The sequence below is a fragment of the Nitrospira sp. genome, assembly GCA_024998565.1.
Taxonomy (GTDB): Bacteria; Nitrospirota; Nitrospiria; order Nitrospirales; family Nitrospiraceae; genus Nitrospira_A.
Genome location: JACOEM010000006.1, coordinates 171794 through 229464 on the forward strand (window position 1 = coordinate 171794; position 57671 = coordinate 229464).

Annotated in this window: 53 protein-coding genes and 1 pseudogene (2 of these 54 running past the window's edge); 27 read left to right on the plus strand and 27 right to left on the minus strand. The window is 60.1% G+C overall.

The features are described 5' to 3' along the window. The 4 genes from H8K11_11675 to acsA form a co-directional block, all read right to left on the minus strand. Positions 1-542, minus strand: the 5' end (the start) of a protein-coding gene (locus tag H8K11_11675) for a 2-oxo acid dehydrogenase subunit E2 (GenBank protein MCS6264405.1). 631 nt of this gene lie to the left of the window's left edge; 542 of the gene's 1173 nt are visible here — the first part of the coding sequence; the start codon lies at positions 540-542; its stop codon lies off the left edge, out of view. A gap of 88 nt (positions 543-630) precedes the next feature. Further along, complete coding sequence (locus tag H8K11_11680; protein MCS6264406.1) at positions 631-1605, minus strand: alpha-ketoacid dehydrogenase subunit beta; 975 nt, start codon at positions 1603-1605, stop codon at positions 631-633. A 55-nt stretch (positions 1606-1660) separates the two neighbouring features. Next, on the minus strand, positions 1661-2644 hold the full coding sequence (gene pdhA / locus H8K11_11685; GenBank protein MCS6264407.1) for a pyruvate dehydrogenase (acetyl-transferring) E1 component subunit alpha: 984 nt from the start codon (positions 2642-2644) through the stop codon (positions 1661-1663). A gap of 87 nt (positions 2645-2731) precedes the next feature. Continuing rightward, entirely contained in the window at positions 2732-4492 is a 1761-nt protein-coding gene (gene acsA, locus H8K11_11690) for an acetate--CoA ligase (protein MCS6264408.1), read from the minus strand. Positions 4493-4710: 218 nt separating this feature from the next. Between acsA and H8K11_11695 the strand changes: the two genes are divergently transcribed. Both H8K11_11695 and H8K11_11700 read left to right on the plus strand, forming a co-directional pair. Then, on the plus strand, positions 4711-6015 hold the full coding sequence (locus H8K11_11695; protein MCS6264409.1) for a GTPase: 1305 nt from the start codon (positions 4711-4713) through the stop codon (positions 6013-6015). 80 nt (positions 6016-6095) lie between these two features. Next, a complete protein-coding gene (locus H8K11_11700) occupies positions 6096-6314 on the plus strand; it encodes a hypothetical protein (protein ID MCS6264410.1) in 219 nt (72 codons plus the stop codon). A 13-nt stretch (positions 6315-6327) separates the two neighbouring features. On the opposite strand, the gene H8K11_11705 is transcribed toward H8K11_11700, so the two are convergent. Next, complete coding sequence (locus tag H8K11_11705) at positions 6328-7218, minus strand: trypsin-like peptidase domain-containing protein (protein ID MCS6264411.1); 891 nt, start codon at positions 7216-7218, stop codon at positions 6328-6330. Positions 7219-7595: 377 nt separating this feature from the next. Here H8K11_11705 and polX point away from each other — a divergent pair, with 377 nt between their 5' ends. Next, positions 7596-9377 (plus strand): DNA polymerase/3'-5' exonuclease PolX, encoded by a 1782-nt coding sequence (polX, locus tag H8K11_11710; protein MCS6264412.1) that lies wholly within the window; start codon positions 7596-7598, stop codon positions 9375-9377. Between the two features lie 69 nt (positions 9378-9446). Next, on the plus strand, positions 9447-10790 hold the full coding sequence (locus tag H8K11_11715; protein MCS6264413.1) for an NADP-dependent malic enzyme: 1344 nt from the start codon (positions 9447-9449) through the stop codon (positions 10788-10790). Positions 10791-11066: 276 nt separating this feature from the next. Here the strand turns inward: H8K11_11715 and H8K11_11720 are convergent, their stop codons facing one another. Further along, positions 11067-11585 carry a hypothetical protein gene (locus H8K11_11720; protein ID MCS6264414.1) on the minus strand — a complete coding sequence of 173 codons (519 nt, stop codon included), beginning with the start codon at positions 11583-11585 and terminating at the stop codon, positions 11067-11069. A gap of 331 nt (positions 11586-11916) precedes the next feature. Continuing rightward, a complete protein-coding gene (locus H8K11_11725) occupies positions 11917-12432 on the minus strand; it encodes a hypothetical protein (GenBank protein MCS6264415.1) in 516 nt (171 codons plus the stop codon). Between the two features lie 1083 nt (positions 12433-13515). Here H8K11_11725 and H8K11_11730 point away from each other — a divergent pair. Then, positions 13516-14397 (plus strand): universal stress protein, encoded by an 882-nt coding sequence (locus H8K11_11730; protein MCS6264416.1) that lies wholly within the window; start codon positions 13516-13518, stop codon positions 14395-14397. 176 nt (positions 14398-14573) lie between these two features. Then, positions 14574-14996, plus strand: a complete 423-nt coding sequence (locus H8K11_11735) for a hypothetical protein (GenBank protein ID MCS6264417.1) — start codon at positions 14574-14576, stop codon at positions 14994-14996. 174 nt (positions 14997-15170) lie between these two features. Here the strand turns inward: H8K11_11735 and H8K11_11740 are convergent, their stop codons facing one another. From H8K11_11740 to H8K11_11750, 3 genes are all read right to left on the minus strand, one after another. Beyond that, entirely contained in the window at positions 15171-15785 is a 615-nt protein-coding gene (locus H8K11_11740) for an ABC transporter substrate-binding protein (GenBank protein ID MCS6264418.1), read from the minus strand. A 67-nt stretch (positions 15786-15852) separates the two neighbouring features. After that, positions 15853-20106, minus strand: a complete 4254-nt coding sequence (locus tag H8K11_11745; GenBank protein MCS6264419.1) for a hypothetical protein — start codon at positions 20104-20106, stop codon at positions 15853-15855. 289 nt (positions 20107-20395) lie between these two features. Then, the gene (locus tag H8K11_11750; protein MCS6264420.1) at positions 20396-21067 is read right to left on the minus strand and encodes a hypothetical protein; all 672 of its coding nucleotides are present in this window, start codon (positions 21065-21067) and stop codon (positions 20396-20398) included. A gap of 346 nt (positions 21068-21413) precedes the next feature. Here H8K11_11750 and H8K11_11755 point away from each other — a divergent pair, with 346 nt between their 5' ends. From H8K11_11755 to H8K11_11765, 3 genes and pseudogenes are all read left to right on the plus strand, one after another. Further along, entirely contained in the window at positions 21414-21641 is a 228-nt protein-coding gene (locus H8K11_11755; protein ID MCS6264421.1) for a hypothetical protein, read from the plus strand. Then, positions 21635-22569 (plus strand): annotated as a pseudogene (locus H8K11_11760) (NAD(P)-binding domain-containing protein). Before H8K11_11755 ends, H8K11_11760 begins: the two are co-directional and overlap by 7 nt. A gap of 259 nt (positions 22570-22828) precedes the next feature. Then, positions 22829-23290 (plus strand): YbhB/YbcL family Raf kinase inhibitor-like protein, encoded by a 462-nt coding sequence (locus H8K11_11765; protein ID MCS6264422.1) that lies wholly within the window; start codon positions 22829-22831, stop codon positions 23288-23290. A 71-nt stretch (positions 23291-23361) separates the two neighbouring features. Here the strand turns inward: H8K11_11765 and H8K11_11770 are convergent, their stop codons facing one another. From H8K11_11770 to H8K11_11780, 3 genes are read right to left on the minus strand one after another with little or no spacing between them, the layout of a single operon-like run. Continuing rightward, the gene (locus tag H8K11_11770; GenBank protein ID MCS6264423.1) at positions 23362-23715 is read right to left on the minus strand and encodes a VOC family protein; all 354 of its coding nucleotides are present in this window, start codon (positions 23713-23715) and stop codon (positions 23362-23364) included. A 49-nt stretch (positions 23716-23764) separates the two neighbouring features. Then, entirely contained in the window at positions 23765-24025 is a 261-nt protein-coding gene (locus H8K11_11775; GenBank protein MCS6264424.1) for a DUF2934 domain-containing protein, read from the minus strand. A gap of 15 nt (positions 24026-24040) precedes the next feature. Beyond that, on the minus strand, positions 24041-25036 hold the full coding sequence (locus tag H8K11_11780; protein ID MCS6264425.1) for an NTP transferase domain-containing protein: 996 nt from the start codon (positions 25034-25036) through the stop codon (positions 24041-24043). 269 nt (positions 25037-25305) lie between these two features. Here H8K11_11780 and H8K11_11785 point away from each other — a divergent pair, with 269 nt between their 5' ends. Beyond that, positions 25306-25761 (plus strand): PH domain-containing protein, encoded by a 456-nt coding sequence (locus H8K11_11785; protein ID MCS6264426.1) that lies wholly within the window; start codon positions 25306-25308, stop codon positions 25759-25761. A gap of 118 nt (positions 25762-25879) precedes the next feature. Here the strand turns inward: H8K11_11785 and H8K11_11790 are convergent, their stop codons facing one another. Then, positions 25880-27145 carry a nucleotidyltransferase family protein gene (locus H8K11_11790; GenBank protein ID MCS6264427.1) on the minus strand — a complete coding sequence of 422 codons (1266 nt, stop codon included), beginning with the start codon at positions 27143-27145 and terminating at the stop codon, positions 25880-25882. A gap of 567 nt (positions 27146-27712) precedes the next feature. Next, positions 27713-28942 carry a PqqD family peptide modification chaperone gene (locus H8K11_11795; GenBank protein ID MCS6264428.1) on the minus strand — a complete coding sequence of 410 codons (1230 nt, stop codon included), beginning with the start codon at positions 28940-28942 and terminating at the stop codon, positions 27713-27715. Positions 28943-29416: 474 nt separating this feature from the next. On the opposite strand from H8K11_11795, the gene H8K11_11800 reads away from it, so the two are divergent. Beyond that, positions 29417-30406: a CapA family protein gene (locus tag H8K11_11800; protein ID MCS6264429.1), complete on the plus strand. Its 990-nt coding sequence runs from the start codon at positions 29417-29419 to the stop codon at positions 30404-30406. A 42-nt stretch (positions 30407-30448) separates the two neighbouring features. On the opposite strand, the gene H8K11_11805 is transcribed toward H8K11_11800, so the two are convergent. The 3 genes from H8K11_11805 to H8K11_11815 all read right to left on the minus strand — a co-directional run bounded on the left by H8K11_11805 (position 30449) and on the right by H8K11_11815 (position 33039). Next, positions 30449-30886, minus strand: coding sequence for a cytochrome c (locus H8K11_11805; protein MCS6264430.1), 438 nt, complete (start codon positions 30884-30886; stop codon positions 30449-30451). A 502-nt stretch (positions 30887-31388) separates the two neighbouring features. Next, on the minus strand, positions 31389-32324 hold the full coding sequence (locus H8K11_11810; GenBank protein ID MCS6264431.1) for a SufD family Fe-S cluster assembly protein: 936 nt from the start codon (positions 32322-32324) through the stop codon (positions 31389-31391). Then, the gene (locus H8K11_11815) at positions 32311-33039 is read right to left on the minus strand and encodes an ABC transporter ATP-binding protein (protein ID MCS6264432.1); all 729 of its coding nucleotides are present in this window, start codon (positions 33037-33039) and stop codon (positions 32311-32313) included. Before H8K11_11815 ends, H8K11_11810 begins: the two co-directional genes overlap by 14 nt. Positions 33040-33365: 326 nt before the next feature. On the opposite strand from H8K11_11815, the gene H8K11_11820 reads away from it, so the two are divergent. The 4 genes from H8K11_11820 to H8K11_11835 all read left to right on the plus strand — a co-directional run bounded on the left by H8K11_11820 (position 33366) and on the right by H8K11_11835 (position 35807). Next, positions 33366-33755, plus strand: a complete 390-nt coding sequence (locus tag H8K11_11820) for a hypothetical protein (GenBank protein ID MCS6264433.1) — start codon at positions 33366-33368, stop codon at positions 33753-33755. A 329-nt stretch (positions 33756-34084) separates the two neighbouring features. Then, entirely contained in the window at positions 34085-34723 is a 639-nt protein-coding gene (locus H8K11_11825; protein ID MCS6264434.1) for a DUF2238 domain-containing protein, read from the plus strand. A 10-nt stretch (positions 34724-34733) separates the two neighbouring features. Beyond that, positions 34734-35375, plus strand: a complete 642-nt coding sequence (locus tag H8K11_11830) for a DUF2238 domain-containing protein (protein ID MCS6264435.1) — start codon at positions 34734-34736, stop codon at positions 35373-35375. A gap of 258 nt (positions 35376-35633) precedes the next feature. Next, the gene (locus H8K11_11835; protein MCS6264436.1) at positions 35634-35807 is read left to right on the plus strand and encodes a hypothetical protein; all 174 of its coding nucleotides are present in this window, start codon (positions 35634-35636) and stop codon (positions 35805-35807) included. Positions 35808-35923: 116 nt separating this feature from the next. On the opposite strand, the gene H8K11_11840 is transcribed toward H8K11_11835, so the two are convergent. Then, positions 35924-36361, minus strand: a complete 438-nt coding sequence (locus H8K11_11840; GenBank protein ID MCS6264437.1) for a CBS domain-containing protein — start codon at positions 36359-36361, stop codon at positions 35924-35926. A 452-nt stretch (positions 36362-36813) separates the two neighbouring features. Here H8K11_11840 and H8K11_11845 point away from each other — a divergent pair, with 452 nt between their 5' ends. The 4 genes from H8K11_11845 (at position 36814) to H8K11_11860 (ending at position 39897) form a co-directional block, all read left to right on the plus strand. Next, positions 36814-36990: a hypothetical protein gene (locus H8K11_11845; protein ID MCS6264438.1), complete on the plus strand. Its 177-nt coding sequence runs from the start codon at positions 36814-36816 to the stop codon at positions 36988-36990. Positions 36991-37017: 27 nt separating this feature from the next. Further along, positions 37018-37605 carry an NAD(P)H-dependent oxidoreductase gene (locus tag H8K11_11850; GenBank protein ID MCS6264439.1) on the plus strand — a complete coding sequence of 196 codons (588 nt, stop codon included), beginning with the start codon at positions 37018-37020 and terminating at the stop codon, positions 37603-37605. Positions 37606-37660: 55 nt separating this feature from the next. Then, positions 37661-38296, plus strand: coding sequence for a hypothetical protein (locus H8K11_11855; GenBank protein ID MCS6264440.1), 636 nt, complete (start codon positions 37661-37663; stop codon positions 38294-38296). A 149-nt stretch (positions 38297-38445) separates the two neighbouring features. Next, a complete protein-coding gene (locus H8K11_11860) occupies positions 38446-39897 on the plus strand; it encodes a hypothetical protein (GenBank protein ID MCS6264441.1) in 1452 nt (483 codons plus the stop codon). A gap of 42 nt (positions 39898-39939) precedes the next feature. On the opposite strand, the gene H8K11_11865 is transcribed toward H8K11_11860, so the two are convergent. Both H8K11_11865 and H8K11_11870 read right to left on the minus strand, forming a co-directional pair. Further along, positions 39940-40869, minus strand: coding sequence for a hypothetical protein (locus H8K11_11865; protein MCS6264442.1), 930 nt, complete (start codon positions 40867-40869; stop codon positions 39940-39942). Between the two features lie 31 nt (positions 40870-40900). Beyond that, on the minus strand, positions 40901-41650 hold the full coding sequence (locus H8K11_11870) for a hypothetical protein (GenBank protein ID MCS6264443.1): 750 nt from the start codon (positions 41648-41650) through the stop codon (positions 40901-40903). Between the two features lie 289 nt (positions 41651-41939). Here H8K11_11870 and H8K11_11875 point away from each other — a divergent pair, with 289 nt between their 5' ends. The 5 genes from H8K11_11875 (at position 41940) to H8K11_11895 (ending at position 47372) form a co-directional block, all read left to right on the plus strand. Further along, complete coding sequence (locus H8K11_11875) at positions 41940-42953, plus strand: methyltransferase (GenBank protein ID MCS6264444.1); 1014 nt, start codon at positions 41940-41942, stop codon at positions 42951-42953. A 226-nt stretch (positions 42954-43179) separates the two neighbouring features. Then, positions 43180-44046, plus strand: coding sequence for a hypothetical protein (locus tag H8K11_11880; GenBank protein MCS6264445.1), 867 nt, complete (start codon positions 43180-43182; stop codon positions 44044-44046). Positions 44047-44159: 113 nt separating this feature from the next. Continuing rightward, entirely contained in the window at positions 44160-45590 is a 1431-nt protein-coding gene (locus tag H8K11_11885; GenBank protein MCS6264446.1) for a hypothetical protein, read from the plus strand. 594 nt (positions 45591-46184) lie between these two features. Beyond that, positions 46185-46448, plus strand: a complete 264-nt coding sequence (locus H8K11_11890) for an SHOCT domain-containing protein (protein ID MCS6264447.1) — start codon at positions 46185-46187, stop codon at positions 46446-46448. Between the two features lie 126 nt (positions 46449-46574). Beyond that, entirely contained in the window at positions 46575-47372 is a 798-nt protein-coding gene (locus tag H8K11_11895; protein ID MCS6264448.1) for a class I SAM-dependent methyltransferase, read from the plus strand. A 19-nt stretch (positions 47373-47391) separates the two neighbouring features. Here H8K11_11895 and H8K11_11900 read toward each other — a convergent pair whose 3' ends face one another. The 5 genes from H8K11_11900 to H8K11_11920 form a co-directional block, all read right to left on the minus strand. Continuing rightward, a complete protein-coding gene (locus H8K11_11900) occupies positions 47392-48156 on the minus strand; it encodes a TerC family protein (GenBank protein MCS6264449.1) in 765 nt (254 codons plus the stop codon). Between the two features lie 210 nt (positions 48157-48366). Then, positions 48367-49431: a hypothetical protein gene (locus H8K11_11905; GenBank protein ID MCS6264450.1), complete on the minus strand. Its 1065-nt coding sequence runs from the start codon at positions 49429-49431 to the stop codon at positions 48367-48369. A 451-nt stretch (positions 49432-49882) separates the two neighbouring features. Further along, positions 49883-50737: a CBS domain-containing protein gene (locus H8K11_11910; GenBank protein ID MCS6264451.1), complete on the minus strand. Its 855-nt coding sequence runs from the start codon at positions 50735-50737 to the stop codon at positions 49883-49885. Positions 50738-50829: 92 nt separating this feature from the next. Further along, a complete protein-coding gene (locus tag H8K11_11915) occupies positions 50830-53628 on the minus strand; it encodes a cation-transporting P-type ATPase (protein ID MCS6264452.1) in 2799 nt (932 codons plus the stop codon). Beyond that, positions 53621-54526 (minus strand): universal stress protein, encoded by a 906-nt coding sequence (locus H8K11_11920; GenBank protein MCS6264453.1) that lies wholly within the window; start codon positions 54524-54526, stop codon positions 53621-53623. Before H8K11_11920 ends, H8K11_11915 begins: the two co-directional genes overlap by 8 nt. Before the next feature lie 306 nt (positions 54527-54832). Between H8K11_11920 and H8K11_11925 the strand changes: the two genes are divergently transcribed. Genes H8K11_11925 through H8K11_11935 form a run of 3 tightly spaced genes read left to right on the plus strand, consistent with a single transcriptional unit; the run spans position 54833 to position 56356 of the window. Continuing rightward, positions 54833-55366, plus strand: coding sequence for a hypothetical protein (locus H8K11_11925; protein MCS6264454.1), 534 nt, complete (start codon positions 54833-54835; stop codon positions 55364-55366). A gap of 44 nt (positions 55367-55410) precedes the next feature. Further along, the gene (locus H8K11_11930; GenBank protein MCS6264455.1) at positions 55411-55884 is read left to right on the plus strand and encodes a CBS domain-containing protein; all 474 of its coding nucleotides are present in this window, start codon (positions 55411-55413) and stop codon (positions 55882-55884) included. 37 nt (positions 55885-55921) lie between these two features. Then, positions 55922-56356 carry a CBS domain-containing protein gene (locus tag H8K11_11935; protein MCS6264456.1) on the plus strand — a complete coding sequence of 145 codons (435 nt, stop codon included), beginning with the start codon at positions 55922-55924 and terminating at the stop codon, positions 56354-56356. A gap of 394 nt (positions 56357-56750) precedes the next feature. On the opposite strand, the gene H8K11_11940 is transcribed toward H8K11_11935, so the two are convergent. After that, positions 56751-57671, minus strand: partial view of an MFS transporter gene (locus tag H8K11_11940; GenBank protein MCS6264457.1) — the 3' portion only. Its footprint extends 282 nt past the window's final position; 921 of the gene's 1203 nt are visible here — the last part of the coding sequence; the start codon falls outside the window, past its right edge; the stop codon is at positions 56751-56753.

Sequence of the window (57671 nt, forward strand, 5' to 3'; positions counted from 1 at the left end):
GCTGCGGCGATGGTTTGCCGCATGCGTGCCTGGCGGTCGGCGGCACCGACCGGTTTGGCGATGTCCGCCGTCGCCGTGGTGGCTCGCTCAATATCGTCGAGGGTGATGGCTCCTTCCGGGCCGGTTCCCTGCAACGTGTTTGCGTCGATGCCTCGCTCGGTGGCCAGTTTTTTCGCCGCTGGTGAAATCCGCAATCGCCCCGCCTGAGACGGCGCAACGGCTCCGCTCTCCGTTCGAGGGGCGGGCGGAGGGGGGGCCGGTGGAACGGCGACCGTCCGGGGAGAAGCGACACTTGCCGTCGGTCGTCCCTCTTCGCGAATGATCGCCATGACCGTGCCGACCGGGATCTTGTCGCCCGGTCTGGTGATGAGTCGCTCGATGATGCCTGTGAAATGGGATTCGACGTCGATGGCGGCCTTTTCCGTATCGACCTCCGCGATGATCTCGCCCTTGGTGATGCGGTCGCCTTCTTTCTTTTTCCACTGCACCAAGGTGCCGTCGGTCATGTCGGCGCCGAGTGTCGGCATCAGGAATTCAGCCATGATGGAGACTCCGTGAAGCGCGAAAGGTGAAACGTGAAACGTAAAATGGAACGGGCCATGAGTGACAGAGAAACAGCCAAGGCATCGGTTATCCCAGCAACCTGCGAACCGCCTTCACGATCTTGTCCGGCTGCGGCAGCGCCGCCTCTTCCAGATGTTTCGGATAGGGAATTGGGACTTCTTCGCTGCAGACCCGTGCAACCGGGGCATCCAAATCGTAAAACGCACCCTCCATGATCTGCGCGGAGACTTCGGCGGCGAAGCTTCCCGTGCGCCAGGCCTCGTCGATAACCACCGCCCGGTGAGTTTTTCGAACGGAGGTGAGGATGGTGCCGATATCGAGAGGACGCAGGACACGCAGGTCCACGACCTCCGCTTCGATGCCCTCTTGAGCCAATTGTGTGGCAGCGGCCAACGCCTTCCAGAGGCTACCCCCGAATGTGATGAGGCTCACGTCTTTTCCGGGTCGGCGCACCGCAGCGCGGGAAATATCGACTACCGGATGGCTTTCCTCCAATTCGCCTTCCATGGAATAGAGATACGCATGTTCGAAAATAAACACCGGGTCCGGCTCCTGGAGCGCGGTGAGCAACATCCCCCGCGCATCCGTCACAGTGGCGGGCGTCAGGACCGTGATGCCGGGAATGTGCGCATACCAGCCTTCCAGGCTGTGCGAATGTTGCGCCGCCACCTGGCGGCCGGCGCCGGTAGCCATTCGAACGACCAGCGGCACGTTGAACTGACCGCCGGACATGTGCCGGAGCGTTGCCGCGTTGTTAAGAATTTGATCGAGTGCCAGCAGGCTGAAATTCACCGTCATCACTTCCACAATCGGACGCATGCCGCCCAGGGCCGCGCCGATGCCGGCGCCCACGAAGGTGCTTTCCGATAGCGGCGTATCACGAATGCGTTCCGGGCCGAACTCGTCGAGCAATCCTTTGCTGCAGGCATAGGTGCCCCCGTACTTTCCGACATCCTCCCCCATGAGGAACACACGAGGGTCGCGCTGGAGCGCTTCCCGCAATCCCGCCCGAACGGCTTCTCTGTAGGTGATTTTGGTCATAGGTGCCACCGCGAAAGGTGAGACGCGAACCAGCTACGTAGATTCGCCTGACGTTTCACGTCGTACGTCTCACATCCGTGCACACATCCTTGTTGAGATCCTCAATCGGCTCCCAGGGGGCCGCTTCGGCGAAGGCCACGGCTTCCTCGATCTCAGTCGCGATCGCAACCTCTAACTGTTGGAGATCTTCGTCGCGCAGCAATCGGGCCTGACGAAGGGCCTGTTCGAACGTCGCAATCGGGTCCCGACGCTTCCATTCGCTGACCTCGTCCTTGGTCCGATACAGCTCGGCGTCGTACATGGAATGGGCGCGAAAGCGATAGGTCCGGTATTCAAGGAAGTAGGGACCGTTGCCGCTTCTGATCAGCTCCACTGCGCGACCGGTCGCGGCCTCAACCGCCAGCACGTCCATACCGTCGACTGTGTCGGCGCCCATCGCATAGGCCTTCGCCTTGGCGGCAATATCGGGTTGCGATTGATGGCGGGCCAGGGCAGTACCCATCGCATAGAGGTTATTTTCACAGAGAAACAACACCGGGAGTTTCCACAAGGCGGCCAGGTTGAGGGATTCGTGAAACTCGCCCTCCGCCACCGCGCCGTCGCCGAAGTAGCAGCCAGTGACACGCTTGCGACCTTGCATCTTGTCGGCGAGGGCCAGGCCGACGGCCACGGGTAATCCACCGGCCACGATGGCCAGGCCTCCGTAAAACCGCCGGGAGGCATCGAAGAAATGCATCGAGCCTCCGCGTCCGCGCGCGCAACCGGCGGCTTTCCCATACAGCTCTGCCATCAGCTGCCTCATCGATGTGCCGCGGACCAGCGCATGGCCATGTTCCCGATAGGTGGCGACGATCGCGTCCTCGTTGGTGAACGACGGGATGGAGCCGGCAGCCACGGCCTCTTCACCGATGTACAGATGGAGAAAGCCGTGGATCTTTCCGAGCTGATACAGTTCCGCGGTCCGTTCCTCAAAGCGTCGGATCCGTATCATGTGTCGCAACAGCTCTAGGCCTCGTTCGCGTGTCAAGGAGGGTGTCATGTCGTCTCTCTTTTCCCCCAGCGCGCTGTCGGCAATCAGCGTTCAGCTTGAGACGAATTTCTCTTTCCGATGCTGACTGCTCCTCGCTCATGCTTCCAACGTCGAGGTATCGCCTTCCGGCAACCCGAGTTCGCGCGCCTTCAGCAGGCGTCGCATGATTTTTCCGCTTCGCGTTTTCGGCAGGGTCGGGAGAAAGGCGATCTCTTTCGGCGCCACGGCTGCGCCCAGGCGCGTCCGCGCGAAACCGAGTAGCTCACGCCGCAATGCGTCACTCGCCTCATAGCCATCTTTCAACGACACAAACGCCTTCACGATCTCCATGGCGACGGGGTCCGGCTTGCCGATCACCGCGGCTTCCGCCACCGCCTTGTGTTCGATCAACACGCTTTCGACTTCGAACGGACCGATGAGATGGCCTGAGGTTTTGATGACGTCATCCGCCCGACCAACAAACCAGAAATACCCGTCGGCATCTTTCTTGGCCACATCGCCGGTCAGGTACCAGCCGCTTGCGAAACACTTCTTGTACCGCTCCGGCTCGTTCCAATAGCCGCGAAACATCGAGGGCCAGCCGGGGCGTAGCGCCAATTCTCCCTGCACATCCGGTTCGTTCAGCACCTCCACGCCTCCGGACTCAGCCGTTTTCACGATACGGGCTTCGATTCCCGGCAGCGGTCGTCCCATCGAACCGGGCCGGACATCCATCGCCGCATAGTTGGCGATCATGATGCCGCCGGTTTCGGTCTGCCACCAGTTGTCGTGGAACGGGCGGCCGAAGGCCTTTTCTCCCCAGACGACGGCTTCAGGATTGAGGGGTTCCCCCACGCTGGCGAGAAAGCGCAATTGGCGCAGGTCGTACTTCCGCACGAGATCCACACCGATTTTCATCATCATACGAATGGCCGTCGGCGCCGTATACCAGACGGAGATCCGGTGGTCCTGTAGGATCCCATACCAACGTTCGGCATCGAAATCCGCTTCGTCCACAATGCTGGTCAGCCCATTCGTCAGCGGCGCGATGATGCCGTAGGACGTGCCGGTGACCCAGCCAGGGTCGGCGGTGCACCAGAAGATGTCCGCCGGATGGAAATCGAGCGCAAGTTTGCCTGTGATGTGGTGGGCCGCCACGGCGCCATGCACGTGGAGGGCCCCCTTGGGTGTTCCGGTGGTACCGCTGGTGAAATGCAGGAGGGCCGCGTCTTCCGGATCGGTAGGGCCGATTCGATAGATACCTGAGTGCTGTTCGAGTAACTGATGGAAGTTCTGCGTCCCGGGAATGGCGGTTGGACGTTGTTCCTGGCCGATGAGCAGGACATGCTCAAGATGGGGCAGCGTCTCCCGGATGCCGGCCACCTTGCGCTGATAGAGCGATTCGGTGGTGACCAGCACCTTGGCCTGGCCGATCGTAAGCCGGGCGCGAATGGGCTCCGGCCCGAAGGCTGAGAAGAGCGGGCAGAAGAGGGCGCGATGTTTCAGCGTGCCGAGTGCCGTGATGTAGAGTTCTGGAATACGACCGGCGAGGACGAACACCCGGTCGCCTTTCACGACGCCGAGCCCCTGCAGTGTATTGGCAAAACGATTGGTCAGGTCGTCGAGGCGCGAATAGGAATAGTCCTCGACCTGCCCGCTTTTCCCCAGCCACCGGATGGCGGTCTGTTGTCCGGGCGGGCCGGTTGCATGCCGCACCACCGCTTCATGGGCGATGTTGAGTCCCTGCCCATCGGGCAGGCCATCCAGTTCGGCGCGCGCCTGCTCCCATGAAAAGTCTTTTCGCACCGACTCGTAATCGTGGAGATTCGGGATCGTCTCCCAGTCTCGCCTCGATTTGATGATGGGGTTCCACGGCATTGTGCGGTTCACACTCCTCGGACAGACTCCGAGCATGCGTTCTGCAAGGCATAGACCATCGACGCCCGTGAAGGCCGGATCGGAAAGCGAGGGAAATCACGGTGGTTAGTGAGCCGCAGGCGGGGACAGTCGATGGCCCACCTGTAGCATTATTCACCAGTGGTAAGAGGAGGGTCGTGGATAATCGCGCCAAGCAAGACGAGATCAGGGTGTTGATCATGGGAGCCGCCGGGCGGGATTTCCATAACTTCAACGTGCTGTTTCGCGGCAATCCTGACTATCGGGTCGTAGGGTTCACCGCCGCGCAGATTCCCAACATCGACGACCGGCTCTATCCCCCGGCGTTGGCCGGCGCCTTGTATCCTTCCGGTATCCCGATCCATGCGGAACAGGAGCTCGATTGCTTGATCAGGACCCAGCACGTTGAGCGGGTCGTCTTTTCGTACAGTGATGTCTCCCATGAAGCGCTCATGCAGCATGCCTCCCGCGTGATGGCGGCAGGAGCGGACTTCTGGCTGGCGGGCCCGCAGTCCACGATGCTTCCGGCCAAGAAGCCGGTGGTGTCGATCTGCGCGACGCGCACGGGAGCGGGCAAGAGTCCTGTGGCCCGCCGGGTCGTCTCGATTCTGAAAGGGGAAGGGCTGCGGGTTGCCACGGTGCGGCATCCGATGCCCTACGGCAATCTTGAGCAACAGGCGGTACAGCGGTTTGCTGCTCTGGAGGACTTGGACGCGGCGGCCTGCACCATTGAAGAGCGGGAGGAGTACGAACCCCATCTCGCGCAGGGCGGGACGGTCTATGCGGGAGTGGATTACGAACGGATTCTCCGGGAGGTCGAAGATCAGGCCGATGTCATTGTATGGGACGGGGGCAACAACGACTGGTCGTTTTTTGTGCCGGACCTCGAACTCGTACTTGTCGATCCGCATCGGGCCGGGGAGCCGCCGTATTTCCCGGGGGAGGTGAATCTCATCCGGGCGGATGTGGTGGTGCTGACCAAGCTGGATACCGCGACGCCCGAACAGGTGGATGCGGCGCGTCGATCCATTGAAACCGTGAATCCCCGGGCGGCGCTCGTGGAGACCGCCATGCCGCCCAAAGTCGATCATCCGGACAGGATTACCGGCAGACGCGTGCTCGTTGTCGAAGACGGCCCTACATTGACGCATGGCGGTATGGCCTTCGGCGCCGGTGGTCTAGTGGCCCGGCGGTATGAAGCCGGTTGCCTGGTGGATCCGAGGCCCTACGCAGCGGGGAGTCTCAATCGCACCTTCCGGCAGTATCCGCATCTGGGGCCGCTCCTTCCCGCGATGGGGTACGGGCCTGAGCAGGTCCGCGAACTGGAGGAAACGATCGAACGGGTGGAGTGCGACCTCGTGGTCATCGCCACACCGATGGATTTACGGCGACTCATTCGGATTACGAAGCCGACGGTGCGGGTGAGTTATGACGTGGAGGACCGGGGCCGCCCGACGTTGACGGACGTGATGCAAGGTGTCATCGACAGGGCGAAACAATCATGAATCCTTTTCGCGGCGCCACACTCCAATAGGCAACAGGAGATGGAAGGCCGCTTCAACGAACAAACGAGAAGGAGAGATATATGGTGACGCACCCGACACATATTGCTCAGGATCGATGCCATCGCTGCGGAGGCTTGATGGTTCGGGAGGAGATTCGCGAGGTGAACCAGGTCGGTTTGCGTTGCGTAATGTGCGGGGAACACATCGATCCGCTCATCCTCGAACATCGCCGGAAGATGCGCACACCCGAAGGGGCTCGCCAGCTGTTGGCCAAGGGCGAAAAAGCCGGGATGAACTAGTCGATCCGCACCGTTATGAGGCCGGCCGCTTTCGTCGTCGATGGCGGCGAGTCGCGGAGACCAGGAGTTGCTTGATGCGATAGGCCGGCTCAACCAGCCCGAGACCGAGAAAACTGGGCGTGAGCAGGGGTTCGGAGTTTTTCTTGCCTTCGACGTACAAGTCGACCTGTCTGCCCCCGGCCAGCAGGGGCAAGCTCTGAATCCTGGCCTGGGTCACGATGCCGAGCAGGGTGACCGCCCCTCCCGCAGTGAGATGCCCCTCCCGATCCATGGCGGTGGGAAGCCGGAAGACCGGTCCCCCGCTGTTGCCGGGAAACACGTGGCTATCGATAAGAAAGACCTCTGAGCCAGGGCGGGCGGGCGAGACCCAGGAGACGATGCCCTGGCGGACAATTGCGCGCGGTGAATCGGGAATATCGAACGCCGCCGGATAGCCGAGCACCATGATGGGGACGCCCTCATAGAGGTCCGCTGTCGTGGCAATGTCCATCCAGGCGATGGAGGAGGGGCCGCTCGGTTTCGGTTGTCGCATGGTCAAGGGCAGCGGAAGGCAGGCGAGATCCACGGCCTTGTCCGGATGGGGATACCAGCAGCGCCGTCCGGCCTTGGTGAGTTGAATCGGAATCTCCACACCCTGTTTCAGGCCACGGCGATGAATGTGCGGAAAGACGATGCCCAGCGTGGAGGGTTTCCAGTTTTCGGTCGGGTCGAGAAACACATGCCTGGCGGTGACCAACCAGCAGTCCTGCCTGCGGGGTCCGTGCAACGAGAAGAGCACACCGGTGCCGACCACGGCGAAGAATTTCTTGGTTGAAACCCGGCCGGTGCGAGACCGTACGTCGGCTTCTTGAATCGCCCCGATTGCCACCGTCGCAGCCCGCCAGCGATCGATCCATCCAGCCATCGTCTCTTGCCTCCGTGGATCCAGCGTTTCACAATACCCTTTCCTGTGATCAGCAAGCCTGGTGCCGCGCATTCGTCGTTCGTATCACGTCGCTCGTCTCCCGGTTGAAACCTGCGAGATGTGTTTCACGAACGACGCTTGAGGGATTTCAAGAGCTTGGGAGGACACCGTTCAGCCGACCGTGTTCAGCATCCTGTTCCGCTCGTAGGGTGCTTAGAAGGCATCCCCGCATGGAGGCGTTCTGCGCCAGCCTGCTCCGGCGACTGGGGTGGAACGCAACGGTGCCTGATCTGAGGATCGAGATCATTGGGGCATGATCATTTGTGGCGTCCAGGATCCTCGCGGCTGTGCTCGGGCCCGCTCATTGCTTAATACAGATGGTCAGGCTCCATGGGGGCGGGAAATCTTGCAGGGGTTGCGGGGAGATTCTAATGGTGCACAACGCCGACGTCGCGGCGGTTTTCGAGGAAATGGCTGACTTGCTGGAGATCGAAGGCGCCAATCCCTTCCGGGTCCGGGCCTATCGGTTCGCCGCCAGAACGCTTCGCGATCTTCCTGCCGAGGTGGAGGAGATGGTGGCGAAGGGCGAAGATCTGACCAGCCTTCCCGGCATCGGCGACGATCTGGCGGGAAAGATCAAAGAAATTCTCTCAACAGGAACCGCGGCCGCCCTAGAGGCTCAGCGCAAGCGGGTGCCGGCGACGCTCGCGGAGTTGCTCCGCATTCCCGGGCTCGGGCCCAAGCGGGTGAAGCGGCTCGCGCACGAGTTGAAAATCCGTAGCCTGTCCGAATTGCAGACAGCGGCGAAGGAAGGCCGGGTCCGGACCCTGTCGGGGTTCGGGGAGAAAACCGAGCAACACATTCTCGACGCACTGGCCACGCGTCTTGCAGAAGCCCCACGGGTGCAGCGGGCCGTGGCGATTCCCTCTGCCGAGGCTCTGGTGGCGTACCTGGAACAATCGTCAGGAGTCAGCCGGGTCATCGCGGCAGGGAGTTATCGTCGTGGACTGGAAACCATCGGCGATCTGGACATTCTGGTGACGGCTCCTGCGGGGCGCACCGTCATGGATCGGTTTGTGGCCTATCAGGAAGTCCGCGACGTGTTGGCGCATGGCGCGACGAAGTCCAGTGTTCGCCTTCAGAGCGGTTTGCAAGTGGATCTCAGAGTCGTGCCACAAGAAAGCTACGGAGCGGCGCTGCTCTATTTCACCGGCAGTAAATCGCATAACGTCGTGCTCCGGCAACTGGCTCAACAGCGCGGCTTAAAGCTGAACGAATATGGCGTGTTTCGTGGAGACAAGCCTGTCGCCGGAGAGACGGAGGAATCGGTCTACGCCTCCCTCGGCCTGCCCTGGATTCCACCGGAATTGAGAGAGGGACGGGGAGAGATCGACGCGGCGAAGGCCGGGCGACTGCCGCACCTCGTGGACCTGCAGGATCTGAAGGGCGATCTCCATGCCCATACGAAGGCGACCGACGGCCGGAATAGTCTGCCGGAAATGGCGGAGGCCGCCCGGCTGCGCGGATTGCGCTATTTCGCCATCACGGACCATTCCCGCCGGTTGACGATGGCCAAGGGGCTCGACTCCGCCAGGCTGCTGCAACAAATGGAAGACATTGACCAGCTGAATGCCACCCTGTCAGGGATCACGATTCTGAAGGGGATCGAAGTCGATATCCTGGAAGACGGGAGCCTGGATTTGCCGGATGAGGTGCTCGGCCGGTTGGATCTGGTGGTCGGCGCGGTGCACAGCCGCTTCAACCTCTCGAACCGCCGGCAGACCGAGCGCATCATGAAGGCGATGGACCATCCGCACTTCTCCATCCTGGCCCATCCCGGCGGGCGCCTGATCGGCCGGCGTGAGCCCTATGAGGTGGACATGCTTCGCATCATCCGGAAGGCGCGCGAGCGCCGCTGTTTCCTCGAAATTAACGCCCATCCCGAACGACTGGATCTGACGGACATCCATTGCCGGATGGCGAGGGAGGAAGGCGTGTTGCTGGCGGTGAATACGGATGCGCACAGCATGCTGGATCTGGAGAATGCGCGCTTCGGGGTCGGCCAGGCCAGACGGGGATGGCTTGAGAAAACGGATGTACTGAACACAAGGCCGTACGCGGAGTTGAGGAAGTTGCTGAAGCCGACCATGGAAACCTGAGGCCGGCAGGGGAGACGGGTTGATTGGTGCCGATCCTGTGATGCGTTCGATGTCGGATGGAGGACAACGATGACGGACAAAGCCGAGTTGTTGGCAAAGGCCTCGAAGCCGGCGGAAGAGGCCTTGCGGCTGCATGCGTATTACAAGGGAAAGATGCAGACGTTGCCGAAGTGCGCGATCCGGAGTCTGGAGGATTTTTCGGTGTGGTACACGCCCGGCGTGGCGGCTCCCTGCAAAGCGATCCAGGCCGATCGCGAACTCGTGTACGACTATACGAACAAGGGGAACACGATCGCCATCGTGTCGGACGGCACCAGAGTGCTGGGGCTGGGCGACATCGGGCCTGAAGCGGGGCTTCCCGTGATGGAAGGGAAGGCGCTGCTCTTTAAATATATGGGCGGGGTGGACGCGGTTCCGATTTGCCTCAACACAAAAGATCCGGACGAATTGATTCGAACGGTTCGGCTGCTGACCCCGTCCTTCGGCGCGATCAACCTCGAGGATATCGCGATGCCGAAGTGTTTCAGGATTCTCCGCGAACTGCAGGACGACTGCCCGATCCCAGTCTGGCACGACGATCAGCAAGGAACCGGAACGGTGCTCCTGGCAGGTCTGATCAATGCGCTCCACGTGGTCGGGAAACAGATGGGACAGGTTCGGATCGCGATGATCGGCATGGGCGCGGCGAACGTGCCGACCTATCGATTTCTCACGGTCTGCGGGGCCGATCCTTCGCGTATTGTGGCCTGCGACGCGGGAGGCATCCTTGGAACGCACCGGCGAGAATATGAGCAGGACCCTGCCTTCAGCGAACAGTGGAACGTGTGTTTGCACACCAATCCAGCCGGTTTGCGAGGCGGCATTGCCGAGGCCTTGCAGGGAGCGGATGTCTGTGTGGCCTTCTCGGCCGGCGGGATCATCAAACCTGAATGGGTAAAGAGCATGGCGCGCGATGCCATCGTGTTCGCCTGCGCCAATCCCGTTCCGGAGATCTGGCCTTGGGACGCGAAAGACGCAGGCGCGCGGATCGTGGCCACAGGCCGCAGCGACTTCGCCAACCAGGTGAATAACTCTCTCGTGTTCCCCGGCATTTTTCGGGGCGTGCTCGACGTGCGGGCGCGGGCGATCACCGATGAGATGGCGATCGCAGCGGCCCATGAACTGGCTCTGTGCGCCAGGGAGCGCGGGATCCATGAGGAGAGCATTCTGCCGACGATGGACGAATGGCAGGTGCCGATGCGTCTGGCGGTGGCGACGGCGACCAAGGCTCAGGAGCAGGGACTGGCGAGGGTGGCCAGGACACGCGACCAGGTCCACATTCTGGCGGAATCAAAGATACGTGCCGCCCACGAAGCGATGCGCGTCTTGCTGAGAGAGGGGCTGATCGTCGCGCCGCCGGCAGCGAGGGAGTGATGAGTGCAGTGGAGGCGGGAATCGCGATGGCCATGCAGGACTAGGCGCAGGGGTGAGTGGTAATAATCGGTATTCAATAGAACGGAAAACGTCCGATGAGCTAGGGCCTCGAAAGGTCGCTCCCGGCCAGGAGCGGAAGTTCGGCGCCGAGATCGCACCGACATAAAGCGGTCCTCAGCCCTGTAGCATTAACGACCCAAATGAGCCGCAGCGGCCACATGATGGCAAGAGACGATAAGCGCGTCGGTTCCATTTGGATGTTAGGCAGGCGATACTTCAGAAGCCCGCTCTGGCAATGCACCTCCCGCAACGAAACGCCATCTTCATTCCCATGCGCGCGACGTTGGATCTCAGGCATTGACCGATCGCCCTGGCGCGCGCGCGAAACCACGACGCGTCGTTGCTCTCATTCTTGCACTCGATAACTTGAGCAACGGTCGTACTGACACCAGAGCGGACGAGACATACGGTAATCGGGTCAACCGGAATGGCCCAGGCAGGGACTTTCTCAATTGCGTGCTCAATCCACGTGTCACCGTAAAGGTCGGCGAGTAGCACAGGTGGCAGTGCATACTCACCAATCTTGACGACGAGAATCGCCCGTTCCTTGTCGTCTCGCTGAACTGACACTGAGGCCCGCATCTCACGACGCATGGTCGGCGCACCAGTCGGCCATTGCGTCGCCAAAAGCTCAAGATTTATCTTGCCATCCATGAGCGCCTCGTCGTCCCATGACAGAGCAAGTTCATACTGATTGCCATTCGCTTCGAACTGCACAGTCTTCAGATCAGGCATGGTGTTTTTTTCCTCCGCCTAACAATGTTTGGGCGGATCCATATAAGAGCCGGATCTACCATTCTCTATTCGCGTAACACACCGTCATTGATCGTGAACAATATCCCATCATCGATGGTGGTGCAAATGTCTGCTTTTCAATTCTGTTATCAACCGGTTTAGGTTGTGATTCGCCTGCCATGGCATCAGGCAAGTGTCGGCCAAGTGCTGAAGTTCGGCACCGAGATCGCACCGCCGTAAAGCGGTTCTCAGCCCTGTCGCGTTAACGCTTCGGTTAAGCGGCGGGCCGCGTAGCGGACCCAACGCTGCAGCGGTTGTTAGCCAGCCTTCTTCAGTCATACCCTATGACTCCGATCGCGAGCTCCTCTCGGTCGGGGCTGACTGATGCGAACTCACGATACACGCACCACACGAAGTCCCAATCGACTTTGGCTTCAGCCTGATCGGGAGCATCGAGCACAAATACATCGTCGCCACGCACCCTGGCAGCTGCAGCCCACCCTTCGACTGGTTCTCGCTGCTCGATATTGGGCGGAACAGTAAACTCAGGGTCGTCGAGCGCGGCCCGGATTTGCTCCTTGAGCTGATCGCAGGTAATCGGACGGAACCACTCTACGACAAGTCGGTCGCACAGGAACGGGCCATGGCGCTGGATGGACTCTCCCCATTGACCGGGATCGCAGAACGATCGTTGCGAGATCGGGTCGCGCAGGAACTCAGCAAGCACGTGATAGCAATCCCGCCGCTCGGCAGCGGGGCCATCGACCTTGAACTGCGTGAGGTCGAACCACCCGAAGTCCCACAGCGGAGTCATCGTCGTTTTGATCACGGAGAAGCTGAGTGCCATTTAGTCTTGAACCTCGTATGACTGCCTAACTATGTTTAGGCCGATCCGTATAAGAAACGGATCTGCCATGTTCTATCCGCGTAATACGCCTTCAATGATTGCGGACAATATCCCATCATCGACGGCAGTGCAATGAGTGACGGCCCATCGATCATTTATCACGGGTTCTTATATGGATCGACGTAAGCCCCCTCTGATAGCGGTCAGTCGTGTGCTTTGGCTTTGGGTCGATAGCTGGCACTGACTGCCAGGTCGAGTCTGAAGTGCTACAGTTGATTCCTGCTTTTCCGTGCTTACCTAACAAGTGAAGGAAAGGAGGCGCAAAGCTTCTTGAGGTCGGCAGCCTCGTTTGAGTTTGACTCGCCCTTGTGCAGCCAACGTGCAAAGGGCACCGCGTGTGCCTCGGTTGCGGGAGAGGGTTCATGGTGCGCGCATTGTTTCTCGGTGCCAGTAGGCACGGCCGTCGATGCGGTCCTTGTGAAGATCGATGCGCGGGATGATCAGCAAGTAATGCGACTGAAGGATCGTCGAACTCTTCCTGGCCAGTCGGCATCCCCGGTGTTCCACACAAGGGCGGGCCCTGTTTTTTTATCTCGCCTGCTGAATACTTCCAGTTCCTTGGTCGCCCTCTACTCAGCGCTGTGCAGCCGTTTGACGAAGATCCACGACGGATCTCAAGAGCGTCACGCCTCATCATTTTGGTACGGAATTGAGAACCTGAGAAGGGTAAAAAGCAGGGCGGAGGCAGGGTCAGAGAGCTTGTCAGCAACAGTGGAGATCTTGGAGAGGTTTCAGGCTTCCCGCTTGGCACCTGCGGGCCTGCTCACCACCTCTGCGCTCGACCTCGGTTCCCGTCTCTGTTCCTCTCACCGAAGCCTCCGCTCACTTATTGGATAATGCTGTTTTGGGCGAGGTCAATGGGGGCTCGTGCCCCAGTGGTCTGCCGGGCGTCTGTGGCAATTTAGGGCAGCGGCGAAATAGAGATTCAACCATCGCAGTGGTTTGTGCGTGGCATATCCTATGCTGCTTCGTAACACAGGCGGCGCGCTCTTGCGCCGGCGATCAGAGGGCTGAGGGGCAACGATGCGATGGTTGGTTGCACTCGATGAATCGGAGTGTTCCGAGCGGATCATCGGATGGATGCGAGCTTTTCCCCATTCGAAGCAGACGGGGGTGACCGTGGTGCATGTGCTGGCTCCGTTGGAGGTGCCTGAGAGCATCGGCGTCAGCGGGCAACAGCTGCTGCTGCAGCAGCAGAGTGCGATGGTTGAGGCCCTGCTTGATCGCGTGCGCCGACTCCTGGAGGAGTCCTTTGCCGACGTGGAAGTGATTGTGCGGGAAGGCGTCCCGAGCAGCGAGATTCTGCAAGTCATTCAGGAGCGCCGACCGGACTTGGTCGTCTCAGGCATGCAGGGGCTCTACCGGTCCCCGGGTTTCACGATCGGTGGGGTCGCTCAGCGGCTCCTCTCCTATGCTCCCTGCAGTTTGATGCTGGTGCCCGGCAAGGCGCAGGCCGGCGGCGGGTTGCGAATCATGCTGGCCACGGATGGATCGGAGGATGCGCAGCGTGCGGCCTGTGTCGTGGCGGGTCTTCCCGGGATACGCGAGGTGACGATCGTGAGCGTCGTGCGTCCGCTGGGCGCGGAGAAAACGGTCCTCGAACGGTTTCAGCCCGATGAGAGCCGTAAGATGGAGGCGGCGTTCCTGCGTCAACGGCGTGCCGGGGCGCGCAAGGCCATCGCCGGATGCGAACGCCTGTTGCGAGACGCATCGATCACGGTGCGCCCCAGGGTGATTGCCGGCCATCCGGCCGAGGCCATCGTTCGAGCTGCCCGGCGTGATGCCGCGGACCTGCTGGTGGTCGGATCTCGCGGCCTGACCGGGATCAAGGCGGCCGCGCTCGGGAGCGTGTCCCAGGCGGTGGCGCAGTTGGCACCCTGTCCGGTCTTGATCGTGAAGGCGTAGTCGGAGGTCGAATGGGGAGGAAGCAGGGGCGGGATGTGGAGCCGAGTCCGAAGGGCGTGGCAGGTGAAGCCGAGAGCGCCGACCGCAAGGCCCTGCTTCGGCAGTTCGGCTACAAATTGTCATGACCCAGAGGAGACAGGCGCGACGACGAACCCTCACAAGGAAGGAGGGGAAAGATGCGGATCTCATATGACATCACGCGAACGATGGCACGCGGCCTCGTGCTGACCTGCGTGCTCCTGTTATTGGCCGGGGGATGGAGTACGGTCGCTGCGATCGAGAAGGACTGGCTTGATGCGATGGTCCAGGCGGTCCTCGTGGAACAGGCGAAGGAAGGAGCGAGCGGTCACCTGTTCGCCCCCTATCTCGGACAACTCACGAGGGTACGCGCGCACCTCATCAACGGCGAGAGTGAGGCGGTGTATCGGGCCATGAATCGGTTCATGGAGATGCTCCAGGCACGCGAAGTGGGGATTTCCGACGAGGCCGCGGATCGGCTGTTCGACTATTGTTACCTCGTGACTCCGGCGCAGTATCACGATGTCTCTCGGCATCTGAACCGGCTTAGCAGGCAGGAGGTTGGTCCGCCGTCGGCCTGAGTTGCCACACGCGAGGATGTATACGTCATATCCCACACTCCACTGGTTACGGTTCGAGGGGGTTGTGTGAAGGGAGTCCCCTGCAAGAATGAGTAGGTCGCATTGACCTACCCGGAGGTCTCGGGATGGTTTGCCGTCTCGCTCGCGCGAATCCTCGAATTGGATCTCACGGTCTTACGTCTTCGCTTTCTCTTCGCTCACTCTCCGCGCTTTTAGTCGGCGCAAAAGTTCTTGGAACGACGACTCTCCGATGATCCTGCCGAATTGACTGCGATAGTTCATGACCAGGCTCACTCCATCGACAATCACGTCATAGGCATACCAGGTACCGCTCTTATTCGTCAGCCGATAATCCATCGGAAAGTCGAGCTTGTCGGATACCAGTCTGGTTCGGACTTCGGCATAGCCGTCGACGGTGCGCTCAGAGAGATAGACCACCCGTTCGCCTGCGTAGCCCTCGATCCTCGCCGCATATTGGTCCGAGAGAAACGTCTTGAACAGCTGTACGAATTCCTGTCGTTCGGTTTGACTGAGCGGTTTCCAATGGGCGGCGAGCGTCCGTTTCGACATTTCTTCGTAGTCGAACCGCTCGGCGATGATGTTCTCCAGGAGATGCCGACGCTGTGTCAGGTGGCCGGGGCCCTTCAATTGTTGGTCGTCCAGAATGTGAAAGACCGCGTCGAGTGTCGCGCGAACGACGGCGGTCGGAGGGGCGTGCTCCGGCGCCGCCTGTCCGCTGCCGGCCGGTGCCCAGCCGATGATCAGGCTGATGAAGACCGCGTTGACGATGCCGGAGAGGCGTTTGGTGTCTCTTCTATGCGTCTGCACGCGTCACCTCCCGATAGGCATATTCCGGTTAGGTCAGAATCGCATGTGATGTTGCCGCATGATCGAGTACCTGCTGAATGTGCACCTCGACCTGCCTGAGCACCGACGGAGAAACGGCATAGCCGTCGCTCTCGTAGGTCAGAATGGGCATACCCTGCTGGTTACTGAGCGGTTTTAGAATGGCCTCTGAAATCCGGAAGGGGAGGCAGTTGAACGGCCCGATGAGGATCAGTCCGTCATACCCTTCGCGGGCGGCATCGAGTCCCTTGCCGATGGTGGGCAGGAGTTCGCCCCAGATCGTGCGGGACACATGCTCGGCGCCCTTGTGAAAGACAGTGGCGGCGGCGTTCGGCCCTGCTACCAGGAGGCCGGTTTTCTGAAACAGCCCGCGGTAATGTTCCTCCACACCCCGCAACATCTGATGCCCGGCCCATTGCTGCAGGTACCGTCGGCCTTCCGGCTCAAAGATTCTGGTGCAGGCTTTGGCCATGGCGAAGCCGCCCGGTTCCACTCCCCACTGCTTCGCAGTGGAGGCCATCTCGTCATAGGTGAAGTAGAGGAACAGATCACTCAGATCGACCGGCTTGAGGATGATGCCTCGCTCGGCATAGCGGTCGCGTACCCCGTCCATGAAAAACGAACTGAACCGGGTGAAGAAATCGCCGGCCACCACGACCCGCGGGCAGGTCAACGGATCTTTGAGTCGCGGGATTGCCGCCACGCGATCGATGAAGGCAGGCAACGTGGCATGAAATTCCTCCACCGACCGCGCATCCTCCACGAAGTGTTGCCACTCCTCCTTCAAGTGCTCGATGCTTCCTGGACTACCCACGACACGCAGGACATGGTCGATTTCCACCAGGATGTCTCCGATGACGATGGCCGGAGAGAAGGCCCGTGTCAGGCGTTCCTTGTCGAAACCGAGATACTGATTCTCCTCACGGGGATCGAAGAGGAAGACGTCGGCCAATCGCTGCTCGGTGATGAACCGTTCCAAATAGCCCATGTAGGAATCACTCACGCAGGGGGCTCCGCCCCGCAGCATATAGAAGCCCGCAACCTCCTCGGGACGACGCTGCTCGCTGACCTGAAGCAGTTGCCCGATACAGATCGGCAACGGCAGACATTCGCGGCCGGATGTGTATTGGAGGCCCCGGTCGAGCTGCCCGCGGTTCAGTGGCAGGATGAGTCCGGGATGTAACCCGAGCCAGCGGGAAGCCATGGTGACTGCCTGGGTGTGGTACGGGGAAAAGTTCGGGAAATAGATCCTGACCTGCGGGTCTGTCAGTCGTACTTGCTCCCCGTTGGAACGGACGATCCGGCCTTCCGGGAGCAGCCGGCAGGCGGTGAACGACTCGCTGGGGCGATGGTGCTTGTCCTGGTAGTTGCCGATGATGTCGAGGAAGGCCTCCAGCCTGGTTTGGACACCGGCATCGGCGGTGTGCGCGTCGATCTCCAGAATCAGATAGGGTTTCGATCCCATTTCGGAGGCGAGGGTGGCATGGGTAAAGGCATCGATGGTGCAACTGAAGTTGCTCACGCTCAGCAGGAACAGATTGGGATGCTGCTTGGCGATCGCCACAGCATTTAAAATCTGGTTCGCGAAGTGCCAGGACGTGGGACCTTCGCCGACGGGTAACAGACAGTCGGCGGGGATCACCGACACACCCATGCTGGAGAGTTTCTTGCTCACTGATTGCGAGGCTTCCGGCGTGAAGGCATTGTAGCTGTGACCGGCCAGGAGAATGGCAGGTTTGCCCGCCGAGACGGCGGCTTCAAGCGCCTGCCGTCCCAGCTCACAGAGCCTGCGTTCGGCGTCAGTCTGGGCATGGACCGCCGCCACCCAGGCGTTCTCGGCCACATCACGTGTGATCCCGAACTCCTGCACGACCGTGTCGATCAGGGCGGAGCAGCCTTCGTACCCGTTGGTGAAATCCAGCACGGGCGAGAGTAGCCGGCTGCCTGGAAAGGCTTTGGCCAAAAAATAGGGCTCCGCCTGGGTGATCGGGCAGAGGTACGAATCCCGGCAGTGATTCGGGTGAGGCATGCGCACCACATGCGGGATGAAGATGAGTTCGACTCCTCGACGCGTGAGATCGAGCACGGCCCCGTGGGCGATCTGCGCAGGGAAGCAGAATCCTGAGTTGGACGTGAGATCGCCTCGCGGGTCCACGTCCGAGAGCAGCACTTCCATGCCCAGGTGCGCAAAGAAGGTGGAATAGAGCGGAAACAGGGAATGGGTGGTCAGCGCCCTGGGAATGCCGATGCGTGTGCCGTTGGCCACTGCGTTGGCGGTGGGGTGGCCTAAGGATTCACGCACGAAGGCTTTTGCGCTTTCATACGCCGGTCCGACTCCCCAGCGCTGACGCTCGACCCGCTCGTGCTGAGGTGTGGCGGCAGGCGGAAGGCTCGGGACTTGAAAGAGAACCTCGGCTCTCGTCTCGACCAGGTCTGTCACGGCGGCAGTGCGGGCCTTTCGTTTCCACACATTCTCGTAGAGGCTGCAACGGCCGCCGAAGGGAAAGCGGCGTCCCGCGACCATGAACCGGTCGATGCTGCAATACATCTTGCAGGCCCCACAGGTGAAGCGGCCGACCAATTGCATCTCCGGCCGGCTCAGCGTGAGGAGGTCGGCGGGAGGGCTCATCCGCGAGCCGGATCGCTTCAACGCGAGTAATCCGACTCCGAGCGCTCCGAGCAATTCAGGGCTGGGCGGGATGACCACATCGCGGCCGACACTGTGGGCGAAGGCATAACCGACGGCGTGGTTGAGTGCGACGCCGCCTTGCAGAAAGACCTTCTTGCCCACGTAGCGTGGGCCCTTCACGCGGTTGAGATAGTTGCCGGCGATGGCATAGACCAGGCCCGCCACGATGTTGTCGCGAGGGTGGCCCTTCTGTTGGGCCAGCCGAATATCGCTATTGATGAAGGCGGCGCAGGTCGCCTTAAAATGCACGGGAGAGGGCGCGGCGATCGCCAGACCGGCGATGTCGGCGACGGTAATCCCGAGATCGCTCTGGGCGCTTTCTTCCAGGAACGATCCGGTGCCGGCCGAGCAGGCGTTGTTCATCGCATAGTCGATGGGCACGCCGTTGCGCAGGTAGATGTATTTGGAATCCTGCCCGCCGATCTCAAAAATCGTGTCCACATCCGGGTCGAAATGGGTCGCCCCCGCCGCATGGGCAGAAATCTCGTTATAGACATGTTCGGTGCCGAGATAGGCGCCGGCCAGCTCACGGGCTGAGCCGGTCGTGCCGACCAATCCGATCGGGCGGTTCCCGACCGCATCGACGAGGGCTTGAAGGCATTCCCTGGTGGCTGCGACGGGATTTCCCTTTGTGCGCCCGTAATGGGATGCCACCACCTTGTGTGTCATGGGATCGAGCAGAATCGCCTTGGTCGTCGTCGAGCCGGCGTCGACGCCGAGGACCAGTGGTCCGTCTGGTGGTGCCTGCAAGGGTGGCGTGGCGATCACGTGCACCCGTTCGCCGTACTGATGGAGCGGCGGGAGATGGCCCAACTCCGGCTGCGCCGCGAGTTTAGGCAATCGTTCGTGGGGTTCGTCCCGGGTGAGCAGGGCGGTTCCCCAGGCCTCGAACCAGGGACTCTCGGGGAGAACCACAAACTCGGTCTGTGGGAGCTTGGCGCGCAGCGCGGCCAGCATCGCATCGTTGTGTGTGACGCCGCCGATCAGCAACACTCGTTTCGGCGCCTGTACGCCTTTTTCCAGCAGCGCGATCACTTTGTTGGCCATGCTGTCGTGGAGCGTATGCAGAACGTCTTCGGGCGTGGCCTCATTGCGGTTCAGCTTGTGCGTGATGTCCGATTTGCAGTGGACTGAACAGCGTGAGGCCAGCGGCACGACCTTGCCGTCGAACGACCGGCGGACCGCTTCCTCCATGCCCAAGCCCATCCGGCTGATCTGCTGCACGAAAAACTCGCCGCTTCCGGCCGCACATTTATTGTGAGACAGGACGTTGGTCAGTCTTCCGTCGACGAGCAAGTAGACCAGAAACGATTCCCCGCCGAGTGAGGCCACCGCATCGAACGTGCCCTCCACCTCGCGAAGCGCCCGCTGAATCGCCGCCACTTCGGGGACATGGCCGAGCTGGCCGGAGACCCCGAAATATTCCGCGTCGGCAAAGTCCGGTCGGGCCAGCACTTCGGTGAAGACTTCCAGCGGACGGCCTTGGTGGGCCACGACCGTCGCATTTCTGGCGTCGCCGCGGATGGCCGCCACCTTCACCGTGAGGGCGCCGATGTTGATACCGACGTACGACATGGAACAGTCACCTCGTAGGATGCAAATCCTTGCTTCTTGTGGAGCGCTATAACCAGGGAGCAGCAAGTCGCATACCTTCGCGCGTGCCTGTCCCCTGCAGGGATGATAGTCCATAGGAATTTGCATTACCGCGAACCGTAATGTTGTCGAGTCACAGTCCGGGGTGGGGGCGGATACCTCACTGCTCACATCGCGACTGGTGCGAATCGCGACAGAGGAGGCCGGTGGGGATGGGGAGGGAGAGGGCGAAAACGTGCACGAGCCGCGGCGGCACCACGGCCCCGATCAGTCATTCTGCGGGTAGGTCCTTGAACAGGTCGTCGAGCATGTGGGCCCACAAGCGGCGGGCGATTTCATCGAAGGGAATGCGGAACTCGCGAACGTCCTCACCCGCGAGGGTGGCTTCACCGGAGGATTCCCAGACGATCTCGCCCGTTCTGGTATCCCACAGTTGCAGGCTCATGCGGAGCATGGTGACGCGGGTTTGCAGGACACGGAGACCAAAGAAGGAAAAGCGCCCGGACATGGATTGGTTGAAGGAGGCGAGGCTGGGTTGAAAGACATAGTTGGTGTGAATGGCCTGTCCGATTTTCTGGAGCCCCGCCCGATTAAGGATACCGGTTCTGACATAGGCGGTCACCATAGCGGCATACTCTTCCCCCAACTCTCCCCGGTTGATGCGGTTCAACGCTTCGTGGACCGGCAGAGCCGTGATCAGAGTCGGCCGCTGATCCAAGGCACTCGACAGTGAGCGGGAGACCTGATGGGCAAACCCTTCCAATCCGAATCCCACCACCGCGTTCAGGACGGCAACCTGCTCGTGCTTCAGCGTGGCCGGGTCAAAGGAGGTGGCCTTGGGGCGGAATGTCGTTTCTTCTCCCCACTGTTGCAGAGGCCCGATACAGCCGGCTGACAGCAAGAATCCCGCGAGCAGGAGCACCCATACGACTGATGGCCCCATGCGTCTCACCCGGACGGTTCCCCCCTCTTGCGATGGCGAGTTCATCACCGTGATAGCCTCACAACAGATGCAATGATTGGTCCCGCATCCGGCTGGAGTTCAGGTGAGGAAATCCGCTACAAGCGCTCTGCCATGATGCTGCGAAAGGGCACAGGCATGAACTCGATAGCAGGGATGCCGGAGTCCCCTGTATCGGCGGCGCTACTCTCGCGGACACTCCATCGCGGCGAGTTTGCTGAACAAACGGGCCGTCGATCCGATAGCTGGACAGGTGAGATTCAGCAGGCATCGCGATTGCTCACTCGACTGCATGGTACGGGTGATTGACACTTGTGAGGAGGACAGTATGACGTGGACCATGCCGGATGCATTGCGGCTACTCGAGCTCTTCCATCAACGGGATTATGCCCAAGCCAGACCTCATCTGTACGTGAAGTCGTTGAAGTCGGATAGCTGGGTCCGGCCCAAAGGAATGCGAGTCATTCCGTCAAACCTCGACATCGAAATCCTGGGCATGGAAAGCGAGCAATGGGAAACGATTCCCTTCAAGGATGTGAGTGTTGGACTGTGGTAATCCCAAAGGGTCGGAATGAAAAGAACACTCTCCGCATCGGGGTGGTGGGATTCGGAAAAGTCGGACGGGCCTGCGCAGAATTGTTGCTCACGAGCAAGGATGTGGCCTTGGCGGCCATCGTTCGACGCCTCGACAGTCTCGCTCGGCCGTTGCCGGAGGTGTTCAGCAAGATTCCGGTCGTGTCGCACACGGCGCAGGTGCACGAGATGGATGCGGCGCTGTTGTGCGTGCCGATCGACCAGGTCGAAGGGGTTGCCCACGACTGTCTCCAGCATGGTCTCCCGATCATCGAATGCGCGCTCTTGCACGGAGAGGCGTTTCAAGCACATCGGGAAGCGATCAACCGGTTCGCCCTCGTTTCGATGTTCCGGCCATTGTGGGTGCCGGATGGGATCCAGGCGCGTTGTCCGTCATGCGCTCCCTGTTCGGGCTTCTCGCTCCGGAGGGCGAGAGCGAAATGAGGCATCGGGTGGCCGCGAGCCTTCATCATACGGCGATGGCCCGCCGGGTAGCCGGGGTCAAGGATGCGCTGTGCACGGAACAGGTTGCGGCCAACGGGACGCGGCAACGGTATGTCTATGTTGAGTTGGAGAAGGGGGTCGATGCGGATCGCGTGGCCGCTGCGATTCGGGCCGATCCGCTCTTCCTCGGAGAGGAGGCGCTGGTATTTCCGGTCGACAGTGTGGCCGCGCTCGAACAGGAAGGGCGCGGGGTCGCGCTTGAGCGGCGGAGTGCGCCGGGGCGCGCGGGGCATCAGCGGTTTCTCTTTGAAGCCCGCTTCGACGAAGCCGTTCTCACGGCGCACATGATGCTGGCTGCCGCCCGTGCGTTACCGGGATTGAGCCCCGGCGCGCATTCCCTTCTCGATCTGCCCGTGAGCGCCTTGTGGGGAGAGCAGGCACCAACCGCCGAGCGAATCTGGTTATAGCAGGATGCGGAAAAAGTCCGCCAGCGGCGTTCTCGCATCGCTTTGCAGCTCACCGTACCACACGAGTACGATTCGCCTCTTCGCTCGCTGCGGCCTTGCTGGATGGCCTTTTTGCGCATCCTGCGGGTGATCCTGATACCGACACGGCGCACAAGTTGATCATAAGGTATTGCGCCACAATCGAGGTTTTCCGCAGCCTGATAGACCCAAGCGGGTGCGGCAACGTCATAATCCCCAAAGAAACATGAAGGAGTCTGTGATGCCGTTCGAACTCGCCTGTAGCGCTTTCAAGGAGGGGGAACTCATTCCGAAGAAACATACCTGTGAAGGCGATGACCTGTCGCCCCCGTTGCGTTGGAACCATCCCCCCGCGGGCACGCGAAGTTTTGCGCTGATTGCCGACGATCCCGATGCGCCGGGTCGCACATGGGTGCATTGGGTCTTGTACAACATCCCGTTGGATCTTTGTGGCCTGGCCGAAGGGATTCCGACTCAGGAGACCTTGCCGAACGGGGCGCAGCAGGGCCTGAACGACAGCCGGGAAATCGGCTATGGCGGGCCATGTCCACCGCCCGGGAAACCGCACCGGTATTACTTCAAGTTGTATGCGTTGGATTGCGAGTTGGCGCTCAAATCGCGGGCCACCAAAGCTCAGGTGGTTGAGGCGATGAGGGGCCACGTGCTGGCCGAAGCTCAATTGATGGGACGGTTCGGGCGATAGCATCCGTGCCCGAGCGTATGGCTTGCTGTGTCACGATGCGGGACTGGGCATGAACGGCTGATGCGGGTCCCCTACTTGTGGCGCTTGTGAAGCGTGATGTGGTTGCCGTCCTGGTCGGCAATCACGGCCATTCGACAGACCGGCGTGTCAAATGTTTCGGTGACGAACGACACGGCCCGTTCTTTCATTTTGTAGACAAACCCATCCAGATCCGACACCTCAAATGCGACGACGGCTCCTTTCGCTCCAGGAACACGCCCCATGTCCGTGGTCGTGATAGCAAAGGTTGAGCCCATGACGTCGTACTCCACCAAGACGTCCCGGTAGTTTTCGCTGACATGCAAGCCCAGCACATGTTCATAGAAGGCTCTGGCCCGTGCCATATCTGAAACGGGATAGACGATGAAGGCTATCGAAGTAATCATTGGCGGAATCCTTTCAGCACGGAACTCGCAGGAGGGGCCTCGTTCCAATTCAAGAGAGGGTTACACCGGAAGGAGTTTGGCTCAAGATCTCGCGCTCGGCCTCAAGCCAATCCTCCAGCGCACAACCGTGTCGGTACCCATGTTCTGCATAGCGCTCATAGGCTCGCTGGGTAATCAGTGCGTTCAGGTCATGGGAGGTCGAGACCGACGAGGCTGGTGATGAACCGGCCGCTTCCGAGGGCGTTGCCGATGTCCGCATGGCGGTCCGTCGCCTCTGTCCTTTGTTGTCTTGCGGGGATGGGGTCAGCATAGGGGCATCCTTCCATCATGGTTGCACAGTCGGTTCAGGGCTGACGCCGACGAGAGGTTCCGGTGCGAAGGGACGGTCGAGACATTCGAGGGGAAATGCGGGGATGCGACCGATTCGACGTAGGGTCTCCGCAACCCTGGCTGGTTGGCCCCAATCACTCCAGAGAACATCCTGTAACTCAACGACGACTGCGGATTCAGTGGCCTGCTGGAGCAGGGTCGTCGACAGATTGTACGCGGGCATGTCCTCGTAAATAGCGTCGAGCACCGCTGTTTCCTGCGACCGGCCGATCACACTACTGAGCCGTTCAAAGCGGCGCATTACGTCGGGAAAGCAACGCGTCCCCACCTGCCACAACAATTCGGCTCGCGCGGCAAACACAAAGGTGTTCCACAATGCGCCGTGGCGAAACGCCTGGACGGCCTGGATCCGGTCGGGCTTTTCGACAAATGAATGGACCTGGCATACTGGCGCATCATCCGGCGAAGAAAGCGCGGCGCCGGGCAGGATCCATCCATATTCCATTTCGAGTCGATCCGGTCGGACCCCCAGCAGCACCAGTCGATCGGGCATGGTCTCCGCCAGTTCGGCGATACGACAGACGGCCGCTAGAAAACGGTCTTCCGGATGGATGAAGTGGTCGGAGGGAAAGATGACGACCGTCGCCCCGGGGGCGCGGGCATGAATGTAGGTCAAGGGGAGAAAGAGTCCTGCCGCCGTTTCGCAGTTGCGTGGCTGGTAGATGACCTGTCCGATGGTTCGCCCCTGTAGCTGTGTCAGGATTTCGTCGCGATGATCACGCCCCACCACGGCGACGATGTGTTCCGGAGCTGTCACCAGGGCCGCGCGGTCCACGGTATGTTGAAACATGGAGCGGGAGCCGACGAAGGCGCAATACTGTTTGGGCCGGTTGAAGCCGAGCCAGCGATGAACGAGCGGCTGCATCCTGGTGCCTTCGCCTCCCGCAAGGACGATGGCCCAGCGGGAAGGGGATGGGTGCTGCTGATCCATGACGTTCCTTTGACTGAGTTTAGTGGTCAGGGAGCGGAGGGGCTCAGGTAACAATCACTTGTCCAAAACTTGCAGCACAGTGCAAGGCGACTCATAGGCGGTGAAAAGCAAGAGCGAGGCCAGCAAACGTGAAGAGGCTTGTAGGCGGTATATGCGCATGAACGCACAACGCTCTCTGTGTTCCTGTTTCTGTGATCCGGTGGAGGTGTGGGGAACTCCGCGACAGAACCAGATGGTCGGGCTGTAGAGAAAAGTCTCAGGTCACTGCCATGGATGAGAATGCCACAGGAGAAAAAGAGCCGGTCCTCTGGGAAGGTGGTGCGGCCTGGAGTCAATTCATCTGGCTCTATCTGATCGTGGGCATCATGATGCTGCGGGTTGCATTCCTAGTGAGGTCTGGCATGTCAGGATGGAGTGGCTGGCTGGTCGGCGCGGTCACGTTGTTGGGAATCGCCGCCGCATTGCGCCGGTGGGGGCGGTATGTCGTGACAAGCCGACGAGTCGTGCTGCGGAATGGCTGGACAGGACGCGACATTCAATCAATCGAGTATCGGGAGATCCTCGAGATCGCCATCAAGCAGGGGCCGCTGGCTGATCTGATGGGGATCGGGACCCTGGTCGTTCGAGGTCGGCAGGACGACGCGACGATTCGTTTCCCCGGAGTGTTTGATCCGGAGGATGTGAAACAACGGATTCACGCCGCGCTGGCGGGGCGATCGGCCTGAGGATTCATCGGTGAGACCGATGCAGATTGCATTGACGGGCGATGTGATGCTGGGACGAATGGTGGATCAAGAGGTGATCCGGAACATAGAAGAGATATCCTAGCGATGTTCAGTCCGATCACTCTCCCTGGTGATTCGTCCTATGCGACAATCGAAGAGCCTGTGCGAGGGGGTGAAGGAGATAATCATACACTAGCCGGAGTGGCCTGATGAGACCGTAGAGGCAATGAAGCGCTTCGGGGAGTGAAAGAAAGCTATGGTCCCTGGCGTTAGGGATGAAGAGTCTTTCGAGGAAGCGACGGAGCGGCTCCAGATGATAAGGAAGCTTGTCTCGAAAACGTTCGCGGAGCTGTGAGTGAAATCGGGCTTGCTCCGATATCGAAACCGGTCGGCATGAACCGGACGCTCTGGCGTATAATTGCACAATAAACTCATTTCGCACCTGTGCCACAAGCGATGCAATCGACCGGTCATGCCCCACCCGTACTGATATCTCTGCCGGTATCGGAATTCCCAGGAGGTCGTGAGCGAGCGTGAGAGCGAAAGAAAGAGTTCCTCGCGCTCCGATTCTCGTAGCCTCTGTTAGGAGCCATTCCCAATTCAGCACGGGGTGTTCATGAAGAAATTGAGCAAGATCACACACCTTCGCTAGCCTAGACCGCTTCTCCCACGCGTCCTTCGCCACTTGCACGCAGAGAATCAGAAGCGAATCCTCGTCGGAAAGAGTGGGGACTAGTTCACCACAGAGTACCATCTTACTGCGACGTTGCCACAGATTCGAAAACTCAATCGAGTATGGAAAGATACGCGGGGTGAGTCCTTGGTGGAGATCAAGACAGTAACCACCGCTTGAACTTATGAAATGCGATTCCCATTCACAATCCGCCGAAAGTTGGAATCCATCTGAAAGAAGAAGTTTCTTTGAACGATCATAGTCACGCCAGTCAACCAAGATGTCCAGATCGAGGAATTGGCGTAGGTTCAGGCTGCCATAGGCCGAAACTGCGAGCACCGGTCCTTTGTAAGGAATAGCAGCGACCTGGTTAGACTGAAACAGATTCAGGAGCTGGAGCAGTTCCTGCGCAAGATAGAAGTTTGCCAGGGCATTCGAGCAATAGCGGACCTTCACATAGTCCAGAATATGCTGAGGCACGACAGTTGAGCCAAGGGAGTGGAGTTGTTTGTAGAGAAGCGGCAGTACACCGTGATTGTGGGAGACAATAATAAGGTCGGACCAGTTCACATCTTCTCGGATAGAGGCACAAGTCTCGGGTGAGATCTCAGCGTTGAGCGGAGTTCTTGCAAGGTTTAGAAGGATAGCGCTTTCCCCCGATAGGCTGGCCGTAGGGTTGTCCGCAATTTCTCGGAACTTAACAGTTTTCATCGAGCCATTCCGTTTGACCCTCGAAGGATACTGCCCGAGGTTGAGCTCTGATTGATTCAGCGTTGAGCAACAATGGGGCGTATTCTTTAGCGACTAATAGATCAACCTCGAAGCGTAGAGCACGTACCCTGAGTGGTAACTTTACGGCTGCCAAAAATCTTTCTCAGGTTGTCGAGTAGCTGATCCAAGAGACTCTGCTCACAGGGAGGCCTAATAACCGTAATTTGTCCTTCCGTCACAATGAACTGAGTGCTGTCAACTACAGCCGTATCGCCCTTCGTATAGGTTTGAGCGAACGACATAGGAATAGCGGCCCCGCTCAGGACTAGGGCAACGGAAGGGACCGTGATCAGACTGTGCTTGACGACATGTGAGAGAAAGTGCCGTCGGTTCACTTCTCTGGCAAGCATTGATTGGTCTGGGTTGCTGCTGGTGAGTTGGTCAGTCATAACTAATGCTCCTCGTGGGAGTGAGTATTGGGTCTACTGTGATTTACTTGGCACCTCTCCAGAATCGCTAAGACAAGGTCCTCTTCATTTTTGTCCTGTGCTAAGCAACAGCCAGTGGTTAGGGTGTCAGCTTGTTCATGAGTCGCACCGCCTCCTTAAGGTTAGAGTTGGGGAGTAGATAACCATCGATGGTCCTGATCCACTCGACAATCCGCGAGACCGCTGCCTGGTTGAGACGCTCCGGCAGGCTCAGACATTGCGCGAAGAGTCGTTGGAGAACCTCAACTCTGGGCAATGGTTGCAACTTGCTCTGAGCTGCTGGGTTATAGGCCGGAAAGACTATCCAGCGAACCTTATGCCCTTCCGGCCGATCAGGCCCTCTACTTTCAGGAGGTGGAGACAAGTAACGGATGTGCTTCCCGTCTTCCCGGAGATGGACCGTGGCCTGGTCCAGTTCTGGATAGTAAGGAGCCAGCACCGGCCAAGCTCCTTCTTTGGTTGCCATGGCGATCGGTATTGGCTGCACACGGAGTTCATTTCCTTCTAATGGCGCGCACTCGTCAGACAGATAATGCCAGCCATCATGGACTAGACCCGCAACGAGGCACGTCTTACCACTACCGGATTCAGCTGGTAGCACGACACACTGGCCCTCACGTTCGACTACACCTCCGTGAATTTGGAATCGATAAGGGTGATCGTTCAATGCAATGCGCATCATGCAACATTTAACGGCAGGACCAAGACCGCTGAGGGTCTCGCAAAGTTCTTCCAGGGTACCATCTTGAAGAACTGCGTATCCCTTTTGGGTTTGAGCCAGGACCAACTCCGTACTGTAGAGGGTAATTCCATCACTCTCCAGGTGAGCAAGAATCGGATGAACCATGGCCTCCTGTGCGGCGCTGTCGTAACCAATGGTGAACAGTGTCCGCCGAAGTCGGTAGCTCCTCTGGCTGTGACGTTGCCGCTGGTCTACTTGGAGGTCAACCTGCGGCAGCGACCTCGCGGGGGGGCTCGTGAGAACGGGCCTGTTGCACTCGCTTCCACTAAGTAAACCGAGCGCCCACCATTGCCCGACTAGGTTGATGACCGTGTCTTGGGTCTGTTCGGGGGGGCTGTCGGTTATTTCAGCGAGTTCGGCTGCGATCGCTGCCACAGGGAGCCCGTCCTCCATGGCCATCCAGATCCATGTCGCGGATGTGTTGAACGCATAGATTTCCTGGCGACCCTCGCAGAAGACAACCCCTGCTTCATCCAAAGCGAAAAGATGGCAATCGGAAGCCTGGCGACAGGGACTCTCCAAGAAGTATTGGGTATGATCTATACGGGGTGCAGAAGTGAATGTCATATAGGGAGCCTTTTTGCGGGAGGCACGGTGTTACTTTTGTCGAACGCAAGAGTGATGCCGTTTTTCGGGAATGCCCGATAGGAATCCAACCACGAATGAGCGTTGACGGGAGTCTCTGTTCCACCGAGTCCTACACCTTTGCAGACGAGACTCGAAGCGCGCGTAAGTGCTCTTGCGCTACGTGTCTGATCGTGCCCACGATTGATAGACGAGAACGTGTGCGGAGCATCCTCAAACAGAGACTATGTAAGCTAGTGCAGGAGATAGCGTGCCTAGGGTTCTTGAGTGAGAAATGGGGAGATTCTCCACAAGGTCTCATGGATTAGTTGTTGCGAAAAGCCGCAGCTGCCAATGAGTGTAGCAAAGGGGATGCAGTAGCCGGCAACCGCTAGGCAAGTTGCTGGCACCAGGATTGCGGTAGTCGTTCGCAAGAAGTCTTGGCTTTGTCGAAAAATCCCCACCGCAGGAGCACAGATGCAACTTGCATTGACCGGCGATGTGATGCTGGGACGGATGGTGGATCAAGAGGTGATCGGGAACCAGTCCCTCTGGCCTGAGGCCGTCTGGGGCGATGTGTTGCCGATCCTGCTTGCGGCGGACCTGCGTGTCATCAACCTGGAATGCGTCATCAGCGCACGCGGGCGAGAATGGCATCCGCAATCGAAAGCGTTCCATTTCCGTGCCCACCCGAGAGCGATCGACTGTCTCAAGTCGGCAAGCATTGATGCGGTGACGTTAGCCAACAACCATGTCCTCGATTACGGGGCGGAGGCCTTGCTCGATTGCCTTGGACTGCTCGATCGGGCCGGCATCAGGCATGCGGGGGCCGGCCGGAACCTGGCGGCAGCGATGGAGCCGGCGTTCCTTCCGGTAGCAAGAGGTGGGGTTGCAGTGCTGGCGCTGACCGACAATGAGCCGGAATGGGAGGCCGCCGATGTCAAGCCGGGAGTCGTCTATGTGGCCTACGACCATAGGGGGCTCAAGGAGCCCTATCGAGCGCGTGTGGCGGACGCGATCAAACGAGCCCGGAGTCAAGCCGGTCTTGTCTTGGTCAGCGCCCACGTCGGACCTAACTGGGGTGCGCCGTCAGTCGAGATGCGGGCGCTTGCTCGGGAGCTGCTTGATCTGGGAGCCGATTTCTATTGGGGACATTCCAATCACACGCCTCAAGGGATCGAACTCTACCGTGGGAAGGCGATTCTGTATTCGAGCGGCGATTTCATCGACGACTACATGGTGGATGAGCATGAACGCAACGATCTATCGTTCCTGTTCGTCCTTAACGTGGAGCCAGGCCGTGTCGCGCACATTCGGCTTCATCCCGTTCGCATTGAGCATTGTCGCGTGAGGCTCGCCCGGCATCAGGACGCCCTGTTTCTCCAGAAAACCATGCAGGCCAAGTGCGCCGCGCTGGGCACGCCCATCGCGTTTCACGACGGCGTCGGCTCAGTGATCATCGGATGAATGAGCGAGTCGTTCCCGGCGGCGCGTAAGGGGACGGGTCGCTTAGTAAGGGCTCTTGCCGGGAGTGGTCTGGCTCTGCCGGAGGCTGGCGAGATAGGCCAGCAGGTCTGTGATGTCCTGGTCGCTCAGCGTGGTGTCCGGCAGCATGCCGCTTCCCGGATGTCCCTCACGAATGGCCCGGAAGCGGGCTTTGTTGTCTTTCAGGGTCAGCCCGGCGCGATTGCGAAGATCGGGAGCTCCAGCGGACAGTTTTGCGATCGCGGCCGCTGTGTCAGGCTTCAGTGAAGGTTTCTTGTCGAGCACTCCGTCCACGCCGTGACAGTAGTGACAGATGCCCTTGCCGTTAAAGAGTGTTTGCCCCTGCCCGGCATTCCCCTTCAAGGCCGGAAGTTTCTCTCCGGGCTCGGCACCGCTTACGTTTCCAGCCGAGTGCATGAGGGCGACGAGAACGATTCCGGGAAGGAGAAGTCGGTTCCGCATGGGGATGCATCCTCCTAAAGCAAGCGAGAGTTCAGTATGCCGCGAAGGTTCTGATAACACAATGCCCTGGAATCAGAGTTTACTCGGAGGAGATGCTGATCGAGTCTGTGATATGAAGGCCGGCGCCTCTGTATATAGACGACTGAAAAGCACCGACCGCATTTTGTTGTGTCGGACCTTTTCCCTGATCGTATCAGACAAATTCCTAGTGTGAAGTCTGCACAGATCTGATAGGGTTGTGCCGCATTCAGTTAGAAATAGCCCAGCTATTGTCCGCTGCGATTCGGGGAGGTCACTATGCGTAGTCCTCAACTCGAGCCCACCACGACACGGACACTCACCTGTCTCCACATGCGACTCATCGATCGTATTCGCTGCGAGGATGAAACAGAACGTCCTCTCTATCGATGCCTCGAATGCGGAGCCGTCATTCACGATCCCCATACTGCCGCGAAGGCGTCCTCGTGACCCTGCCGGTCAGGCAGTTTGCGCAGGCCTCCGCCTAACGAAGAATTCCGCTCACGATCAGTTCGACTGCCTGCTCAGGATTCAGCCCGCGGGCCATCAGCGTTTCCAATTCCTTCTTGTCCACGCTTCCGATCGCGGCCTCGTGTGTGACTTTCGCCTCCGGGTGAAAGACTTTCACAATCGGGATGGCGCTGGCATGGGCCCGGCCCTGCACGATTTCCATACAATCCACGTGGCCGCGGGCGCCTTTGGCATGGGCTTCGGTGATGCCGGTAATCTCGGCGGAGGCGTCGCCTTCCAGCACCACGCGTGTTTTGATGAGGCTTCGTGATCGTTCGCCTCGAAGGATGACCGATTCTTTCAACGTGATGCGATCGGTCTGGTGCCCGAAGATTTTCGCACTGAGCTCGGCGAGACCCTCCTCCTCCACTTCGACGAGATAGTCGATGTCGAGGTTTCCCACTGAGCCGGAGAGCAAGGAGAAATCCGAGAAATAGCGGGCGCCCTTGCCGATCTTGATCGTGGCATGGGGCAGGACCTGCATGCCGCCGTGCAGGCCATGGTAGTGGCCCTCGGTATAGGCCAGCGACGCGCCGGGACCGATCGTCATCACCGCCTGCATGCGATGTTGGGCCGCTTGGGCCACGGGAAAGAGGCAATGAGAGAGCACTCGCGCCTGTGCCCCCTCCTGCACCTGCACGTCGATGGCGATCTGCTGCACCCCCGTGGGGTGAGTCAGACCGAAGCACATGTGAATCGGCTGATCGATGGTGACGCCCGCCTCAACCACTATTTGCCCGATAAGGGCGTCCGGGGTTTCTTCCAGTTCGACGCGCAGGCCGGGGACCGTCCGACGGCTCAGGATGTGATGCCCTTGCGCGACGATATGGGCGATGCCCGAGTCGTCGAGGATGGACGGCTCGGCGCCCACCATGGGCAAGACGCGCATGAGTTGCTCAAGGTCGGACATACCCACAAACCTCCCCGTCGCATCGTACACAGGTTCGTCCGCGGAAATGATCCACGGCCTCGCGTGGGCTGCCGGAAAAGACAATGCGTCCGGCGCAGAGTTGGGACGCTCGATCGGCAATGAGGGCCACCTCCTCCTGATGGGTGATCAAGAGGACCGATCCGCCGGCTTCCTTCAGCGCGCGGATGATGTCGATGATGTGATTGATCGAGAGCATATCGATGCCCGCCGCCGGCTCATCGAGGATCGCCAGCTTGGGTTTCATCGAGAGGACGGACGCAAGCTCAATCCGGTGGCGCTCACCGCCGCTCAACGCCTTGTCCAGCCGGCGCGTTAGGTAGCGGTCCGGATCGAGCCCCACCCGCTTCAGTGCCGGTTCGGGATCGCATTCCGGTTTGCCCAGGCTGAGATATTCGCGCACCGTCACGCCTTCGAATCGGGCCGGCTCCTGCCAGGCGAGTGTCAGTCCCAACCGGGCGCGTTCATGCATCTTGAGAGGCAGAAGATCCGTTCCGTCCAATCGTGCCCGCCCGGCGCTTGGTCTATATCCTTCACAGCCCATCAGGACATAGGCGAGGGTGGTTTTGCCGGAACCGTTGGCGCCGAGCAGGGCATGGATTTCCCCGGCTTGGACCGCAAGGTCCAGCCGATCGAGAATCGAATGATGATCGACCTCAAAAGTGAGGCCATGAATGTCCAGCAGAGGAATAGACATGAGGCACATCAGTTAATCGGAATCGATGTGCATCAGGCGTGCCTGTGCTGGGGTGCACAATCCGTGGGCTCACCGTTGTCTTGAGGCTATTGAAAGTCGCGTTTTGCGGCATTCCGGCAGAGTCTTCTGGGGAGTTACTCCTCACCTCGGAAGAGCATCGGATCGTACGCAATGGTCTTCCGATGAGCGGTTGGGGCGGACCGCGAGGGACTTCTCATGATTGGAAATCATGGCACTATCGTTGCGTCTATAGTGGCGCGTCTGGACGCAAACCATGATGAGTGTCAGTACGGTCATTCCCCATTAACCCCACAAGGAGGAAGGTCATGGAAATCGGCATCAACCAATCGTGGTACGACATTGTCGAGACCTATCCGAAGGCAGACAAGGTCGCGCAATATTTTTCAGGCAAAAAGGGAAAGGATCTCAAGATCTCGACCGGTACCATCACGTTAGGGCTTTTCGGCAAGCCCTTGCAGGAGTTTGCGGCCAATCCGGCGGACTTCATTCGGCGCGTACTGGAAAGTGACGGGAGAAAGGTGAACGGCGTGAAAGTCTTGTTTCGCATGCCCACGAACAAACGCCTGAGCAAAGCGAGGGGCTGGGGCTTTTACGGGAAGTGTCACTGGGTGCATATCGACGAGCCGCCAGAGGACGAATCCTGTTGGATCTGTTACGATTTTGAAGACCCTTGTTTCCTGACGCCATTGCGGTAGCGCGGGGAGGTCAGTGGGGAGCAGCCACATAAGTTCAGTGGCCCCCCGAGTAGTTCATCGTCAACTCGGACTGCCGAGCGTGTCCGTGGGGAGCTGTGGTGTCAACCCGTTGCTTTATGCAACGAAGGAGGCTGCTGTGGAGCATGCTTCGAGGGGTGCGTATAGGATGACGAAGAAACCCATTGCTGAGTTCGATTGACCTCGCCAGTAACAAGGCCTGCGGCTGGTTGTTGCAGCAATGACTGCCATCCAGTAGAGTAATTAAGATTTGCTCCGCATGCCGTGGCCGGAGCCCCTTCTTCTCACACCACTTCTCGGGAGAAACAACGGTGGGTTGGAACAAGCTGATTTCGATCGGGCTGCTCCTGTGGTATCTGGCTGTGTCCGTCTGGATGGCGCAGGCGCCGGTGGATCCGCAGTTCTGGTTGCTCGCGAGCATTCTGCCGGCGCTGTTCGTCGTGCTGTTGATTGTGACCCATCGGTACCTTCCCTTGTCGCATACCTCCCATGCGCTCATTACGGCCTTTCTCACGCTCCACACGATCGGCGTGCATTACACCTACGCCGAGGTACCTGTCGGAGTATGGATGGACCAGGTGCTACATCTCGGGCGGAATCACTTCGACCGGATCGTGCATTTCAGCTTCGGCTTCTTGCTGGCCTATCCGATGGAGGAGCTGTTTCGTCTGAGCGCGAGCATCCAAGGGTGGGTCGTGTACTATCTTCCCGTGATGACGGTTCTTGGACTGAGCGGACTCTGGGAAATCATCGAATCGTGGGTGGCGCGCGCCGTGCATCCGGAATTGGGGGTGACGTATTTAGGTTCGCAGGGAGATATCTGGGATGCGCAGAAGGACATGGCGGCCGCGCTCTACGGCTCGTTGTTGTGCATGACGCTGCTCCTGGTGGTGCGCGCCCTGCGAGGGGCGGAGTCGGCGCTGGAATCCGAGGCGGCGCTTTCCGAGTAGACGGCATGGCATGGGTGTGAGGGCGAGGGATCAGAGCGGAGTGAGGCCGAACGATCGCCCGATCGTGACGGGGCTGCTCATCACCTATGCGCTGTTCTGGATCGGTCTGGCCATTGCACCGGTGGATAGGCAGGATTGGTTCCTGGAGAATCTGCTCGCGGTCGCCCTCGTGGCCGTGCTCGTCCTGACCTATCGGCGGTTCGCATTTTCCCTCCCTTCCTATTGTCTGATCCTGGCGTTTCTGCTGCTCCACGCGATCGGCGCCCATTACACCTATTCTGAAGTTCCCTTCGGGTTTTGGCTGAAAGATGCGCTGGCGTTGAGTCGAAACCCGTTCGATCGCCTCGTGCATTTTGCCTATGGGTTGCTCCTGGTCTACCCGCTGCGCGAAGTGCTCATGCGTCTGGCCGGCGTGCGGGGGATGTGGGTGAGTTATCTGGCGATCAGCGGGATTCTGGCGCAGAGCGGATTCTTCGAAGTGATCGAGGCGATCGTCGCAATGATCGTCAGCCCTGAACTCGGCAGTCTGTATCTGGGGACGCAAGGCGACGAATGGGATGCGCAGAAGGATATGGCGGCCGCGTTTTTCGGTGCGCTTCTGACCATCACCGGCACGATATTCCTGCCTCGGGATGAACGGCTCTCTACCTAACCCGGACTCTTCATGAATCCCTGCTTCGGCGTTCGATTCTGTCTCCCGGCGAGGCTGTTCTCGTTCGGCCTCCTCGACGGACTACCAGTACGCCTGCGTCGGCCTCACGTGCGAGCAGCCTCGGCGGGCTTCCGTCTCGAACGTCTCGCGACGGTATTCATGAATAGTCCAGGTTAACGGAATCACTCGGGTGATTCTGTTATGATCCGGAGCAGATGTGGGTCAACGATACTGCTCGGGCTCATGACGGAGGGCGCCATGAATAGTCCACGACTCGATCTGCCGCCCAGGACTCCCGCACCCGCCTCCCACTGCCTCCATGGCCGTCTCGTTGATCGCGTCCTCACGGACTCAGGCGAAGAAACCGGCACCGTTCGCTGTTTGGAGTGCGGCGCAATCATTCCCGCTCCGATTCCTGCATCGGCGCGGTAAGTGTTTCCTCGCTGGCTTCAGCGCAGGAAGTCGTCATATCCTCTCATTCTGCGCGACTTCCTGCCGTTTCCCGGCCCTGCTCAAGGACATCCCTCGTTCCGCCAGCCTGGTCATTGTTACGGCCAATAATTGGCGCGTGCTTTGACGTAGCCGAAAACGATATCCCGCCGCGCGACCATGCCGATGAGCTTCTGGTCCTTTACGACCGGGAGCCGGATCAGGTGCCGTTCCTGGAGGACATGAATCAGGTTCATCAGCGGCATGTCTTCGGTGGTGGTGATGACGTCGCGGGTCATGATCTCCGAGACGGATACTTCGCGAAGATCCCTCCCCTGCTCGACGGCTTTCAGCAGGTCGAATTCGGTCACCAGCCCTCGCAAGGTACCATCCGTTTCAGTGACCGGGACACTCCCGAAATTGTGCTCGCTCAAGAGTTCTGCCACGACCATGGCGCTGGATGCCGGGCTGACCGTGACGACGGCATCCTCCATGATCTGACGGACGATGAGTGTTTTGGGGTCGCAGGCGTGGACGAAATATTCTGTGGCTCTCATAGGACCCTCCTTCCGTTCCACGGTGGAGTGAAGTGACAGGACTCTATGATTCAGGTGAAAGTTCCCCGCTTCGCAGGAGAGCAAGCTTAGTGCCACTCCCTGTCTCTTCAAACCCACCAAGGCGGGAGAGGAATGAATCGCTTCGATCCTGGAGGCTGTGCGCGAACTGTTTGAAAGCATGGCAGTCCTGTCGGAAATGCGCGGGTGGCGAGCGATACCAGGTGGAAAGACCGTTGCGTTCATCTTGGTCGGCAGGCAGGCGTTGTGGATATTTGCGCCAGCGTTCAGCACCGGTGCTGCGGAAATTCTCCGCAGTCGTAGCCGGCACTGAAGCCTCCGTCGACCTCTGAAGCCCCTGTGTTGTGCTGATCGCGACGGGAGGAATGGTGGCACGCCTGTTGCGCCTGATGGGGGCGAGGTCTGAACAGCAAACCGACGCCTGTTGGAGGAACATGATGAGCGTCGCACGGAACATCGTTGTGCTGGTTGTGTTTATCGGAGGATGGTCGGTGGCTGCCTGTGCCCCGCCGACTCCGAAAGTTACCCCATCGGTTGCGCCACCCATGATCGAGCGGGAACCGGTTGCGCCGGTTCGTCAGCAGGACCAGCCGTTCCATCCGATGGTGTAGGACGGTCTAGGGTTCGATCGAGGTGCCATGGGTAAATTCATTACCATCATTCAGGGCCATCCCGATGCGCAGACTCGACATTTCTGCCATGCCTTGGCGGACGAATATGCCAAGGGTTGCGAAGACGGCGGGCATGAAGTGCGACGTATCGAGGTGGCCCGGCTGGAGTTCCCTTTGTTGCGGACGAAAGACGAGTTTGAAAAGGGCACGCCGCCCGATTCGATCAAGCAGGCTCAGGATGCCATCCGGTGGGCGGATCATCTCGTCATCGTCTATCCGCTCTGGTTGGGGTCGATGCCGGCGCTCCTCAAAGCGTTTCTCGAACAGGTCTTTCGTCCCGGCGTGGCCTTTGAGTATCAAGCGCAGGGGAAAATGGCGAAGCAACTCTTCACGGGGAAGTCGGCTCGCATCGTGGTGACCATGGGTATGCCGGCATTGGTGTACCGATGGTTTTTTCTGGCTCACAGCGTGAAGAGTCTCGAACGGAACATTCTCGGCTTCTGCGGGATCAAGCCGACGAGAGCCACCTTGATCGGTCAGGTGGAAGGCATGAATGAGCGCCAACGGGCGAGCTGGTTGGACGAGATGAGGGGCTTGGGCGACGTGGGGAAGTGAGCCTGCCCCGTTGATCTTCCGGGTTCGGGCTTGTGTCCAGGAGGGAGGAGGATTCATGTCGCGGATCAAAGAACTCAGAGCGTCGATCGAGAAAAAAATGGATGCGCTGGAACAGCAGGCGCTGGCGCTGGAAGCCCAGCTCACGCAGGGCAAGGATCAGGCGATCCAGCGGCTGGAAGAGGGTAAACAACAGTTGCGCGACGTGGTTGCGTCGGTGCAGGCGGACCTGAAACGGTCGACGGGCGTGGCCGACCATGTCAGGACGGAGGTGCAGGCCAAACTCGAGCACCTCCAGGTGCAGTTGGCGCTGGGCAAGGCAGACGCGCGTGATGTATACGAAGAACAGCGAGCCAAGATTTTCAAAGCTCTGAGCGAGTTTGAGACCATGGCCGATCAGAAACTGACTGGAGCCGCATTGGACTCGGGGCGGCTTTGGGAAGAACTGGTGGGACGGTCCAATAGGCTCGAAGCCGAGTTCGAGGCGCTCACACATCGGTTGTCGGTGGAGAGCAGACAGCAACTCACGATCGTCGAGGCAACCAAGCAAGAGCTCCTGCAGAAATTGCGCGCCTATCGTGACGATCTGCGGGTGAAGCGGCAGATGGTGCGTGCCCGGGCCGATACGTTTGACATCGACTTGCGGGACGGGTTGGAGCAGATCAAGACGGCATTTCGCCGGTTGTTTGGGTAATCGACCCTCTCCATGAGCGTTCCCTGCGCCCTTTGGGGCTTGAACCCTGTGCGCCTTCCCATCAAGATATCGTGGCGCATGATCGGTCACACGGCTCTCGCTGTGCGGCGGGTCCTGCCATGTGAAGCGAACGATCTTGGGAGGTGACGATGGTTCAGCCTGATTGTGCCGGACGGACGCGCGGCGCGCGCCTGTTGCGTGGGTTGTCGATACTCCTGCTGTGCGTCGGGGTGCTGCCCGGCTGCCAGACGGTCGGGTCGTTCAACGTGAATACCGTATTGGATCTTCACGATGCGGACGTGGGTGACGGCGTCTGCGACGCCAATGTGTCGCAAGGCGGCGCGCAATGTTCTTTGCGGGCGGCGATCGAAGAGGCCAACGCCTTTGCGCCCGGGAGCCGGATCGGAATCACGTTCTCAGTCTCCGGCGACTTTGAACTGAGTCTGCCTGCCGGTCACGAGGGTGCCGGGAATAGTTTATTCATCGCGGGCGGGCGTTTCGTGGACCTGTTTGCGGGGAACAATCCGGCCGATCACATCATCCGGCCGGCCCGCGCGCAGACGTCGCGCCTGTTCACGATCGATGGCGCCCTGGTTCGCCTGTCCGGCGTGACGCTGGCTCAGGGTGGAGTCGGCGACACCGACGGTCACGGCGGGGCGATATCGGTCGAAGGGGTCGCGCCCCGGGTGGAGATCGTGAATGCTGTGATTGAACATAACAGCGCCTCGTGGAGGGGCGGCGGCATCTATGCTGAAGGTGGCGGCAACTCGTCGCTCGTCATTACGGACAGTCTGATCCGTAATAACGAGGCCGGTGGTGGAGGGCAGGGGGGCGGCGGGGGCATCTGGGCGCAGGTTGGATTTTTTGCGCTCAACCGCTCGACTGTCTCGGAAACGATCGACGGCGGGCAGGGAGGCGGGCTGCTCCTCTCGGTCGACGAAGCGGAGATCGTCCAGTCAGCCATTACACAGAACCGCGGCGGGAACGGCGCCGGAATCAAGGTCGACCAGGGAACGGTGCGGATCGGACGGAGCACCATCAGCCAGAATGTTGCGGCCAACACGGGCGGCGGGATTGCAGTGGTGAATGGAGACGTGACGCTCCGGGATGTCACGCTGGCGGGCAATCAAGCAGCGGCGAACGCAGGTGGATTCTGGAGAGCTGCGAATGCCGGCGGGGTGGTGCGTCTGCGCAACACCATCTTAGCCGGGAACACAAGTCCCGCTCACCGTGACTGCGACGGGGCGATCACCTCCGACGGTTTCAATCTGATCGGCACAACCGGCGGCTGTGACATGGACGCGCAGGGAACCGATCTCACCGGCAGCGACGAACACCCGCGTGATCCTCAATTAAGCGGGAGTCTCTCTCTGAATGGCGGCACTACGGATAATCTGTTGCCCTTGGAGGGGAGCGTCGTCATCGATGCCGGGGGTAGCTGTGCAGTTGCGGACCAACGTGGTCGCCCGCGCCCCGTCAATGGCGATGGGCAAGACGGAGCGCAGTGTGATATCGGCGCAGTAGAGTGGCAACCCGGCATCGGGCCCGGCGGCGGTGAAGGGGGAGGCGCCGTGGGAGGTGCGGGCCGGGGCCGCAGGTGAGGTGCCCCAGGCCCCGACGGTGGCATGAGAACGCGCATCGCGTTAGGGATTGTGCAGCAGTTTCCGGCACTCGGCTAGGAGATAGATCGGTCGCGTGTCCTTTCCTTTTTTATCCGGATTGTGGCCGATGGCCATGCCGGTCAACACCATGGTCGGGGGGCACATCCAATCGTAGGTGAGCATTTTGACGAGTGGAATCCCCGGTGGATAACTGGGAATGATATCGGTCTCTCGAAAGTAGTTCTTGCTGGAATTGGGTGGATCAGACCGTTCGCCGTTCTCGATGGCTACGGCAGGGCCGTGCAGGAAACGAAAACCGGAGAGTGCCTGCCTCGTGTTCGGAGAGTTTTCGTACTCCTTGATGCCGTAGAAGATTTCGATATCCGATCCGCTGACCTCGTACAATGTTCCTTCGCGCTCGTAGTTGAACAGGAAGTCGGTCTTCTCAGCAGGAGAAGCCAGTTTCCCGTCGGCCCCCAGATCTCTGCAGGAAAACCGGAACGATTGCCATGTCCGATTGTTGATTTCCTTGATCGACGCTCCCGAGACCACCCCGTTCCGGAAGAGATCCAGGCAAGAGATGAACTTGCTCTCGACCACCGGGTTCGTGTGGTTCTCGAGATCGTTGCAAGCCACCCAGTGTGACCCGACGAACATTACTTTGATTTTATGCGGGACACAGCCCGCTACTACGAAGGTGCGACCGTCGTTGGAGGTGTATTGCTTGTCCTTGGCGTCCAGCGGAGTCTTGTCGATGTAGTACCCGGTTTCCTGATGGATCGTGGCGGTCACATCCGATCCGGTCTTGGCCCAGAAGCCGTCGGCGAGCACGATCCCCTCATGATGCTCGTAAAACGCGCCGGCGCCGGCAGCCACGGTCTCCTTTATCGTGAGGTCAGTCGCGCCGCACACCGAGGCCAGTCCGATAGACGCCAGTGTCATTGAGACGGAGGTCAGCAGCGATCGATCCATGGCATCTCCTCTCTGTGCCGTCCGCGGGCGCTCAGTGTCCGTCCTTGCGGGAGTGTGAAAGGTCGCGTGTCTGCTCCACTCGCGCGAGTTGTTGTTGCAGCGACTCAATGGTCTTGTGTTGCTCGATCAGATGCAGGGTCAGCTCCTCAATCTTGCGTAAGAGCCTGGCTTGCATGGCGCCAAGGCCGATGCCCTGCTGCTCCGCTTCAACGGCGCTGGGCATATCCGGCAGGTGGCGATGGATCTTGATGAAGCCCTCGACCTCAGGGAGGGTCTTGAGCTGATAGTCGGGCTGAAACACGTAGTCTGCCCAGTCTTTGATCTGTCTGATCCGCACTTCTTCAGCCAGGATCTTTCCGCCCACCGCAAGCTGGTAGCCCGTGGGAAGCCGTTCAGTGAGATTGTTGACGCCGACGGCGATCCCGCGCCCAACGGCAAGGTCGTAGACCCCGTCCGGCACCAGGTCGGTTCTGCTGGCGGCGCCGCCCAGATACACTCGCTTGGTATCGGCCTGCAGGACTGTGGCCGTGGCGTCTCTGAAGGTCGAGCGAAGGCTCAGCAGAATCTCCTCATCGCCCGACAGGGGTCGTTGGAGTTCAAGAAGGGGTTTCTTGCCTCCGCCCGCCGGCGGCTCGAAACCCAGGGCGACGCTTCCCGGTCGCCAGACGTTTCCGGTTGGATTCTGCGCGCCGCTCCATTGCTGGGCGTAGCCGGCGTTGTTCAGCGACCCGAGCAGCAGTAGAGTGGCACAGATCGTTTTCAGATAACTATACGTAGCCATGCGGAACCTCCTCCATGAGTCGAATGTCGCGGACTGGCGCGTCGTGACCGAATGACGTCCAGGGTGGTAGCAAAGATCCTGCCGCATGGCTTTAGTGTACGGATTCTCCGTTTTATGTACGTAATACACGGTGTATGGACGGTGAATGTCGCTGAGACCTGTATCTCTCTCGATACGCTTCGTGCAGAAGAGATACGCCGGAGCCGGTCCGCCCTGCCGTCTGGTTGACAGCGCCCGCGTCCCCGCGTAGCCTCTTTTTATTTCTTCAATCATTGAAAGGACAGCAAACATGGCCACGCGGCATCTCGCTCCAGATCGGATCATGCAACTGGGGTTCGGCTTTTGGGGATCGAAGACCTTGCTGAGCGCCGTCGAACTGGGACTGTTTACGGAACTCGCCAAACGGTCGCTCGATGCCAAGGCGCTTGCGAAGCGGCTGGAGCTGCATCCGCGAAGCGCGAGGGACTTTTTCGACGCATTGGTCGCTCTCGGGATGCTGAAGCGGGTGGGGACGCGTTATGCCAATACCTCTGAGACCGCGCTTTTTCTGGATCGCGCCAAACCGTCCTATGTCGGGGGCATACTCGAAATGGCCAACGTCAGGCTGTATCCGTTCTGGGGATCGCTCACGGAAGGGCTCCGGACCGGGAAGCCGCAGAATGAGGTGAAGACGGGAGAAGATTTCTTCGGCACGTTGTATGCGGATCCGCAGCGGCTGGAAGGATTTCTCAAAGCTATGACCGGGCTCAGTCAGGGCACGGCGCGGGCCATCGCGGCCAAGTTCCCGTGGGCGCGGCATCGTTCCTTCGTCGATATCGGCTGCGCGCAGGGTGGTGTGGCGGCGGAGATCGCGCTGGCCCACAAGCATCTGTCGGGACAGGGGATGGATCTTCCGGTCGTGCGTCCGATCTTCGAGGCCTATGCGAAGTCCAGGAAGCTGGAGAAGCGGCTCGCGTTTCATGCGGGAGATTTCTTCAACGATGCGCTCCCGAAGGCCGATGTCCTCATCATGGGACACATCCTCCATGACTGGGATCTCAACGAGAAGATGATGCTGTTGCGCAAAGCCTACGCCGCGTTGCCCGCGGGCGGAGCGTTGATCGTCCATGAAGCGCTGATCGACGATGCCCGCAAACAGAATGCGTTCGGATTGTTGATGAGCCTGAACATGCTGATCGAAACGCCCGGCGGATTCGATTTCACCGGCGCGGATTGCATTCAGTGGATGAAGAAGGCCGGCTTCAAGCGAACCAAGGTGGAAAAACTGGCGGGGCCGGATTCAATGGTGATCGCGATCAAATGATGAAGCGAGGGTTCGGTGGGAAGTCGTGTGCGCGCGGCGAGTTTCTCCGTGCCGACGCCTTGACAAGCGGGAACCGAGAAGCGTAGCTTCACCCCGTTTCAACATACCAAGAGGCCAAAGAGCGTTCCGCTCCAGAGCCCGAACGACCCGTTGTTGGGTGGTTCGGGCTTTTTTATTGTCCATAGCCATGGGCGACGCAGTCCCATGCATGTCGGTGAGGTCTTCTATGTCTCGACAGCACGTTCTCCGTTATTTCCTGCTGCTTGCCGGTTGGTCGGCGCTGCTTGTTCCTGTGAGTGATAGCCATGCGGAGTATGAAGTCATCGACGTGTCGGACGGAGGCACGATTAAGGGGCAAGCCATCTGGAAAGGGGCGATCCCCGACGTTCCGCCGCTGAAGGTCTTTGCCGATCTGGACACCTGCGGGACGCAGGTGCCCTCGCCGGTTCTCCGGATCGATCCGGCCACGAACGGAGTCCAAGACGTGCTCGTGTATCTCGAGCGGGTCGAGCGGGGAAAAACGGCCGAGACAGCATACCGGCTCCCGATGGGTGCCCATAGGGGGGAGACCACGGCGCGACCCTGTCAGTTTCAGCACTCTGTGTTTCCGTTTGTCCGTACGACCGCCGTTGCACTGATCAATCGTGAGCCGGTGCTCCACAATCCGCACTTCTTCAGCGACAAACAGGCCAGCCTCTTTAACCTCGCGATGCCGACCGCGGACCGGGAATTGACGACGACGTTGCTGCGCGCGCGCGGCGTCGGGCTGCGGCTGCAATGTGACGTGCACGTCCATATGAACGCTTGGGCAGCGGCGTTCGACCATCCCTATTTCACCGTGACCGATGAGCATGGACGCTTCGAAATCAGCGGTGTTCCATCGGGCTCCTACACGTTGGTCGCCTGGCATTCCGGCTACAACATCGTGAAGTTCGCCTCCTTCCGTCCGGTTTACGACGAGCCTCATGTTGTCCGGCACACGGTGACGATCACGCCGAAAGAGCAGGTGGAGCATCGGTTTGAGTTTCCTGTCCGATCGGTGGAGGTCGATTGGAAGATCGCCGGCGGGGCAGATGAACATCCACCGGAATAATCGATGGCTGAAACAGCTGGCCGGTGACGCCGGCCGGACCGCGGGTCGTACGGTTCGTAGAGGGGGGTACTGATTCGATGCAGACATCAAGGTTACGTGCAAGGACCGCAATCGTGATGGTCATTGCCCTCATCGCGCTGATGAGTTATGAACTGAGTGGGCTGGTTCCGCGGGCCGATGCGATTCCCGCCTTCGCACGCAAATACGATTTCAAATGCAACGTCTGCCACGTGCCGGGTTTTCCGAAACTGAACGACTTCGGCAATCTGTTCAGGGACCGTGGCTACCAGTTGGGGTCGGATGCGGACTCGCCCGTCCATGAAGGGATCGGCATGGGCTATTGGCCGGTCTCGCTGCGGACGACCGTGGGGTATCAGGCCGCGAATGTGCGAACGGACGGAAGCGGGGTGACGACAGGCGGCTTCGGGTTTACCGGACTGGACCTGCTGAGTTTCGGCACGCTGGACCGCAATCTCGCATTCGGCGTCGTGTTCACGCCGGGGCTAGGCAGCGCAGGGTTCGGGACGGGGGCGTCGGACGGTGACCTGGAGAGCGCGTTCGTCCGCCTCATGAGGCTCGAACGGTTCGTAGGGGTGAAGAGCGCGAGCGGCGATTACCTGTTGAACCTCAAGGTCGGGAAATTCGAACTCGACCTGCCGTTCAGCGAAAAGCGCAGCCCGACTCTGAACACCACCTTTGCGATGTACCATTACATGCCGGGAACGCCCTACACGGCGACCATCGGCGGCACCTCTACCAGTTCGTACCTCAATCCCAATACCTTTGCCATCGGGGAGAATCAGCCCGGTGCGGAACTCTCCGGTATCAAGAAGACCTCGATGACCGACGGCTACTTCCGCTACTCTTTCTCCGCATTGGCCACAAACACGTTTTCCGGCCCGCTGAGTGGTTGTCCGTCAGGCACCACCTGTGGAACGGGTGGAAAGAACGTCAATTTTTACGGCCACGTCACCCAATCGTTCGGCGGGTATGGCATCGTGACCGGCCAACGAATCGGTCTCTTCGGTGCCTACGGGACGGCACCGACGCTGGTCAATCCCACCTGTCCGACTTGCCAGGCCGTGGCGGGCAGCGGGCAGCCGTTCAGCCGTTTCGGCGTGGATGTCAGTCTGACGTTGAACGGAGAGTGGAACCTCTTTGGCGCGTGGATGATGGGAAACGACAGCAAGAATATGTTCGTCTCGCAAGGCATTGCGGATGCGCAGAATGCATCATGGAACGGCGCCTTTGTCGAACTCGATTATGCGCCCGCCCTGCTCCCCCTGCTGAATATGCCGGACTGGTTTTTTGCCTACCGGTATGATCTCATTCGTAACAACCGGCAGGGCGATCCGACATTCGCCAAGAACTATAACAACGTCGATTCACATACGTTTCTGGTGCGGTACTTCATCCATCATTCCACCAGGACCGACCTGGCGCTGCATGCCGAGTACAATACCTACCGTACGACCGGTGTCGGCGCCAACGGCGGCGATCTCCTGGGGCAAACGATGCTGATCGGATTCGACTTTGCCTACTGAGCGCAGAGCCGGGGAAGGACGGCGATTTTCAGGATGAAGAAGCGGGTCTTTCGATGGCGAGGTGCCGCCGCTGTGTTGGCCGGATGCCTGGCTTTGGTCGGCTGTTCGACTGTGGGGCCAGGCATGGGAAAGACCTGCTTCTCGTGCGACGAGCAGCGATTGGTGAGACTTGTGCCACTTGCACACATCTCGGGGGCTGATCAGGGTGGGAGGTTCCGGCATCCGTTGGATTTGACACTTGCGGAGTGGGAGGCAACGGCACGAAGTGTGATGGTACGTAGTGTTCACAGTCCCTTGCTCGGGCCATCGTACCAGGGAGCCACAGAGCCGCTGTTTCTCGACGAAGAGGTCCGCTATCTGGGAGCTTCGCTGCAACAAGCGTTTCAGCAGGCAACGGCGCAAGAACAGGTCGTCTTTGCCTTGGCGAGGCCGTCGGAGGCGGGGTTGGACCAGTTGACCTCCGGAGCCTGGTTTGTCGAGGCGGGGCGAATCCATCTACGGTTGGCCAATTGCCGGGTCGCCGTGACTATCCCCTCGATCAGGAGGCAGATCTGGAAAGATCCGTTGTTTGCGCAAACCGGAACGTTCTACGAAATGGTGCCGGGTGAGCGGCAGGCCTTGGTGACCCCTTCACGGGCCGGAGGCAATCCCTTTCGTCCGGAGCCGGTCGAACTCGCGATCGATTATCACGGCACGACCGGAGAGGAGGCGCCGGCTTCTTCGGGCAGTGCTTTCCCGTCGGCTCCAGTCCGGTTGTTGGAGGAGCAGCTTGGCTTGCTGAAGCGCCTTCGTGAGCAGGGCGTGATTACGGAGGAAGAGTACCGATCGAAGAAACAACAACTCCTGGATCGTCTGTAAGTGTGGGTATCTTTCCTGCCGGACTGAAGAGACTGGGGTGGGTGGCAGGAGAGAAACCTGATTTGTCCCTCGCTCTTCGGCTAAGATGCGGGGAATGAATGCCCATGCGAAAGGAATCTCATGAGCATGCCCTCCACTCCGGCCTCTCCTCGCTGGTCTCTTCCAAAACAGGATGACTGGTCGACTCCCTTTGCCGAGGTCTTGCTGGAGCAGCTGGATCTGCGTCCGGGCCTGACGATTCTTGATATCGCGTCGGGACACGGCATTCCGGCCTTCTATCTGGCGGAGCAGGTCGGTGAGGCCGGCACCGTGGTCGGTATCGATGCCAGCCGTAGCCAGGTCGCGAGTGCGCGCGCCGTTCAGCGGGGTGAGCTTCCCTGGCTGCGGTTCGAATGTCAGGATATGCGTGCCATGCCTGCATCGCTCCCCGCCTTTCAACGTATCACCGGCAATCTCTCCGTCATGTTTCTGCGCCCGAACCGCTTTGAGGCGATGCGCGGATTGCTCGACCATCTGGAACCGGGCGGTCAGGTGGTGTTGACGTTCCCTTCCCTCGGCACGTTCGACTCCATCTGGTGCCGGATCGATCAGGAAATGGGGCGATACGGACTTGTCATCGAGCGGGAACGATTGGCGGCCCACGTGGCGGAGCGGCCTTCGGCGGCAGAGGCGCGTGGATGGCTGGAGCGGCTTGAACTGGAGCGAATCGTCGTCGTCGAGCAGCCGTTGGAGGTTGTCAGCGAGGCTGGTCAACGGTTTCTCCGGCATCCGCTCCTCCGAGGCGGCTTTCTCGACGATGCCTATGAATGTTTCGACGATCAGCGGCTGGCGGAGGAGGTGATGACGTGCGTCTCACTGGATCTGGAGAGTATGACTCCGTTGATCGCCCAGCGATGTGTGCTGGCCGGCTGGAAACGGGTTTAGCCGAACGAATGCTGCTGAGTCACGCGCCCTGCGGCCGCTGATCGCTGGGGTAGCGGCTGTGGAGTTTGACCGGCGCCGCTCGCTTTTTTCGCATGCGAATGTTGAGCATTTCGACCGTGACGGAGAAGGCCATGGAGAAGTAAATATAGCCTTTCGGCACGTGCACGTCGAACCCTTCGACCATCAAGGTCACACCCACGAGAATTAGAAACGAGAGAGCCAGAATTTTGATCGTGGGGTGTTCATCCACAAAATCCCCGATGGCTTTGGCTGCCATCAACATCACTACCACGGCGAGAATGATGGCGACTGCCATGATCGAGACATGTTCGACCAAGCCGACCGCCGTAATCACCGAATCCAACGAAAAGACGATATCCAGGAGCGCGATCTGAACGAGCACCATCCCCAGGCTGGCAGCGGCGGCCGGGGTCTCGCCGCCCTCGATCCCCTCCAGGCTGTTGTGGATTTCGTGCGTGGCCTTGGCCATGAGGAACAGGCCGCCGCCGACCAGAATCAGATCCCGCCCGGACACGCCGTGGCCCAAGATCGTCACCCAGGGATGGGTGAGTCCCATGACCCAGGAGATGGAAAACAAGAGTCCCAGGCGCGCCATCATGGCCAGGCCTAAGCCCACTCGGCGTGCGACGGCGCGTTGATGCTCGGGGAGCCGTCCGACGAGGACGGAGAGAAAGATAATGTTGTCGATCCCCAGCACGATTTCCAGCGCGGTCAAGGTTCCCAGGGCGATCCATATTTCCGGATTGGCAAGCCAGTCCAACATCAGCGGCTCCATTCGTGAAAGAGAGGGCGAGCGGGTCGCTCTATCATGCGAGGATGTGTAGCATACGATACGTATCGAGGAAGTCTACCGTTCCAGGCGGGTCTGCGCAATGAAAACCAGTCGATAGGCGGTGTGGCACGAACGAATGGATCGACCGCGGAGGTGGCTGAGGGAACGGCGTTCCGTCTGGAAGAGTCGGAGGCGTGCCGGCTAGATTGGCCGTTCGGGACGGGAAGCGCGGTGTTGAAGCGTTTCGAGAAACAGCAGGTTCAGGTCCTGGGTCATCAGGTTGACGTGGGTCTTGAGCAGTCCCAGCATCTCGCCGCGATGACGCAGCTCGTTGATTCGATAGATCCCGCCTCTGCCGAAATACAGGCCGGTCAGCCGTTGTTCTTCTTTCGAGCCCGGTTTCCCCAGACGGGTGCGCCAGGTCCCGATGATATTGTCTCGACGGCTCCGTTTGCCGTTCGGGCGGACCGGCCCGTTCAGATACTGCCAGACCGGCTGCGGGAACTGCCGGCTGATGGTTCCGCCTTGCCACACGTCTGCCATGAGATTCCGCCCGTGCTTGAACTCATAGGCCTGGTCGCCGCCCAACGCGGCCACGCCGAACCCCAACGCGGCCACGCTTCCGGACAGATCGATCAGGCCGGAGAGCATCTCCGACCCCAGCAGCAGGAACGTTCCCGCAAAGACACCGGAAATGGAGTCGGCCAGAATGGCCATGATGGTCCGTCCCTGCTGGATGTCGTTTCGGACTTCCTCAAGCTGCGACGCCAGATCCTCGGTCCTTGCCTTCTCGCATTCCAATTCGGCGGCGATGCTGTTGGCTTCGAAGAGCGCGAGGAGCAGGCGATCGGACAATTCCTGTCGTACCGCCAGGGAGTGTAGCAACGCGCCTTCCATTCCTCCCGCCATCTCACCTGCCAGCAATTGGGATTCCACGAGGAGGTCATGGACGCCGATGATGACGGCGATTTCCCTTGCCCGTGGTGAGAACCGTGAAGGGGTGACGGGTTCGGTGCGCGAGGATTTCGTGAGGCCGTCGATTCGATAGGTTGCGCCCGTGGCCGGCAGGGTCACGACTTGGGTCGGCGCACTGGTCGTGGGAACGCAATGGCTTTCGGTGATGTCGTCATCGTCATCGCCTGCCCGGACATGAAATCCGCCGGCGCAGCCCTGCATCAGCGTGAGCAGCAGGCAGCAAGCGAGGATGCCGGGATGGGTTCGATATGACTGAGCTGTGTCCGCCGGCACGGTAGCCATTCGCGTCATGAACGGTGTCTGCCGAAAGGGAGGTCAATCGGGACGCACGCATGCAATCAGCACTGCGCCTGCCTGCCCGGGACCCTCTGTGTTCCGGCAACAGGACATGAGCTCCCGCGCGGATAGGTTCTCTCCCGGCCTGAAGGACGCAGATATCCTGTCATCGACGGTACCGGAGAAAAATGAAGCGGGCATGAAGGGCGGATGAACGGTTGATGAATCCGGCACCGGACCGGACGGCGCAGATCTCGATGGCGGCAGGACCGGGCAGGGCTGAGCGATGACGGAGCACGTCCGCAGATAAGAGCGTATGGCCTAAAATCGAGAGTGGGCGTCTCTACTCTCAGCTATACGCCACCAGCCATACGCTCTGACCCCGACGAGATACGCCTCACGATTCACGCTTCACGGATGTCGAGCACACCGCTGGCGGACTTTTTCCGCATCAGTCATGACCCTGTTAAGTGGTCGATTCCCGCTTTAAAAAGTCCGGGCGATCCCGGATGGCGACCATCTTCACCAGGTCGCGGATCGACAGGACTCCGACGACCTTCTCATGTTCCGTGACAGCCAGGTGGCGGATTCGTTTCGCGGACATCCGTTCACTGGCATCGCGGATGGTGCGATTGATGTCGATGTCGAGCAACGGCGAATTCATGAGCGCACCGACCCGTAGGGCCTGCGGATCGAGTTGGTAGGCCAGCAGCTTGCGCACCAGGTCGCCCTCGGTGATGATGCCCACAAGCTCATCGGCTTCCATGACGAACAGCGCCCCGATGCGTTTGTCCGCCATGCGTTGCGCCGCTTCGAGGGCGGTTTCGTCGCTGCCGATGGTTTCGATGGCAGTTTTCATCAGGACACTCAACGGGCGGTAGACATTGGTGAGCGCCTGCACCGGCCCGCCGTCTGCATCGACGAAGTGCCTCACCAGGTCGCGTATAGAGATGATGCCGAGCACATCCGTGCCTTCGGTCACCACGAGGTGCCGCACGTTTTTACTTTGCATCAAATGACTGGCATCGACCATCGGACGAGTCGGCGCAATCGTGATGAGCGGACTGCTCATGATGTCCGCCATGCTGGTTCGAGAGGGCACGCGGCCCGGCGCCAGCACCTTGGCGACGAGATCGGTTTCGGTGACGATTCCCGCAATCCGGCAATCGTTGTGCGGACGATCGAAGCATTCGATCAGCACAGAACCGACGCTTCGCGTCCGCATTTGGGTGGCGACGGTCACGACGGAGGTATCCTGCGGGACCACCTCCAATTGGCGGTGCATATAGTCACTGACGTGCTGGCCCGATACGGTCGTCATAAAAGCTCCTTTTCTTCAACATGAATGTCGCTGGTTGGCATTGCGAACGTGCACGATTGTCTCTCATCGGTCTCAATCGATCCAGGCATACGTCACGTCCCACGGTCGGGTTGCAGAGAGAGTTGAGCGCCCATTCGCCCGCGGACGAATTTCTGAAGTTCGTCTGCCAGGAGCAAGCCGATGGCCCCGAGCGCCAGCGGTCCGAAGATCCAGGCCGGCAGCGAGGCGGTGCCCAAGACCAGATGTCCGACAGGGCTGTAGGTCATGACGAGCAGGATGGTCAGTTCGACGGCGACACCTCCCAGGATCAAGGGATTGCTGAACCAGCCGAGCCGGAACGCCGAGATGCGGTCGGAGCGGCAGGCAAAGACATTTGCGACCTGTGCCGCCACGATCCCGGCGAACGTGACCGTGGTCGCTTCCTTGTATAACGAAGAATTCCAATCGAGCGGATCTCCCCAACTCCAGCCGTAGCTTGTCAGATAGAGAAAAAACCCTCCCATGGCAATGCCGGCTTCGATCAATCCCAGAAAGGCGTAGGCTCTCAGGAGCACATCTCGGCTGAGGAGTCGTTCGGTGCGGGGTCGCGGGGGATCGTCCATCACCCCGCCCTCCGGCGGTTCTGCGGCCAGGGCCAGTGCCGGGACCATGTCGGTTCCCAAATCGACGGCCAGAATTTGCGGGATCGTGAGGGCGAGCGGCATCGACGAGAGTCCGAAGCCCAGATACGGCACGATTTCCGGGACGTTGCTGGCCAACACATACGTGACGAACTTGCGAATATTGGTATAGACGGCCCGTCCTTCTTCGATGGCATGGACAATGGTGGCAAAATTGTCGTCGAGCAGAATCATGGAAGCCGTCTCTTTGGCCACATCCGTTCCGGCAATCCCCATGGCGATGCCGATGTCGGCAGTTTTCAATGCCGGCGCGTCATTGACCCCGTCGCCCGTCACGGCGACTACTTCGCGCATTTCCTTGAGTGCCGAGACGATGCGCATTTTATGCCGGGGCGCCATGCGGGCAAAGATCGGATCCGGTTCGCCGGGAGTGGTCGGGGTGAGCAGTCGGCGCAGCTGATCGTCGCTGAATGTGTCGATGTGCGCCCCTTCGATGACCGGGACGAAATGGCCCGGCGGCGTGGCTATCGTTTCCGGAGCCAGCCCGACCCTGCGCGCGACGGCCAATGCCGTCAAGGGATGGTCGCCGGTAATCATCATGACGCGGACCCCGGCCCGCCGGCATTTTTTGATCGCGTCCGGCACTTCACGGTGTGGCGGGTCCATCATGGCGACGAGTCCGAGAAACGTCAGTCCCTGCTCGACCGTGTCGGCCTCCAATTGCTCCACCCCGCGTTCGACTTCCCGCATGGCCACGGCCAGCACCCGGTAGGCCTGCTGAGCAAAGGCCTGACTCTGGGCCAGCACCTTTTTGCGTCCATCGACCGTGAGTTCGGCCGGTGTCGCTGATCCCTGCTGCCTGGTGCACAACGGCAGGACCGATTCCGGCGCGCCTTTGGTGAAGGCGAGCAGCCGACCTTCGCTCCAGTGCAGCGTCGTCATTCGTTTACGATCGGCATCGAAGGGGATTTCGCCCATGCGCCGGAGCGGCGGGCGATGGAGGAGTCCGTGGTCCGCAGCAAAGTCCAGCAGGGCCGTCTCAGTGGGATCGCCGGTGGTGCGGCTACGCCCGTCCGGGTGCCGCGTGCGTTTGGCGTTGTTGCAATGAACGATGGCGTCGAACAGGGGACGCCATCGTTCCGATTCGGGGGCGGTAATGAGACGATTCCTGGTGAACAAACAGCCTTCTCGCGATTCGACGACGAGGTCATCCACGTAGAGCCTGTCGAGCCGCATCCGGTTTTCCGTTAATGTCCCGGTCTTGTCGGTGCAGATCACGGTCGTGCACCCCAGTGTTTCAACGGACGCGAGGTGTTTGATGAGCGCTTTGCGCGTAGCCATGCGCTGACTGCCGATCGCGAGTGCGAGGGTGACGGTCGGCAGGAGTCCTTCGGGCACATTGGCGACGATGATGCCGATGCCGAAAATCGCGCTGGTCCAGAAGCTCAATCCCATCCCGAGGCCGATGATGAAAAAGACCAGCCCCATCAGGAAGGAGAGTGCGGCGACGACATGCGTCACCTTCACGATCTCCTGTTGGAGCGGGCTCAACCCGGTGTGTACCGTTGTCGTGAGATGCGCGATTTTTCCGAATTCGGTGTTGAGCCCGGTGGCAAAGACGACTCCCTGACCATGGCCGGAAAGGACCGTGGTTCCGGCGAAAGCCAGATTCGCAATGTCGAGCGGATGGCCGTCGGTGATGGGATCGGCCGACCGTCGCTGCGGTTTCGATTCGCCGGTGAGCGAGGAGTTATCGACGCGCATGCCGACGGCTTCGGTGAGTCTCGCATCGGCGGGAATCTGTTCGCCTTCTTCCAGCACGAGCACATCGCCCGGTACCAGTTCGCTGCGGGCGATCTGTTGCTGTTGCCCGTCGCGAAGGACCCAGGCTTGGGCCGGCAGCATGCTGCGTAACGCCTGAACCGCGCGTTCGGCCTTGTACTCCTGCAGAAAGGCGAAAATGGCATTGATCAGAATCACGCCGAGGATGGCCCACCCCAATGTCGCCATGCCTTCGCCGGAGTGGAGGGCGTCGGCGAGGAACGCCAGGCCGGCCGCCAGGCACAGGAGCAGCGCCAGGAAATGCGTGAATTGACGCGCAAAGCGGCTGATGAGCGGCATCCCGCGCAACGCCTGCAGACTATTCGGCCCGTACCGGAGGGTTCGTCGCCGGACGTCGTCCGACGAGAGGCCCTGCGGGGTGGTGGCGAGCGCGCGATACACCTGGCTCGGAGCCAGGCGGCAGACTTCTAGCGCAGTCAGTTCAGGCACGCCATCCTCGTACGATGAGCACCGAACAGGGAGCATATTTCAGCAGCGTTTCCGAAACGCTGCCCAATTGAAGCCGTTCGGATCCCGTCAAGCCTCGTGAGCCTGCCACGAGCAGATCCACCTTGTTTGACGCGACCTGCTGGATGATCGTGTCGGTCACATGATCGACCTTCACCTGCGTCGTGACGGCGCAACCTTCGGCCAGGAACCGATCGCGTAACTGCTCTACGACCTGTTCGGCGGCCTGACGTTTCGGGACCGCGATCTGCTCCACCTGGTCCTTCGACAGGTACTTGGCCGCCAGTTCCGTCAGGGCCGGTTCGACGACCGACAGTACCGTGACGTGCGCGGACTCCGGAAGAAGGCGCTGGCAGAGAAAGCGACAGGCGCCTTGGGAGTGTTTCGAGGCATCCGCCGCAAAGAGCACGTGGGAGAGGGTTGTGAGCGGCCGCTTGACCACCAGTACCGGGCAGGCAGCCAAGGCGCTGACTTTACGGGACACACTGCCCAGGAGGTAATGTTCTGCGTCGCTCAGGCCGCGCGAGCCGAGGACAAGCAGATCGGTTTTTTTCTGCTTGGCCAGCTTCGTGATGGTATCGGCTACGCGGCCATGGGCGAGGATCGTGTCGATGGCCGTGCGAGGCTTCGTGGTGGCCTGCTTCAAGGCGATTTTCGCCAGACCTTCGAAGCGCCGCAGAATCTGGTCGCCGGCCTTCGTCATGGCGGCGATGGCTTGTTTCGAGACAGCCGCGTGTTTACGGGCGGAGGATTTCAGCGATGCGCTGTCCACGACATGAACCAACGTGACGGAGTCGGGCGGGCGGCTGGCGACCGCTTCCAGCATCTGCACGCTCCACTCGGCGAACTCCGATCCATCCACCGCGATCATCATCTTCATGTGTGTTTCTCCCAGGTTGCAGTACCGCTTCGGGATAGGGTTTGCATCGGGTATGCCTGAATGCGGTCTCATCATGAAGCGGTAATTGCGTGCGATGCCAGGCGGTTGGCAGGCTTGCCGGTCGGTCGTGGTGGGCCGTTGCGGCGTTTTGCAGCAGTCGGCGGGACGATATTGGGGTAATTGGCCTCAGTGAGAGGGGAGATCCGACCCACGATGGGTGGGAGGACATGCGTCTGTGCACCTCGGCTGATCGATCGGCGTTCAGGCATCACGATTGCGTGAGAAGGCCGGAGGGAGGGATGCGCAATGTTTGAGAGACGAGTCATTGCGATGATGATCGGGATGGTGGCGTTGGGTCTATGGCTGGCCTGGGTAGAGCCGGTCGCTGCGGGGGTGACGACACGTGTGGTTCCAAGCGGTGATGCGATCGAACTGGAAATCCCAACCGACGCCGGCACGCAGAAAGAAACCCTTCCCCTTTATCAGAGCGGGAAGATCCACTATTTCAGCGCCGGCATCGGTCAGGTCGAGCGTGAAGCGGCGTACCCGCCGTTTCCCTTGAAACTCGTGTTCACAGCAGGCGGGAAGCCGTTCGTGACGGGGGTGGAGGTCGTGCTTCGTCATGGCAAGGGTGCGACGCTGCTGACGGTTCCGCGGGAGCAGGTGACGGGCCCCTGGCTCTTTATCGATCTGCCCGATGGGACGTACGAGGTGGCGGCCACGTTGGGCGGCCAGATACAACAGGTGAAAGGGATTAAAGTCCGGCGAGGACATGTCACTACGCAACATGTTCGCTGGGCCGAAGACCGGAGTCCTGCCCTGCCTGCGCAGGCGGAGTAAGCGGGGGCGTTGCGGACAGCATGGGTAGACAAGGAGGGAGCGGTATGGTGAAGAAGCGGAAAGCCCCGGCGAGACGACCGGCCACGGCAGGACGCAGACGCGCGGCATTCGAAGACCTCACGGTCGGCGACATTGTGAATACGCGCGTCCAAGCCGCGCGTCTCGACATGAAAGGCGACCGCGTGGCGAAGTTGCTGCTGAAAGAGGGCAGTCACGTGCCGGTTGTGGATCAGGCGAAACAGCTCATGGGGGTCGTGAGCGAACATGATCTGTTGTCGGCGCTCGATGAGGGCCAGGCCTGGAGTGCTCAGACGGCTAAGGATCTCATGACCGACAATCCCTACTCGGTGCCGCCGGAAACCAGTCTCTCCACCCTGATACATGTTCTGACGGAGAGCGATCTCATGTCCGTGCCGGTCGTAACTGCGGAGAATCGACTCGTGGGGGTGGTGACGCGTCGTGATGTGGTGCGTGCCGCGCTCGCTCCCAGAACGAAACAACGGGCGAAAGGCCGGTAGGAATTGATCTATTGCATGTGTGGAGAGGGGGCGACCTATGCGCCGTATCGACTTGCTCACTCAAGCCTGTGACCCGAAAACGTTGACGGTCGGCCAGCTCATGCAGGATGCGTTGTTTACCTGTACGGCACGGACGGACGCGCTGACGATCGGTCGGCTGATGACCAAGCAAAATTTCGGCGGCTTGCCTGTCGTGGGAGAGGATGGCTCTCTGGTCGGGCTCGTGACGGAATACGATCTCCTGCAAGCCATGATCGAAGGGCGGGATTTGCGCAAGGTGCTGGCTTCGGAAATCATGACGACGCAGCCCCTGACGGCTCAGGAGAACATGACGTTGGAGGAGGTCGCGAACCTGTTCCAGGATCGGTACGTGACGCGTCTGCCGGTGGTGCGGGGCAAGCAGCTCGTCGGCATCGTTGCCAGGCGGGACTTGTTGCACGGGTATATGAAGGCCTCGGCATATTGGTCCTAGCCCGCATTATTCATGACGGTTCGTCGCGAAAGTGCGGAGTCGCACAGCGAGACGAGCGGCGAGCCCGCCCGCCGACAGGCTGGTCGCAGCTGCGAATCCGCGATTGCAGCAGAAACGCTCATGAATAATGCGGGCTAGGAGCCTGTCCGACATTGACCGTTCGGCTGCGGCAAACGATCCACGATCATCTGCGTCGTTCTCGGCCCGAAAAAATCCTCAACGTATTTCAGCGAATACGCTTCCGGTTTTTCCAGGCCTGCGGCCTCGCATCTGGTCGCGCCTCCTTGGCCTCGCTACGAAGGCCATGTCGGACAGGCTCCTAGCATGATGCCGGAACAGGCTGTGACCTGAGATTGTCCTTTCCGATCCCTCCCGGAGAGCCAAACTCCTGTCCTTAACCGGTGTGCCGGCGTTGTGTCACGGGAGAGAACAGGGTTCCGATGATCGCGAGCAGAGCGAAGCACGCGCCCGCGTAGAATGTGAATGCCGCGCCGAGTCGATCCCATAAGAATCCTGCGAGGAGGCTGGCGATGAGCATGGCGAGCCCGCAGGCCAGGTTGAAGCAGCCGTAGGCTGTCCCGCGCAGATCGATCGGTGCCACGTCTGCGACCATGGTGGCCAGCAGGCCTTGTGTCATCCCCATGTGAATGCCCCACAGCGCCACGCCTGCCAGAATCACGCTCCAATGATCGTTCATGGCCAGGACCAGATCGGCCGCAACCAGCACCAGCAGACCGAGCGCGAGCAGTGTCCGGTGGTGCATCCTGTCGGAGAGCTTGCCGAATGGATAGGCGGAGGACGCATACACCAGGTTCATGGCGACCATAACGAGGGGAATGAAGGCGATGGGAATACCGCTTTGTTGTGCGCGCAGGACGAGAAAGGCTTCGCTAAAGCGCGCCAGCGTAAACACGGAGCCGATCCCCACGACCCGCCAATAGGCCGACCCCAAGCGCGCGAAATTGTCCCGGGTGATCGGATTGGCCCTTTGTGGCGTCTGGCGGGACTCAGGCTCCTGTATGCCGAACAGCAGCAGCGCGACGGCCATCATGCCCGGCACGACGGCCACCCAGAAGACCGCACGAAAATCATCGGCCCAGAGCAGCATCAATCCGACCGCGAGCAGGGGGCCGAGAAAGGCCCCCACCGTATCGAGCGATTGCCGCAAGCCGAACGCTGCGCCACGGAGATGCGCCGGCGCAATGTCCGCCACTAACGCATCGCGAGGCGCGCCTCGCACGCCTTTTCCCACTCGATCCAGCAAGCGTGCGGTCAACAATGTGTCGATGTCCGGCGCGATCGCGAAGAGCGGTTT

Excerpts from the sequence above, each read along its gene's own strand:
- H8K11_11680 (MCS6264406.1), bottom strand. The coding sequence starts at position 1,605 with ATGACCAAAATCACCTACAGAGAAGCCGTTCGGGCGGGATTGCGGGAA.
- pdhA (MCS6264407.1), bottom strand. The coding sequence starts at position 2,644 with ATGACACCCTCCTTGACACGCGAACGAGGCCTAGAGCTGTTGCGACAC.
- acsA (MCS6264408.1), bottom strand. The coding sequence starts at position 4,492 with ATGCCGTGGAACCCCATCATCAAATCGAGGCGAGACTGGGAGACGATC.
- H8K11_11695 (MCS6264409.1), top strand. The coding sequence starts at position 4,711 with ATGGGAGCCGCCGGGCGGGATTTCCATAACTTCAACGTGCTGTTTCGC.
- H8K11_11700 (MCS6264410.1), top strand. The coding sequence starts at position 6,096 with ATGGTGACGCACCCGACACATATTGCTCAGGATCGATGCCATCGCTGC.
- H8K11_11705 (MCS6264411.1), bottom strand. The coding sequence starts at position 7,218 with ATGGCTGGATGGATCGATCGCTGGCGGGCTGCGACGGTGGCAATCGGG.
- polX (MCS6264412.1), top strand. The coding sequence starts at position 7,596 with ATGGTCAGGCTCCATGGGGGCGGGAAATCTTGCAGGGGTTGCGGGGAG.
- H8K11_11715 (MCS6264413.1), top strand. The coding sequence starts at position 9,447 with ATGACGGACAAAGCCGAGTTGTTGGCAAAGGCCTCGAAGCCGGCGGAA.
- H8K11_11720 (MCS6264414.1), bottom strand. The coding sequence starts at position 11,585 with ATGCCTGATCTGAAGACTGTGCAGTTCGAAGCGAATGGCAATCAGTAT.
- H8K11_11725 (MCS6264415.1), bottom strand. The coding sequence starts at position 12,432 with ATGGCACTCAGCTTCTCCGTGATCAAAACGACGATGACTCCGCTGTGG.
- H8K11_11730 (MCS6264416.1), top strand. The coding sequence starts at position 13,516 with ATGCGATGGTTGGTTGCACTCGATGAATCGGAGTGTTCCGAGCGGATC.
- H8K11_11735 (MCS6264417.1), top strand. The coding sequence starts at position 14,574 with ATGCGGATCTCATATGACATCACGCGAACGATGGCACGCGGCCTCGTG.
- H8K11_11745 (MCS6264419.1), bottom strand. The coding sequence starts at position 20,106 with ATGTCGTACGTCGGTATCAACATCGGCGCCCTCACGGTGAAGGTGGCG.
- H8K11_11750 (MCS6264420.1), bottom strand. The coding sequence starts at position 21,067 with ATGGGGCCATCAGTCGTATGGGTGCTCCTGCTCGCGGGATTCTTGCTG.
- H8K11_11755 (MCS6264421.1), top strand. The coding sequence starts at position 21,414 with ATGACGTGGACCATGCCGGATGCATTGCGGCTACTCGAGCTCTTCCAT.
- H8K11_11765 (MCS6264422.1), top strand. The coding sequence starts at position 22,829 with ATGCCGTTCGAACTCGCCTGTAGCGCTTTCAAGGAGGGGGAACTCATT.
- H8K11_11770 (MCS6264423.1), bottom strand. The coding sequence starts at position 23,715 with ATGATTACTTCGATAGCCTTCATCGTCTATCCCGTTTCAGATATGGCA.
- H8K11_11775 (MCS6264424.1), bottom strand. The coding sequence starts at position 24,025 with ATGCTGACCCCATCCCCGCAAGACAACAAAGGACAGAGGCGACGGACC.
- H8K11_11780 (MCS6264425.1), bottom strand. The coding sequence starts at position 25,036 with ATGGATCAGCAGCACCCATCCCCTTCCCGCTGGGCCATCGTCCTTGCG.
- H8K11_11785 (MCS6264426.1), top strand. The coding sequence starts at position 25,306 with ATGGATGAGAATGCCACAGGAGAAAAAGAGCCGGTCCTCTGGGAAGGT.
- H8K11_11790 (MCS6264427.1), bottom strand. The coding sequence starts at position 27,145 with ATGAAAACTGTTAAGTTCCGAGAAATTGCGGACAACCCTACGGCCAGC.
- H8K11_11795 (MCS6264428.1), bottom strand. The coding sequence starts at position 28,942 with ATGACATTCACTTCTGCACCCCGTATAGATCATACCCAATACTTCTTG.
- H8K11_11800 (MCS6264429.1), top strand. The coding sequence starts at position 29,417 with ATGCAACTTGCATTGACCGGCGATGTGATGCTGGGACGGATGGTGGAT.
- H8K11_11805 (MCS6264430.1), bottom strand. The coding sequence starts at position 30,886 with ATGCGGAACCGACTTCTCCTTCCCGGAATCGTTCTCGTCGCCCTCATG.
- H8K11_11810 (MCS6264431.1), bottom strand. The coding sequence starts at position 32,324 with ATGTCCGACCTTGAGCAACTCATGCGCGTCTTGCCCATGGTGGGCGCC.
- H8K11_11815 (MCS6264432.1), bottom strand. The coding sequence starts at position 33,039 with ATGTCTATTCCTCTGCTGGACATTCATGGCCTCACTTTTGAGGTCGAT.
- H8K11_11820 (MCS6264433.1), top strand. The coding sequence starts at position 33,366 with ATGGAAATCGGCATCAACCAATCGTGGTACGACATTGTCGAGACCTAT.
- H8K11_11830 (MCS6264435.1), top strand. The coding sequence starts at position 34,734 with ATGGGTGTGAGGGCGAGGGATCAGAGCGGAGTGAGGCCGAACGATCGC.
- H8K11_11835 (MCS6264436.1), top strand. The coding sequence starts at position 35,634 with ATGAATAGTCCACGACTCGATCTGCCGCCCAGGACTCCCGCACCCGCC.
- H8K11_11840 (MCS6264437.1), bottom strand. The coding sequence starts at position 36,361 with ATGAGAGCCACAGAATATTTCGTCCACGCCTGCGACCCCAAAACACTC.
- H8K11_11845 (MCS6264438.1), top strand. The coding sequence starts at position 36,814 with ATGATGAGCGTCGCACGGAACATCGTTGTGCTGGTTGTGTTTATCGGA.
- H8K11_11850 (MCS6264439.1), top strand. The coding sequence starts at position 37,018 with ATGGGTAAATTCATTACCATCATTCAGGGCCATCCCGATGCGCAGACT.
- H8K11_11855 (MCS6264440.1), top strand. The coding sequence starts at position 37,661 with ATGTCGCGGATCAAAGAACTCAGAGCGTCGATCGAGAAAAAAATGGAT.
- H8K11_11860 (MCS6264441.1), top strand. The coding sequence starts at position 38,446 with ATGGTTCAGCCTGATTGTGCCGGACGGACGCGCGGCGCGCGCCTGTTG.
- H8K11_11865 (MCS6264442.1), bottom strand. The coding sequence starts at position 40,869 with ATGGATCGATCGCTGCTGACCTCCGTCTCAATGACACTGGCGTCTATC.
- H8K11_11870 (MCS6264443.1), bottom strand. The coding sequence starts at position 41,650 with ATGGCTACGTATAGTTATCTGAAAACGATCTGTGCCACTCTACTGCTG.
- H8K11_11875 (MCS6264444.1), top strand. The coding sequence starts at position 41,940 with ATGGCCACGCGGCATCTCGCTCCAGATCGGATCATGCAACTGGGGTTC.
- H8K11_11880 (MCS6264445.1), top strand. The coding sequence starts at position 43,180 with ATGTCTCGACAGCACGTTCTCCGTTATTTCCTGCTGCTTGCCGGTTGG.
- H8K11_11890 (MCS6264447.1), top strand. The coding sequence starts at position 46,185 with ATGGTGCCGGGTGAGCGGCAGGCCTTGGTGACCCCTTCACGGGCCGGA.
- H8K11_11895 (MCS6264448.1), top strand. The coding sequence starts at position 46,575 with ATGCCCTCCACTCCGGCCTCTCCTCGCTGGTCTCTTCCAAAACAGGAT.
- H8K11_11900 (MCS6264449.1), bottom strand. The coding sequence starts at position 48,156 with ATGTTGGACTGGCTTGCCAATCCGGAAATATGGATCGCCCTGGGAACC.
- H8K11_11905 (MCS6264450.1), bottom strand. The coding sequence starts at position 49,431 with ATGACGCGAATGGCTACCGTGCCGGCGGACACAGCTCAGTCATATCGA.
- H8K11_11910 (MCS6264451.1), bottom strand. The coding sequence starts at position 50,737 with ATGACGACCGTATCGGGCCAGCACGTCAGTGACTATATGCACCGCCAA.
- H8K11_11920 (MCS6264453.1), bottom strand. The coding sequence starts at position 54,526 with ATGAAGATGATGATCGCGGTGGATGGATCGGAGTTCGCCGAGTGGAGC.
- H8K11_11925 (MCS6264454.1), top strand. The coding sequence starts at position 54,833 with ATGTTTGAGAGACGAGTCATTGCGATGATGATCGGGATGGTGGCGTTG.
- H8K11_11930 (MCS6264455.1), top strand. The coding sequence starts at position 55,411 with ATGGTGAAGAAGCGGAAAGCCCCGGCGAGACGACCGGCCACGGCAGGA.
- H8K11_11935 (MCS6264456.1), top strand. The coding sequence starts at position 55,922 with ATGCGCCGTATCGACTTGCTCACTCAAGCCTGTGACCCGAAAACGTTG.